Below are 46,110 nucleotides of genomic sequence, written 5' to 3' on the forward strand. Positions count from 1 at the left end.
AGGATCCCGTTGCGCGGCAATTACAAGGTCGGTGTGCTCGGCAAGGGCGGCGTGGGCAAAACGTCCGTCGCTGCCAGCGTCGGTTCGATCCTGGCGGAACTGCGCCAACAGGACCGGGTGGTGGCGATCGACGCCGACACCGCCTTCGGCCGACTCAGCAGCAGAATCGACCCCCGCGCGACCGGCTCGTTCTGGGAATTGACGGCCGACAAGAACCTGCAGACCTTCGCCGATATGACAGAGCGCGTCGGGCGTAACGCCGTCGGCCTGCACGTGTTGGGTGGCGAACCGGCGTCGGGTCCACGCAAGGTGCTCGATCCCGCGATCTACCGGGAGGCGGCGCGCCGGCTGGACCGCCATTTCTCGATCTCAGTAATCGATTGCGGCTCGACGATGGACGCCGGGGTCACCCAAGAAGTTCTGCGCGATCTGGACGCGCTGATCGTGGTGTCCTCCCCGTGGGCCGACGGAGCCTCGGCCGCCGCCAAAACCATGGAATGGCTGTCGGATCGGGGCCTGACCACCTTGTTGGAACACAGCATCGTGGTGCTCAACGACTCGGACGGGCACGCGGACAAACGCACCCGGTCGCTGCTGGCCCGCGAGTTCGTCGACCACGGACAGCAGGTGGTCGAGGTGCCGTTCGACCCGCATCTGCGGCCCGGCGGTGTCATCGACGTGCGTGCCGAGATGGCGCCGGCGACGCGGCGCAAATTCGTGCAGATCGCGGCGACGGTCACGGGATATTTCGCGGCCCGGCCCGAGCGACGGGGCGCCGCCGCTGACCGGTGACGGTCACCCGGTTCGCTCGACGCGTGCCGAGGGATCGGCGATCGCCTCGATCTTGCAGATCAGGCCGTCGCGGATGAGCAGCACGATGACGGCGAAAAGCCGCCGCTCGGCTGCTACCGGCCCGAACGCCAGCACCACCGGCTGCCCGGCCGGTCCGCTGACCAGTGTCGCCCCCGGCCCCACGTAGCGCAGCAGGTTGCTGGCCACCGCGTGCGGGCCATGGTTGATCTGCGGAGGCGGCGCGGGTTCGGCCAGGACGGTCCCCACTCCCCAAACCTTGGGATCCAGCACCGCGGTCAGGCCGGCGATGTCGCCGTTGGCGCAGGCCGTGATGAACTTCTCGGTGACCCGCTGGTGTTCGACGGGGGCGACGTCGCTCAACGTCGTCTGGGCAGTCGGTTGCGCAGCCGCGAACCTGGCCCGCGCCCGCCGCGCCAGCTGGCGGCAGGTGCCGACGGGGCGTCCCACGGTTTCGGCGATCGTGTCGAACGGCACCCCGAAGACGTCGTGCAGCACGAACGCCACCCGCTCCCCCGGACTGAGCCGGCGTAGGACCTCCAGGAGCGCGCTGCGGATCTCGTCGTCGAGGGTGACCCGGTCGGCCGGATCCAACTCGCGCGATTCGTCGGACCGTTCGACCCCTTCGGTGTCGCCCGGACGTTCGTAACGGGCCCGCGCTGAACGCAGCTGGTCCAGGCAGAGCCGACTGGCCACCACCGTCAGCCAACCCCGGATGTCGTCGATCTCGCCGGGATCGGTGCGCGACAACCGCAGAAACGCTTCTTGCGCGACGTCTTCGGCGTCACCGACGTCGCCGAGGATTTGGTAGCCGAGGTTGACCAGGTACGGGCGGTGCCGGCGCCACGCCTCGGCGATGTGGTCGTTTGGTGACTGCGGTTGGTTCATAAGTCGTCGACGATCTGGTGCCCGGAAAAGTTACTGCTGTCCGGTAGTAACTTTCCCACCCTCCGGCCCGTCCTTGGTTGAGGAGCTGGAAAGGAGCCACACCATGACCATCGTGGTAACCGGAGCGACCGGCAATGTCGGCCGTCCCCTTGTCACCGAACTGGCGGCCGCGGGCGCTCGAGTGCGCGCGGTCACCCGCGAGCCGGACACCGCCGGATTTCCCCCGGGCGTGGAGGTGGTCGGCTCGGCCGCCGACGCGCTGCCCGGAGCATCGGCGGTGTTTCTCAATTCACGTGCCCTGGGCACCGAACTCGCCTCGGTGATCGCCCAAGCGTCCTATGCCGGAGTGACCAAACTCGTTGCGCTGTCGGCGATCAACGCCGACGACGACTTCTCCCGGCAACCATCCCGGTTCCGCGGGGACCGCAACAAGGAAGTCGAACAACTGGCCATCGACTCTGGCCTGGCGTGGGTGAGTCTGCGGCCCACGGTCTTTGCGACGAACTTCGCCGGCATGTGGTCGGCGCAGCTCCGCGCCGGCGACGTGGTGGCCGGGCCGTACGCGCAGGCCTGCACCGCACCGATAGTCGACAGCGACATTTCGGCGGTCGCGGCGCGCGCGCTACTCACCGATGACTTTGTCGGCCAACAGATCCCGCTGACCGGCCCCCAATCGTTCACCAACTCCGAGCTGGTGGAGGAGATCGGTGCGGTGCTGGACCGACCGCTGCGGTATTTGGAGGCGCCGCCGGACGTGGTGCGGCAGCGGTTTATCGACCTGGGCTTCGGCGCGCAGTTCGGCGACGCGTACATGGCCATGCTCGCAGCGACACTCGGCAAACCCGCGCTGGTCACCCATGACGTGGAAAAGGTCCTCGGCCGCCCGGCGCAGACCTTCGCGCAGTGGGTCGTTGAACATCGTCACCTGTTCGCGAGAGGAGCCTGAGATGGCCGAGCCACGTCCGCCGCGATACCTCAAGCCGATGAACAAATTGATGATCGCGGTGCAGAAGCTGGGCATACCCACCGGCCCCGCCATGGTGTTGACGGTGCCGGGTCGGAAGTCGGGTCAACCGCGCAGCACCCCGATGACGCCGTTCGAGTTCGACGGCGGCCTCTATGTGATGGCCGGCTATCCGGGTGCGGACTGGGCGGCCAACGCCCGGGCCGCGGGCACCGGGACGCTGTCCCGGGGGCGCCGGTCGCGGCGGGTCAACATCGTCGAGCTGAGCGCCGAGGAAGCGCGCCCGCTGCTGCGGGTGTTTCCGTCCGAAGTGCCCGTCGGGGTGGGGTTCGCCAAGCGTTCCGGGATGGTCCGCGAGGGAACCCCCGAGGAGTTCGAGGCGCTGGCGGGCCGGGTCGCGGTGTTCCGGTTCGATCCGATCGCATAGCGCGGAGCGCTCTTCAGTCAGATACGTTGACCGAGACTGCGTCCAGGGTGCCCGACCCGCCCTTGGACGCGCCCTCAGCGCAGGCTCGACGCCACCGACGCAGACTCGGCGCCCGGTCAAAGTTCGATCGGCACATGCTTTTCCGCGCACGCGTCGGCGACCGCGGCGATCACGTCCTGCGAACGCAGCGACTGCAGGTCCTCAATCGTCACCGAGCCCCTACCGCTGCGGTGCTGAGCGGCGACCCGTGAGTCGCGCAGCCGCTCGGCCCGTTCGACGACATTGCGCGCGAAGCGGCCGTTATGCATCACGTCGATGCCATGCCTGCCGTCCGGCGCGTGGTAGGCCCGCAACGTCGCGCACGCGTGGTTCAGCGCCTCGGCGGCACCTGGCTCGAGCACGGTAGCGCGAGGATTGCCGTAGCGCACAGCGATTTCCACCAGCTGGTCGGGAGTGTAGGACTCGAACCGCAGTTTGCGGTTGAACCGGCCCGCCAGACCCGGATTGACGGTGAGAAACTCGTCGACCTCCTTCTCGTATCCCGCGCCGATGAAACAGAAGTCGAATCGGTGCACCTCGAGGGCCACCAACAGCTGGTTGACCGCCTCCATCCCGATCATGTCCGGGCGGCCGTCCTGGTGGCGTTCCACCAGCGAGTAGAACTCGTCCATGAACAGGATGCGGCCCAGCGAGCGGTTGATCAGCTCGTTGGTCCTGGGGCCCGAAGCCCCGATGTGCTCGCCACAGAAGTCGGCTCGCTTCACCTCGATAATCTCGGGATGGCGCACGATGCCCAGGCCGGCATAGATCTTGCCGAGCGCTTCGGCCGTGGTGGTCTTGCCGGTGCCCGGCGGCCCGACCAACAACATGTGGTTGGTCTGGTTGGCCACCGGCAATCCGGCCGCCAGCCGCAACGCCCGCACTTCGATCTGGTCTTCCAGTTCGGCGACCGCCCTTTTGACTTCGGCCAAACCAACTTGGTTGTCCAAGAGCGCCCGCCCCTCTTGCAGGAGTTGGCTACGGCGCTGTTCGTGCTCCTCCTCGGTCCGCTGTTGCGCAGACCTTTGGGTATTCACGTCCCACTTGTCGGTGCGAGTCCCGATGACTTCCTCGTCGGTGACGACCAGGTGGAGTGTGGGGTCGGCCAATGCCTTTTTGGCGGACTCAATTAGCGCGCCGTTGATGGTGGCCTTCGACAACCAAATCTGCGCGGTGTGTTCCTCGCCGAGTTGGCGGTGCGCCATCCCTCGCACGTACGCCAGGTCGGCGGCGATCAGCGGGAAGTCATTGGGATCGATTGCGGTGACGGCGGTTTCGAGACGCTGACGGTGCCTCTCCGTCGGCGCCCCATGCCCCGCCCGGACCTCGACGCGATCTGCCCAATCGAGCGCAACCCGAGCCTGCCCGAGGTGCGCCGCGGCGTGGGCGGCCAGCGCGCTGGTGGCCGCGGTGACCGCCGACATGATGATGGCCTGCGGCGGCAGGACGGTGGCCGCCACCGAGATCACATCCGGCCAGCGCTGGGCGGCGAACATCAAATAGGCTTCGATGTGCTGCTGCCACTGGTGGTTCTCCCAGGAATCCAGCAGCGCCGAATCCGCCAGTAACGCTTCGGCTTTCGCGTACTGTCGGTCATCGATGAGTGCGCTGGCCAGTGCCAGCCCAGCATGGGACGCCTCGGTCACCGAAATCGACAAGTACGGTCCGGCTTTGATCGGCGCCGAGAGGCGCACGCCGAGCCGGTTGGTCTCGCGGTGTAGCCGGGAACCATACGCGTAGAGTTGCTGGACCGTCGGCAAGCCCTCGTCGCCGGTGGCGATCCGGCCCAGCCACGCATCCGCCATCGACGGATCGATCTCGGTCGCTTCCCGGAAGCGTGCCCTGGCGGTGCTGGTGTCGCTGTCCAGCGACGCCATCGCCTGGTCGAATCGCTTGCGCGCGGCGGCCGTCGCAGTGCTGTTGGTCACGGTGTGTCAACCGATTCGAGGACAGCGGTGCGCAACGTTGTCGGCTCCGCCGATACGTAGCGGTTCTCTGCGCGGAACAATTCGACCTCAACCGTGTGGACCTGGCCCGCGGCGAAGACGTCCACCGTGGCAGGGCCGGTCTGGGTGATCAAAACGTCGGCGCTTCCTCGGTACTCGGTTCCGGGATCCCCCACGGAGATCAGCGTGTTCGGGCGCGGCGCCGGAGTGAGCGTGCCGTCGACCACACTGACGGTGGTACCCGAGATGGGCTTGGTGTGGTTGATGACCGTGATGTCCGGCATCCGAACACTGTTCCAGCGCTGCAGGTTTCGCGTGTGCACGGTGATCCGTTCGCCGGTGGCGGCCAACCGGATGACCAACCGCTTGGCCAAGGAGTCTTCGGCCGCGATGTGTACGCGACTGAATTCGCCGGCGTCGTCCAACGGCAACATCATCCGGTTTCCGGCACCGACCTTGCCGAGCAGGACGCCCGAGGGCCCGATCGGAATCGGCAGCGGGCCACGCAGCGCCCCGCGTCGAATGCCACGCAACAGGGGCATGGGACCACAGAAGCTGGCCGCAACAGCGTGCGCCTGCTCACCCGGCAACGTCCGCAACATCGTGTTGGGCGGAGCCGTAGGTGGCTGTGCGGTGCGCATTGTCACTGTGGCGGACGCAGTGACCCGTCCCGTCTCGGAGCTGAAAAGCGTTACGTTGTGGATGATCCCATCCGCGCGCCCCGTCCAAGCCTGCGCCAACTTCTCCGCGGTGACGTCGGCGGGTCGATACCAATAGGTAGTCAGCCAACCGCTCCCACTTCGGACGGAGTGCCAGCGCCGGTTCGGTGGCTCGAGTGCATACTGCCCGATCCGTCGCTCCATTTCGACGACGTCGGTGGCGGTGGCAACCCGTGCGCGAATTCCCTGCTGGCGCATGGCCGCACTGATTCGTTGTGCGGCCGCCAACGTCGCGCTACCGACGGAGGTTCGCCACCGCAGTGCCTCGGCGTTGTCGAGGGCCGCGGCCCGCACGATGAGCCACGTTTGCCGCTGCCCGGCGTACGGCGGCGTGCCGATCAACGTGTCATACACCCGCGGGTAGTCGCCGGTGCTGCGCCGCCGCGACCCCACGCTGACCACGCTGAGCGAAGCTATTCGCAGGCCAAGGCTCTGATGCAGTAGCGGGATCAGCTCGGTGATGTCGAGGGCGTTCTCGGTGTACGTGGACATCGATCCGGTGAACAGCGTCGGCACGTGCGCCTTGCCGAGTATCTGCACCGCGGCGACCGCGACGCCGTCCTGGTATCGGACTCCGCCGCCGGCGCGGTCGTTGGCCACCGTGATCGGCTCCGCCAGGACGATGGGCCGACGACGCCGACACCACAGGATCAGCCACGACCACAGCGGCCGGCCCCGCCAGGTCACCACGCCGGCAGCAATGCCGATCCCCAAACCGGCTGCGGCACCGACGTATCCGTCCATGGCCCAGCCGAACAGAGCGCACCCGAACACGGCGACAATGATCGCCAGCGAGGTCGTCGCTTTCATCGCGCCCGCCGCGCCCGGGCGATCAGTCCGGCCAGCGCAACGGCTGCCGCTACCGCGCCGGTAAATTGCAGGGCCACTGTGCGTGCCCGGTGGTCCGGGGCCGGCGGCGGCGCGGCGGGTGTGATTACGCGGCTCTGCGCCCCTGGTGGAAGTCGGTCTCCCGCAGGCACATCGAAGGTCAGCGCGGCGACTGGGTCCACCACGCCGTAGCCGACCTGGTTGTCGACTCCGCGCGGCGGATTGTGGGCCGTCTGCAAGATCCGGTTGATGATCTGGTGAGCCGACAGGCCGGGATACTTGGCCCGCACCAGGGCGGCCACCCCGCTGACATAGGCCGCCGAAAAGCTGGTGCCCCAGATCGGCATGTTCTTTTCGCCCGGGTGGATCGGCGGGTAGGCATTGGCCGGTCCCCCCGTCTGCGGGGACAACCCCATGATGCCGACGCCGGGCGCTGCTGCGGCCACCCACGGCCCGGCCAGGCTTTTGCTGATCGGAGCCCCGGTGTTGTCCACCGCGCCCACCGATAACACGTAGTCAGAGAACCATGACGGCGACGACACAGTCTTGACCTGGTGCCAATCTCGCGGATCGGACGCGTTCAACGGGTCGAACGAGGGGTTTTGCGCGCAGCCGTCTTCGCTGTCGTTTCCTGCGGCCGCGACGATCACTGCGTCCTTGACGGTGGCGGCGTACCAGACGGCGGCGCCGATGGCGGTTTGATCCAGCGGATCGGCGGCTGACACGCACGCCGTCACGCTGACGTTGATCACCTTGGCGCCCATGTTGGCCGCGTGGACGATGGCGTTGGCGAGCGTCGCAACGGTGCCCGCTTTTTTGCGGCCCTCTGTGTCGCCGGGCGCCGGGTTCACCGGTTCGTACGCTCGCGACGACTGCCGGATCGAAATGATCACCGCGTGCGGGGCGACACCGACGATCCCGTCCGGCGCGCCCGGCGCGGGTGGGGGCACCTCGGGATCGTCGGCCTGCTCGACCGTGGGGTCGCCCGGTCCGTTTGAGGGAACATCGGACGGCGGAGGTGGCGGCGGAGCGGGCACAGTTTGGGTAACCGTGACCGGCGTGGGAGGCGGCGGAGGCGCGGGTGGGGGCGGAGACCCGCCGGGCGGCGGAGGTCCCGAGTCGGTCGCCGGCGGACCCGCCGGCGCCGGGAAGGCCGGCGCGCTCGGCATCGCGGCCGGCATCGGAGTGCCCTGCGGAGCGGCGCCGATGACCGACGCCACGACAGTTCCATGCGCGTCGCAGTCCGTCAGCCCGTCGGCTCCCATTATGTAGTCGCCGCCGGCGACCACGCGCAGCCGCGGACTCGGGTTGATGCCGGTGTCGATGACTGCCACTGGTACCCCGTTGCCGGTGGAGTACTGCCAGGCTTTGCTGATGTTGAGCATCGTGAACCCCGGAGCGGTGGCGGCCACGCTGGGATCGGCGACGGTGATCGTTCGGGCGCACGCGAAGCTCTGCCGCATCGGCTGATCCGGAGCGGGTTTACCGTCCGCCGGCACCCGGCCGGGGTCGACGCTGGGTGCTGGAATCGCCTGTGCCGCAGGAAGACTCGCCCACGCCGAACCGAGTAGGGCTGCCAACGCTAGCGTCGCCGCGCGCTGCATTCGGATCATCGCATGCGTACCCAGGTGAACAAGCCGCCGATCCAGGCGGCGAGCGGCAGCGCGGCGATGATTGCCGCAATCTCCACCCACTCGGCGATCATCCGTACCAGCGGAGTGAAGCGGGTAATCGGCACCAGCAACGCTGCTGCCAGTCCGGCTGCTCCGAACCCGGCCAACACCATGGCGCTCCACAACACGGCGTGCCCCGATGTAACGGGTTGGTGCAGAACGTATTTGGCGACGCCTACGCATACTGCCGCGGCCGCGGCGCACACCAACGCAACCGCCTGGTGCTTGTCGGCGAACACACGCCCGCGACTGATGAAGATCACCACGAATAACGTGCACAGCAGCGCCGCCGCCGCACCGCGGTCGTGACCCGGCATCAGGGTGGCCCAGACCGCGGCGGGTAACGCCAGCCCGGCACCCACGCAGATTCCCGTCAGGACGCTGTTGGCACGGATCGCTGCGGCAGCGATCTGCGCACCACGTGGCGTCGTATCCGGGTTGGCTTCCTCCTCGGGGCCCTCGGTCACCGGAGAGACTGCGTCGACCGGCAAACCGGCACTGCGACGGAACAGATCGCGGCCCGTGATCGACCCGAAATACGGTGGACGGATCCGCGCCACCCACAACGCAACCGTCGGAGCCATGGTCAGCACCAACAACAACACGGCCAAAGTGCACATCCCGAGCCACTGCGGACGGATCGGCCACCACATCCGGGCCGCGGCGACCGTCCCACCGAGGCCGCACAGCGTCACAATCGTCGCCGCGACGTTCAGATGGCGACGTGTCATTCCGGCAACCCCGCACGTGAGCACCGATGCTGCCAGAGCTGCGATAAATAGATGCGCCGAGCCAAGCCGCCCGGGCGCGGCGCCGGCGAGGCTCACCGCGAGCAGTGGCACCGCCAGCCAACCCAGACCGTCGATCATGTCGCGGCGATACGGCCACCATCGCCAGACCGTCACGGCTCCACCGGCGGCCAACACACCGGCGACCCCGGTCACGCTCGAGGACATCAGCGAGTCGGTCGAAGTGCGTTGACGTAGCGCCAATCCCAGGATTGTCACGGCCGACATCGCCAAGATGAACAGCGCGGTGTGCGACGCGGTTTGAACGGTGACCGATTCGAACAGCTTCTTGCCGATCCGAGCGAGCCCCGTGGACAGCGACTCGTATTGCGGTTCGAACGATTCGCCCGCAACAGCGGGAACCAGCGCCAGCGTGGCGCCGTCCTCCACCCCGAGTTCGTCTAGGGTCTTGGTGATGTCCAGCCGCACACCGTTTGCCTTGTGCAGCTCGTATCCGACACCGGGTTCCAGCCCGGCTAAGCCGCGGCGCTTCAGTTCATCGTTGAGCAGCTCGACGACATTGTCGAGGAAGACCTCGATCGGGACCGACGCCGGATACACCTGCGACAGCAGGTGTTCACCACAGACGACGGCAACCGCACACCGCGCCGGAAACGAAACTTTGGCCATTAACGCGGCCTGTCGGCATCCGGAATGTACTTGTCCGCCAACGCCGCAGTGATCTCGAATAGCCGCAGTCGGGTCTTCTTAGCCAACTCATGCTGGACGTCGATTATCCCACCCTTCGCGAGAAACGGGTCGTACGGCATGAATTCGACTGATGCTCCTGCCTGCCCGAAGCGCTCCGTGAGATACGTTCGCGCTTGCGGATCGAATTTATTGCGGCTGTCGTTCAGAATCACCATGCTGCGGGACACCAATTCGTGAAAACCCATCGCCCGCAACAGGTCAATCGAGCGGGTGACCGGCAGCGAAGTATCCGCCGTCAAGCCGGACACGAACACCAGCGCGTCACACGCGTCGAGCACCGCCTTCATAACCGGGTGCTCCAGGTCGTCGGAAGTGTCCACCACGATGACGGTGTGCGTGCGGCGCAACCGCGACAGCACTCCGCTGAACATCGAGGGCACCAGTGGCCGCGGCTGGTCCGATGCCCGATTACCGGCGAGCACATCCAAGCCAATGCTGTTCTGTCCCAGATGTTCTCGAATATCGGCATAACCTTGGACGTCGGTGTCGTTGAGGACAGCCGCATAGTCACCCGGTGGCGACTCGTCGATCCGGCCGGCGAGCGTTCCAAAACCGGGAGCCGCGTCAACGGCCACCACGTTCTCGGGTCTGCACTCCCGGAAGACCGCGCCGATGCACGCAGTCATCGTGGTCTTCCCCACGCCACCCTTCCCCGAGACCACCCCGATGACGTACTGCTTACGTATGTGACGCCGTATCCGCTCCTGCAATTCGCGGTAATGCCGTTCAGCGGGCGACTCGCCCAGATTTATGGTTTGGAAAGAGGCTCGGTAGAGGAACTTGCGCCATCCCCCGCCGGGCGGGATTTTACGCGGAGCGACCATATCGGAAATGCGTAAGGTCCCCGAAACGGAATCCTGGTGCTGGTAACGGGCGGCCAGCGCGTCTCGCCCCGCCGCTCCGCCTTGCTCCGCCGGAGTCGGCGGAGCGTTCCACGGATTCGTCACGATCCCCTCACTAACATTTGCGTGATACCTCTCGACTACACGACTCTTCGGTACGAATACCATTCCTGATCGGCGGGCAGACGCCGAACCATGCGGTGAATGGCAGAAGCGATATTGCCCTGCGAGCCGGGGGCAACGATCAGCCATTTCTTGCCGCCCGAGTGGACGTTCTCGGCGACTAACCGTCCTTCGGTGGTATCGATGATGGCCACCGCGGTGTCCTCGATATGTGTGCGTCGGGACCGACCCGTCTGCACTCCGCACTGGATCGCAACAATCGAAGCTTGGGCTGATCGGCTTGGATCGGCAGCCAGCAATAGCGCGCGCAGCTGGTCGGCCTCCAGCCCCTGGTCGCCCAGGAACTTGGCCAAGGCGCCCTGGCTGCTCGAGGCCGCCCGCATGGCGTCGGCGTCCAAGGTGACCGGCCGCACCGACGACGGAGCATTCGCGCCACACAGTCGGTCAATCTGTGCGGTCAGCACCGCACTTGCCGAACCTTCGGCAGTGGCGGTTCCCGCGCCGCTTATCCGGACGAGATCCTCGGAACGCTCCATCACTACCCACCACTGCGCGAATCGAGCGAGCAGCACGCGGGCCGGGTCCTCGTCGGGCGTGCGTATGTGCGCCAGCAGCGCGATGTCGCGGCGGGAAAGCACGGTGAGCCACTCGACCACGGTGCTGTCCACCGCGTCTGATTCGCCCAAGACGCCGGCGGCCCGAAGGTCGGCGGTGATCGGATGTTGCAGCGCCAACCGCTTGGGCTCGACGCTAGGCAGGTGAGGCCGCAGCCCCAATTCGGGGGCCACGACCTCGATGCCGGTGAGCACTTGCAGCACCCACAGGCCATCGACGGTGGTGGTTAACACGTTGTCCTCAACACCGGCGTTGGGGGGCGCACCCGCGACGCACGCCCGCCAGGCCGTTCACAGCAATTAGGCGAATAGGGTCCCTATCTGGGCGTCGCACGCCTGCGCCATCTCATCGACGTTGTGCACGGTGTGGCCGTGCCGGCTGACGGTCTGGATCAGGTCTTCGAGCCCATGCAGCATCTGCTGCTGCGCATCGAAGAATGCCGTTGCTCCATGGCCCTGGAAAAAGTCGGCGAGCGCCTGGGTGAGATGGAGGACATCCGAATGGATCTCCATCAGCTGGGCGGCCTGCGAACCTACTTCGCCGGCGAAGCCGATGACGGCGCCGTGGTTGTACACGATCTGGTCTGACATGGCAGTTATTCCTTACTGAGATAAGCGTGTGGGCTGGGTTCGATGGTCGCTGGGTTCAGACGGACGCGGTCCCGCCAAACAGGCCGGTGAAACTGTGGGACGAGTCGGCTTCGTGGTTCTCCATCAGCACTGCCGCCTGACCGAGTCCGTGCGCCAGCCGCTGACCGCCTGACATGATCTGCTGGAGATCGTGGTGGATCTGGCCCGCGGTATTGAGGGAGGTTGAACCTGCATCGCCAGCCCACCCAGTGGCGCTGATGATGTCCTCGTGACCACTCAGGTACTGGTTGGCGATTGCAGCGGCCTCCTGTAGTCGCGTCTCAATCTGCTGCTGCGTGCTTCTGAGCAGTTCCGGAGTGACGACGGTCGCGTTTGCCATATGACTTCTCCCTCGTTAATTACACTTCCCGCGCCGGGATCCGAACAAAGCTAAAACAGCCGTCACCGACTGTCACTTCAGTCCCCCACAAGGCCCGCAAAAGGGCCGAACACGCTGAGTGCACACCAGAATTATTCATGTGTCAAACGGGCGATCAGCGCTGCGATGGCCTGTGCTGTTCATCGCTGCGGTTGACAAAGCCGCCCAGTGGTGTGCAAGTGGCGCGAGTGGTAGCTGAGCCTCTGCTGCCGTCACAGGACGCTGGCGCCGTCGGCCAAGCCGTCGCCGTTGCTGTCGGTCAGCCTGACGTTCCACCGGCCGTCGCCGTCGGTGTCGACATACCCGGTCACGCCGGTTTCGTCGGTGCACAGGACCCGGTCGGCCGTCCCGTCTCCATCCGTATCCATCAATCGGTCGTCGGTCCGGCCGTGCCCGTCGAAGTCGACCAGCGGCCCGCCGGTGTGCTCAACGCCGTCGAGGCCGAACCACCGCAGGTGGCCGCCCTTATCCACCGCGACCGACCACGTCCCGGACCCGTCGTCGGTGAAATAGCTCTCCGGAGTGCCGTCGTTGTCGAGGTCCAGCACGGCCTGATCGGCCAGCCCGTCGCCGTCGAGATCGGCGAGCGCGTCGTCGCGCATCCCGTCGCCGTCGATGTCCAGGCCGACCGCATCGAGCCGGCCGTCGCCGTCGAGATCGAGGTCAAAAGGGCGGTTGAAGATGGTCGCGGTGCCGCCGTCGCCGATGCAGTACTCCATACATCTTCCGACGCCGTGCCGCCGCTACTCGTTCCGCTGCTCTGCCCACCACGCGAGCAACTCCGCGGTCGCCTCGTCGGTACTCAGCGGGCCGCGGTCCAGCCGCAGTTCCTTGAGAAATCGCCACGCTGCGCCGACCTGCGGGCCGGCCGGAATCCCCAGCAGCTCCATGATCTGGTTGCCGTCCAGGTCGGGGCGCACCCGTTCCAGATCCTCCTGAGCGGCCAGCTCGGCGATCCGCTGCTCCAGCCGGTCGTAGCTGGCCTGCAGTCGGGCCGCGCGGCGCTGGTTGCGGGTCGTGCAATCCGCGCGCACCAGCTTGTGTAGCCGCGGCAGCAGCGGCCCGGCATCGGTGACATATCGGCGCACCGCCGAATCGGTCCACTTGCCGTCGCCGTAGCCGTGGAACCGCAGGTGCAGGAAGACCAGCTGCGAAACGTCGTCGACCATCTGCTTGGAATACTTCAGCGCCCGCATCCGCTTGCGGACCATCTTGGCCCCGACCACCTCGTGATGGTGGAAGCTCACCCCGCCATTGGGCTCGTGCCGCCGGGTGGCGGGCTTGCCGATATCGTGCAGCAGCGCCGCCCAGCGCAACACCAAATCGGGGCCGTCATCCTCCAACGCGATGGCCTGGCGCAACACCGTCAGCGAATGCTGGTAGACGTCCTTGTGCTGGTGGTGCTCGTCGATGGCCATCTGCATCCCGCCGACCTCGGGCAAGACCACCTCCCCCATTCCGGTCTGGACCAGCAGGTCGATCCCGGCGACCGGGTCGGCGCCCAGCAGCAGCTTGTCCAGCTCGGCGGCCACCCGTTCGGCGCTGATCCGGGCCAGTTGGGGCGCCATGTCCTCGATCGCCTCGCGCACCCGCGGCGCCACGGTGAAGCCCAGCTGGGAGACGAACCGCGCGGCGCGCAGCATCCGCAGCGGATCGTCACCGAAGGACACCTGCGGCGCCGACGGGGTGTCCAGCACGCGGGCGTGCAGCGCCGCGAAACCGCCCAGCGGATCGAGGAACTCGCCAGGCCCGGCGGCCGTGACGCGAACGGCCATGGCATTGACGGTGAAGTCGCGGCGCACCAGATCGCCGTCCAGCCGATCGCCGAACCGTACCTCCGGATTGCGCGAAACCTGGTCGTAGCTGTCGGCGCGGAACGTGGTGATCTCGAGGCGGTAGTCGCCCGTGCCGACCCCGACGGTGCCGAACTGGATTCCGGTGTCCCACAGGTTGTCGGCCCAGCCCCGCACGATGTCCTGCACCAGCTCGGGGCGGGCGTCGGTGGTCAGGTCAAAGTCGGGACTCAGCCGGCCCAACAGCGCATCGCGCACCGAACCGCCCACCAAATACAGCTCGTACCCGGCGGCATCGAACAACGCGCCCAACTCGCTGAGCACCGGCGCGTGCCGATTCAACGCGACCGCGGCGGTCAGCAGTTCGGCATCGTGGCGGGGGTCGGGCACGTTCGGTAAGCCTAATGGCGTGGCGCGCTCGGCGACGCGCGTGTCGAGTCCGCGTCCGGGCACCCGGACAAAAGCCACACCCCCGCCCGCCCGGGACCCACGCGGCAGCTGGGATGTTCCGCGGAAGGACGCCCACTCACTCCCGATGCTGCTCGGGCCCGCGACAGACCCCATAAACGGCGACAAGCCCAAGAACGGCGAGTACATCCAGCGGGCCAGCCCGTGCCAGCTACTATCGCTTGGGTGTCCGACGGCGAACGAGCCAAACCGCGTCGGCGCCGCGGGCGGCGTCGCGGCCGCGGCGCGTCCGCGTCAGGCGAGAACCGCGCGGAGAGCCCGCCCGCCGGCACCGGATCCCCGGCCAAACCGGCCACACCGGCCACACCGGCCAAACCGCATCGGACCCGTCCGTCGCGCCGCGCGCCGGAACGCCTGCGCACGGTGCACGAAACCTCGGCTGGCGGCCTGGTTATCGACGGTATCGACGGGCCCCGTGAATCGCAGGTCGCGGCGCTGATCGGCCGGATCGATCGCCGGGGACGGATGCTGTGGTCGCTACCGAAGGGCCACATCGAGCAGGGTGAGACCGCCGAGCAGACGGCCATTCGCGAGGTCGCCGAGGAGACCGGCATTCGCGGCAGCGTCCTGGCCGCCCTCGGACGCATCGACTACTGGTTCGTCACCGACGGCCGCCGCGTGCACAAGACGGTGCACCATTACTTAATGCGATTCTGCGGCGGCGAACTGTGCGACGAGGACCTCGAAGTTGCCGAGGTGGCCTGGGTTCCCATCGGGGAACTGCCGTCGCGGCTGGCCTATGCGGACGAACGCCGGTTGGCCGAGGTTGCCGACGAACTGATCGACAAGCTCCAAAGCGACGGGCCCGCGGCGCTTCCGCCGCTGCCACCCAGCTCGCCCCGCCGCCGGCCACAGACGCATTCGCACGTCCGCCACGCCGGCGATTTCCCTGCGGGCCGGAAGAACGGTGACGGGCCGGCACCGTGATCGCGCCACGACTCAGGTGGGCCGGCTTCTTGCTGCGCCTCGCCGCAGTGGTCGGCATCGTGGCTGGTTTCGCGGGCGTGCTCGGCACACTCGGCGCTCTGCCGCACGCGGCCGCGGGCGAGCCCGCCGCGACGCCGTTTGTCCGCGTCCGCATCGACCAGGTGACGCCGAACGTCGTCACCACCGGCAGTCCGCCCGTCGTCACCGTGACCGGAATGGTGACCAATATCGGTGACCGTCCGGTCCGCGATGTCATGGTCCGGTTAGAGCACGCGGCTGCGGTCAGCTCCTCGGCGGGCCTGCGCACCTCGCTCGACGGCGGCACCGACCAGTACCAACCCGCCGCGGATTTCCTGACGGTGGCCCCCGAATTGCAACGCGGGCAAGAGGCGGGGTTCACCCTCTCGGCGCCGTTGCGGTCCCCGTCCAAGCCGTCGTTGGACGTCGAGGAGCCCGGGATCTATCCCGTGCTGGTCAATGTCAACGGAACGCCTGACTACGGCGCGCCCGCCCGGCTCGACAACGCGCGATTCCTGCTGCCCGTCGTCGGGGTGCCGCCCGACCACGCCGCCGACCTGAATGCCGACATCGCGCCCGACACCTCCAAGCCCGTATGGGTCACCATGCTATGGCCCCTGGCCGACCGACCCCGGCTGGCGCCCGGGGCGCCGGGCGGCACCATCCCGGTCCGGCTGACCGACGACGACCTGGCCACCTCACTGGCAACCGGTGGCCGGCTGGACATCCTGTTGTCCGCGGCCGAGGTCGCCACCGGACATGACGCCGATCCGGACGGCGTCGTCGGCCGGGCGCTGTGCCTGGCCATCGACCCCGATCTACTCGTCACCGTCAACGCGATGACCGCCGGCTACGTGGTGTCCGACGCACCCGACGGGCCCGCTCAACTACCCGGCACCCCAACCCACCCGGGCAGCGGCCAGGCCGCCGCGACCATGTGGCTGAGCCGGTTGCGCGCTCTGGCGCGCGGGACCTGTGTTGCCGCGCTGCCCTACGCGCAGGCCGATCTGGACGCGTTGAGCCGTGTCAACGACGCCGGGCTCAGCGCGATCGCGACCAACACCGCCGCCGACGTCGTCGACCGCATCCTGGACATCACGTCCATTCGGGGGGCCACCCTGTTGTCCGACGGCCCGTTGACCAACGGCGCGGTCGACTTGCTCGGCGCTACCGGCAGCACCGTCGCGATCGCGGCCGCCAAGTATTCGGCCCCGACCCAGGACGCGACGGACTCCCCGCAGCCAGGGACCTTCGCCGACACGCAGCCGCAACGGTTGTCCCCGCAGGTGGTGTCCGCGCCGTTCGACCCGGCCGTCGGCGCCGCGCTGGCGGCGGCGGGGACCACCCCCATCATCCCCACCTATCTGGACCCATCGCTGGCGATTCGACTGGCGCATGACTCCGACACCGCGCGGCGCCAGGACGCATTGGGCTCCATGCTCTGGCATGGCTTGGCGCGGGACGCCACGCCGCGCACCCAGCTCCTGGTCCCCCCCGCCACCTGGACACTGCAGAGCGACGACGCGCAGGCTCTGCTGACCGGGCTGGCGACCACCATTCACTCCGGCCTGGCGGTGCCAAGACCGCTGCCCGCGGTGATCGCCGACGCCGGCAGCATCGGGTCCCCCATCGGGCCGGAGGTGCCGCAGGACACCTCTACCTCCCGGCGCGGCCGGTTCAACGACGACGTGACCACCGGCGTCGCCGGCCAAGTCGGTCGACTGTGGAAGCTCACCTCCGCGCTGACCGCCGACGACCGCACCGGGTTGACCGGTGTGCAGTACACCGCGCCGCTGCGCGAGGACATGCTGCGCGCCCTGAGCCAATCCGAGCCACCCGACACCCGCAACGGCCTGGCTCAACAGCGGCTGGCGGTCGTCGGTAACACGATCAAAGACCTGTTCGGCGCGGTGACGATCGTCAACCCGGGCGGGTCCTACACGTTGGCCACCGAACACAGCCCGCTCCCGCTGGCGCTGCACAACGCGCTGCCCGTTCCGATCCGGGTCAAGCTGCAGGTCGACACGCCGCCGGGGATGGCGGTCACCGACATCGGCGTGGTCGAGCTGCCGCCGGGCTACCTGCCACTGCGGGTGCCGATCGAAGTGAAGTTCACCCAGCGGGTCGCCATCGACGTGGCGCTACGAACACCCGATGGGGTCCCGTTGGGCGAACCGGTCCGGTTGTCGGTGCACTCGAACGCCTACGGCAAGGTGCTGTTCGCCATCACGCTGACCGCGGCGGCCGTCCTCGTGCTGCTGGCCGGCCGGCGCCTGTGGCACCGCTTCCGCGGCCAGCCCGATCCCGCCGATCTGGACCGTCCCGATCCGCCACACCCGCCCGACGACGACGGCACCCACCTGCGGCAGGCGATCGAGGATCGGGTCGACGAAGAGCACCGGGTATGAGACCCGCCTCCCGGCGGGAACGGCCACCACCGCCGCCGCCGCGAGGCCGCCCGCCAACGCTGAACCCGCCGCCGCCGCGAGCGCCGGCCCCATCCCCGCGCGCCGAACTGTCCGACGCCGCGATGGTGTCGCGCTCGTGGGGGATGGCGCTGGCCACTCTGATCAGCCGGATCACCGGCTTCGCGAGGATCGTGCTGATGGCCGCGATCCTGGGGGCGGCGTTGGCGAGCGCCTTCTCGGTGGCCAATCAACTGCCCAACCAGATCGCCGCCCTGGTGTTGGAGGCCACCTTCACCGCAATCTTCGTGCCGGTGCTGGCCCGCGCCGAACAAGGCGACCCCGACGGCGGTGCGGCGTTTGTGCGCCGCCTGGTCACGTTGACCACCACTCTGCTGCTGGTGGCCACCGCGCTGTCGGTGCTGGCCGCACCGCTGTTGGTGCGGCTGATGCTGGGGCGCAACCCGCAGGTCAACGAGCCGCTGACCACCGCGTTCGCCTACCTGCTGCTGCCGCAGGTGTTGTTCTACGGCCTGTCATCGGTGTTTATGGCAATCCTGAACACCCGCAACATATTTGGGCCCCCGGCCTGGGCGCCCGTCCTCAATAACGTCGTCGCGATCGCCACGCTGGTGGTGTATTTGGTTGTGCCCGGCCAACTTTCGGTTGATCCGGTCCAGATGGGCAACGCCAAGCTGCTGGTGCTGGCGGTGGGCACCACGCTGGGGGTGTTCGCGCAGACCGCCGTGCTGCTGATCGCGATCCAGCGCGAGCGCATCAGCCTGCGTCCGCTGTGGGGAATCGACGAACGGCTCAAGCGATTCGGTGCGATGGCCGCCGCGATGGTGCTCTACGTGCTGATCAGTCAACTCGGATTCGTGGTCGGCAACCAGGTCGCCAGCACGGCGGCGGCATCCGGCCCGGCGATCTACAACTACACCTGGCTGGTGCTCATGCTTCCGTACGGCATGATCGGGGTCACCGTGCTGACCGTGGTGATGCCGCGGCTGAGCCGTAACGCCGCCGCCGACGACACCCGCGCCGTGCTCGCCGACCTGTCGTTGGCCACCCGACTGACGATGATCACGCTGATCCCGATCGTGGCGGTGATGACTGTCGCCGGACCGGCGATCGGCACCGCGTTGTTCGCCTACGGTCATTTCGGCCAAGTCGACGCCGGATACCTGGGCGCGGCCATCGCGCTGTCGGCGTTCACGCTGATCCCGTACGGAATGGTGCTGTTGCAGTTGCGTGTGTTCTACGCCCGCGAACAGCCCTGGACGCCCATCGTGATCGTCCTGGTCATCACGGCGGTCAAGATCGTCGGGTCACTGCTGGCACCGCATGTCACCCACGACCCCCAGCTGGTCGCCGCCTACCTCGGCCTGGCCAACGGCGTGGGATTTTTGGCCGGCGCGATCATCGGTTACTTCCTGCTGCGCCACGCGTTGCTGCCCAAGGGGGGCCGGCTGATCGGCTCCACCGAGGTGCGCACCGTGCTGGTGGCCCTGACCGCGTCGCTGCTGGCCGGACTGATCGCGCACAGCGCCGATCGGCTGCTGCGGCTGGGTGAGCTGACGGCCCACGGCGGTGGTGGGGGTTCGCTGCTGCGGCTGCTCGCGCTGACCACGATCATGCTGCCGATCATGGCCGCGGTCATGCTGCGCGCGCGGGTCCCCGAGGCGCAAGCGGCGCTGGCCGCTGTCAAGGCCCGCATCGGCCGCCGGGGCCAAAGACCGCGAACCCATACGGCAGCGGTGCGGCCCCACGAGGCGGTGGTGCCGGATAGATCGTCCCGGCCCGCGGTCACGTACCCTGAGCAGAGGAATTCGTCCCCGCCGGGGGTACATGCGGTCCAGGAGCCGATCCGGCGCAAGCCTCCGGAGCGGGTAGCCAGAGGAATAGCGAAAGGACCGGAGGTGACCGACCGCCCCTTCGACAGCCCCTCAGCAAGCGCCTCATCCCGGTCGGGGACCGACCTGCCGCGATCGGTCGCCGACGACTTCCAGCCCGACATCCCGCCCGAGCCGGGTCCCGTCTCCTCCGCGCGCCCGTCCGACCAGCTCAACGGCGATCTCACGGCCGATCCACGCGGTCCGATTCCGTTCGACGCGCCCCGCGAGCGCGGTCCGGAACCGCCTCAGGACGACATGCACCTGGTTCCCGGCGCCCGCATCGCCGGCGGCCGCTACCGCCTGCTGGTCTTCCACGGCGGCGCACCCCCCCTGCAGTTCTGGCAGGCGCTGGACACGGCGCTGGACCGGCAGGTGGCACTGACCTTCGTCGACCCCGACGGAGCTCTGCCCGACGACGTTCTGCAGGAGATTTTGGCCCGAACCTTGCGGTTGAGCCGGATCGAAAAGCCGGGTGTCGCACGTGTGCTCGACGTCGTCCGAACCGCGAGGGGTGGGCTGGTCGTCGCGGAGTGGATACGCGGTGGTTCGTTGCAGGAGGTTGCCGATACGTCGCCGTCGCCGGTCGGCGCGATCCGGGCGATGCAGTCGCTGGCCGCCGCCGCAGACGCCGCGCACCGCACCGGGGTCGCGCTGTCCATCGACCACCCCGCGCGCGTGCGGGTCAGCATCGACGGCGACGTGGTGCTGGCGTACCCGGCGACCATGCCCGACGCCAACCCGCAGGACGACATTCGCGGTATCGGCGCGGTGCTGTACGCCTTGCTGGTCAACCGCTGGCCGCTGCCCGAGTCCGGGGTGCGCAGTGGCCTGGCGCCGGCCCAACGGGATGCTTCGGGACTGCCGGTGGAGCCCACCGCCGTCGACGCCGACATTCCCTTCCAGATTTCCGCCGTTGCGGTGCGCTCTGTTCAAGAGGACGGTGGAATACGAAGCGCGTCAACGCTTTTGAACCTGCTACAGCAGGCCACCGCGGTGGCCGACCGCACCGAGGTACTCGGCCCGATCGACGACGATCCATCGCCGCCGTCGGCTCCCCCTCGCGCGCCCGCCGCCGGCGCGCCCAGAACCTTCGGCCACCGCCGGCGCAACCTGCTGATCGGCCTCAGCGCGGGCGCGGTCGTGCTCCTGGTCGCGTTCCTGGTGCTGGCGTCGGTGCTGGACAAGTTCCTCGACGTACGCGGGGGTCTGAACAGAGACGAACTGGGCCTCAACGGCCCCAGTTCATCGACCGCATCCTCAGCCGCCAGCACGGCGCCCGCCGGCAGCTTCGTCAAACCCACCAAGGCCTCCGTCTTCTCCCCCGACGGCGACGCCGACAACCCGGGCCAGGCCGGCTTGGCGATCGACGGCAACCTGTCGACGTCGTGGCAAACCGACATCTACACCGACAACGTGCCGTTCCCCGGCTTCAAGAGCGGTGTCGGGTTGATGTTGCAGCTGCCGAAGCCCACCGTGGTCGGCGCGGTGAACATCGACGTCACCAGCACCGGAACCAAGGTCGAGATTCGCTCGGCGGCTACGTCCAACCCGTCGAAGCTGGACGACACCACGGTCCTGGCGCCGGCCTTCGCGCTCAAGCCCGGCCACAACACCATCCCGGTCAAGACGACGTCGTCGACGTCGAATCTGCTGGTATGGATCTCCACGCTGGGCACCCTGGACGGCAAGAGCCGCGCCGAGATCTCCGAGATCACGGTTCAAGCCGCGTCCTGACGAAGGCTCACAGCCGACGGGTCGGGTGAAGTGCTGCGCGACAACGGATTAGTTACTGTCCGGCGGTGGGTTCGGGGAGTCAGAGCCAGCGGGAACGCAGCGACGCCGAACTGCTGGGCGCCCACGTCGCCGGCGATCGGCACGCTTTCGCCGAGCTGTTCCGGCGCCATCACCGGACCCTGTACCGGCTCGCGCGACTCACCAGCCGCAGCCCCGAGGACGCCGAAGACGCGCTGCAGGACGCCATGTTGTCGGCGCATCGGGGCGCCGCTTCATTTCGCTTCGACGCAGCTGTGCACAGTTGGTTGCACCGCATCGTCGTCAACGCCTGCCTGGACCGGCTGCGGCGCGCCAAAGCCCGCCCGACGGTGCCATTGGAACTGGTGGGCGACGTCCACTGGGTGGCCGACCGGACCAGCGAGGTCGAGGCCGGCCTTGCGGTGCAGCGGGCGCTGATGCGGCTTCCGGTCGAGCAACGGACGGCGGTGGTGGCCGTCGATATGCAGGGCTATTCGATCGCCGACACCGCGCGGTTGCTGGGGGTGGCCGAGGGCACGGTGAAAAGCCGCTGCGCCCGCGGCCGGGCGCGCCTCGCCGTGCTGCTGGGCCACCTGAACACCACCGCGGATCAGCGCTAGCGAGCGCACCCGGTGATGGCCGTCAGCCCCTGCATAACGGACACTGGGGCGGATGGGTGCAGCCGAGAACGAAGCCGGCGCGGATCAGCCGCTGACGGTTGACGTACTCGCCGACCTGCAGGCCGGTCTCCTCGACGACGAAGCCGCCGCCCGGGTCCGCAAAAGAGTGCGCGACGACCCAGCGGCCCAGGAAGTCCTGCGCGCGCTGAACCGGGTGCGCGGCGACGTCGCCGCGCTCGGAGCCGACCCGTCGTCGGCGCCGGCTCCTCCCCCGGCGCTGACCAGCAGGATCTCCAAGGCACTGACCACCGAACGGTTTCCCGCCGCTCATGCTGCGCGGCCGCCCGTCCGGCGCGCACGCATGATCGCCGGCGTCGCCGGCCTGTGCGCGGTGGTCGCCGCGATCGGGGTCGGCACCGCAGCACTGATCAACGCGCCGTCGCCGGTGCCCAGCACCCAGGTCACCGCCGAGCACATCACGGTGTCGCCGCCCATGACGATTCCGCTTTCGCAGCCGCAGATCCTCGATCTGCTCAACCGCGCCCCCGACTACGGCCCCCTGGGCGACCCGCCCCGGCGTGCGTCGTGCATCAGCGGCCTCGGCTATCCGGCGTCCACCAAAGTGCTGGGCGCCCGACCGATCGACATCGACGCCCGCCCGGCCGAGCTGCTGGTTCTGCCCGGCGACACCGCCGACAACCTCGCCGTCTTCGCGGTGGCACTGAACTGCAGCGCGGTCGATACCGGGTTGATGGCCAGCACCCAGGTACCCCGTGCCTAGCGGAGTCGGGGTGTGGCGCGCCGCGCTTGGGGAACATCAATGCCTACGCTGGCGTTCAGGGGCCTAGATATGCCTTATATTTTGGACGCTTTGCATACCTCTTGAAAGGCGCGCATGACCGCTCAAGACACCGTTCACGACGTCATCGTGATTGGCTCCGGACCGGCGGGGTACACCGCGGCTCTCTACACCGCCCGTGCGCAACTGGCGCCGCTGGTCTTCGAGGGCACCGCGTTCGGCGGTGCACTGATGACCACCACCGAGGTGGAGAACTACCCCGGTTTCCGTGGCGGCATCACCGGCCCGGAGCTGATGGACGAGATGCGCGAGCAGGCGCTGCGCTTCGGGGCGGACCTGCGGATGGAAGACGTCGAATCGGTATCCCTCGACGGTCCCCTCAAGACGGTGGTCACCGGCGACGGCGACACGCATCGGGCCCGCGCCGTCATCCTCGCGATGGGCGCCGCCGCCCGCTACCTACAGGTTCCCGGCGAACAGGAGTTGCTCGGCCGCGGCGTGAGCTCGTGCGCCACCTGTGACGGCTTCTTCTTCAAGGATCAGGACATCGCCGTCATCGGCGGTGGGGACTCCGCCATGGAGGAGGCCACCTTTCTGACCCGCTTTGCGCGCAGCGTGACGCTGGTACACCGGCGCGACGAGTTCCGGGCCTCCAAGATCATGCTCAATCGGGCCCGCAACAACGACAAGATCAAGTTCGTCACCAACCACAGCGTCATCGCCGTCGAGGGCGACCAGACGGTGACGGGGCTGCGGGTGCGCGACGCGGTCAGCGGCCAGGAGAAAACGCTCCCGGTGACCGGTGTCTTCGTCGCGATCGGGCACGAGCCGCGCTCGGCCCTGCTCCGCGATGCCGTCGATACCGATCCGGAGGGTTACGTGCTCACGCGGGGACGCACCACCGCCACCTCGCTCGACGGTGTGTTCGCCGCCGGTGACCTGGTGGACCGCACCTACCGGCAGGCGGTAACGGCCGCCGGAAGTGGCTGCGCCGCCGCCATCGATGCCGAGCGTTGGCTCGCCGAGCGCGAAGCGGCCGGAGACAGTAATGACACGTTGATTGGAGCACAACGATGACGAATGCCGAGAAGTCCGGCGCCACTGTGGAGGTGTCCGACGCCTCCTTCTCAACGGACGTGTTGTCCAGCAATAAGCCTGTGCTGGTTGACTTTTGGGCAACGTGGTGCGGTCCATGCAAGATGGTCGCACCGGTGCTTGAAGAGCTCGCCGCCGAGCGGTCGGCCAACCTGACCGTCGCCAAGCTGGACGTGGACGCCAACCCGGAAACGGCCCGCGAGTTCCAGGTCGTCTCAATCCCGACGCTGATCCTGTTCAAGGACGGCCAGCCGGTGAAACGGATAGTCGGCGCCAAGGGCAAGGCGGCGTTGCTGCGCGAGCTTTCCGACGCCGTCCCCGAACTCAATTAGCCCCGGCGGATCCGCCACGCCCCGCCTGTGATTGGCCTGGGGTTTTCGGGATATTGGCAAGGATCTGCGACAATACGCGTTAGCTAGATGTGCACTTGTCAGCGAAGTCAGTATCCCCGGAGGGCCCTTGGCATGCCGAGTCCGCGCCGCGAAGACGCTGACACGCTGCGCTGCGGCGACCGCAGTGCCGCCGTCACCGAGATCCGGATAGCGCTGGCTGCGCTGGGAATGCTCGACAATCCCGATGAAGACCTGAGCACGGGCCGGCATGTAGCGCCGGAGGTATTCGACTCCGAACTCGACCAGGCGGTGCGCGCCTTCCAGCAGCATCGTGGGCTGCTGGTGGACGGCGTTGTGGGCGAGGCCACCTACCGCGCGCTCAAGGAGGCCTCCTACCGGCTCGGCGCGCGCACGCTGTATCACCAATTCGGTGCACCGCTCTACGGCGACGACGTCGCCACCCTGCAGTCCCGGCTGCAAGACCTGGGTTTCTATACCGGCCTGGTGGACGGGCATTTCGGATTGCAGACCCATAATGCGCTGATGTCGTACCAGCGCGAGTACGGGCTGGCCGCCGACGGTATCTGCGGCCCAGAAACGTTGCGCTCCTTGTACTTTCTGAGTTCACGGGTCAGCGGCGGCTCTCCGCATGCCCTGCGTGAAGAGGAGCTGGTGCGCAGTTCCGGTCCCAAATTGTCCGGCAAGCGGATCATTATCGACCCGGGCCGCGGCGGCGCCGACCACGGCTTGATCACCCAAGGCCCCGCCGGTCCGATCAGCGAAGCAGATGTGTTGTGGGACTTGGCAAGTCGGCTCGAAGGTCGAATGACCGCCATTGGCATGGAGACATTCCTGTCCCGGCCCACCAACCGCAGCCCGTCGGACGCCGAACGCGCCGCCACCGCCAATGCCGTTGGCGCAGACCTGATGATCAGCCTGCGCTGCGAAACCCAGGCCAGCCCCGCGGCCAACGGGGTGGCCTCCTTCCACTTCGGCAACTCACACGGTTCGGTCTCGACCATCGGTCGTAACCTCGCCGATTTCATTCAGCGAGAAGTGGTCGCCCGCACGGGTTTACGGGATTGCCGTACCCACGGCCGGACGTGGGATCTGCTGCGGCTGACCCGGATGCCGACGGTCCAGGTCGACATCGGCTACATCACCAACCCGCACGACCGCGCCATGATGGTGTCGACACAAACCCGCGACGCCGTTGCCGAGGGCATCCTCGCCGCGGTCAAGCGGCTCTATTTGCTGGGCAAGAACGATCGACCGACCGGCACATTCACGTTCGCGGAGCTGCTCGCCCACGAACTCTCGGTGGAACGCGCCAGCCGCACAGCCGGCTCTTAACCCTCCTGGTTTGGTAACGCGTTGCTGTTCTCCGCGCCGGCCGCGGCGATCGGTCCGGTGCCAGCGCCGACGGGTTCCTGCAACTGGGCGTTGGCCAGCAGGCGTTCCAGGGCTGCCTCGACTTCGGCCTTCCAGCCCAGGCCCTTGTCCAGCTCTAGCCGGAGGCGGGGAAAGTAGGGATGCGGCGCGACCACCACGAAACCCACGTCCTTGAGGAAGTCCGCATCGATGATGCAATGCACCACCGAGCAGTCGCCGAGCGCCTCCAGAACCGGACGAGTGCCGGCGTCCACCGCCTGGGGATCTTGTAGCTCGGCGGCCGCCTCGGTGCGACCGAATGCTTCCAGCGCGCGCACGCCACGTCGGACCAACTCGTCGATGACCCTCGCAATAAGAGCCTGCGGTAGGTCGTCGGCGTCGGGCCCGGGTTCGATGCCCATCGAGGTCAACAAAACCGCGTCAGCGGATACCGGAGCGGTGGGGAAGCGCTGGGCCCGCGGCACGGCCCGCGGCGGCGCGTAGAGAACATATCCCAGACAGGCCGGCTCCACGTGACCCAGGTCCTCCTGATGGCCGGGCTCCGGCGCGGGGGCGGTGGCGACCTGGCCGCAGGAACCCCACTCCAGCATGACCATCGACAGCCAGGCTTCCTTCTCGAATTCGGGGTCGGCGAGATGGTCTTGGTCGCCGAGGGTCGCGGGATCGACTTCCCAAAAGACACAGCGGCGCGCGTGCTTGGGAAGCTGCTCGAAGGCTTCGAGCCGCAGCGGTGTGATTCGAGCCGACACTAGTCTCCTGGCCTCCGTGCGTACCCAAGCCATGGCCCCGCTCTTCCGCGGACCCTTGAGACCGCCCGCATCGTCACGAGGTGATGCCAAATCGCCCGGCAGTCCCCCGACCGATGCGCACAGCAACCCCTCCAGGATAGGAGAATCGGCCGCCATCGGGCCAGTCCTGGCAACGGCGCCCGACACACTGCCCCGGAACGGTTCCCGGCCCGGCGCCAACCGCGTCGGTGTCGAAACGCTTTGAGGGACTTGGGTTCTGGTGTCATTCTTGTCATCCTTCACACTGCGGAACGGCCGCAGTGTCACAGTGACGTAATTACACCGTGTCCCTGGTCCGGGCTTATCAGGCCTTGCCCGGCGGCATCATCGCGATAATTCGCTGTAGGTCATCCACCGAGGCGAACTCGACTACGATCTTGCCTTTGCGTTTGCCGAGGCTGACCGTGACCCGGGTGTCGAAGGCGTTGGACAGCCGCTCAGCAACGTCTTGCAGGCCCGGCATCTGGATCGGCTTACGGCGTGGGGCCGTCGGCTTGGCCGCATCGCCACGGTCGGCCAAGTTCCTGGCCTCATGGTTGGCAACCGTGACCGCCTCCTCGGTGGCTCGCACCGACAGGCCCTCCGCGACGATCCGGCTTGCGAGCTCTTCCTGCGCCTCGTGGCCAGCCTCCAGGGATAGCAGTGCCCGAGCGTGGCCGGCGGACAGCACACCGGCCGCGACGCGGCGCTGAACCGGGATAGGTAGCTTGAGCAACCGGATCATGTTGGTGATCAGCGGACGCGAACGCCCGATCCGTGCGGCGAGCTCATCGTGGGTGACGTCGAACTCGTCCAGCAACTGTTGGTAGGCCGCGGCCTCTTCCAACGGATTGAGTTGCACCCGGTGGATGTTCTCCAGCAGGGCGTCGCGCAGGAGATTGTCGTCGCCCGTCTCACGGACGATGGCCGGAATGGTGGTCAGGCCGGCCGCCTGGGCCGCTCGCCAGCGCCGTTCCCCCATTACGATCTGATAGCGCGCGCCGCTTTGGGACCCGCTGACCTCGCGCACCACGATCGGTTGCAAGAGGCCGAATTCGCGGATCGAGTGCACCAGCTCCGACAGCGCCTCGTCGTCGAACACCTGCCGCGGCTGACGCGGGTTGGCCTCGATGTCCGCCGGTGCGATTTCCCGGTACACCGCCCCCATCGGCGGGGTCTGCAGACTGGGGCCTCCGATCACGACGTCCGCCGCCGCGGAACCCATCCGTGGGCCGAACGGCGATTGCGCGGAGTCAGCGTCGGCGGGTCCGGTCGGGATCAGCGAAGCCAACCCCCGGCCGAGGCCGCCCTTCCTGCGTGACGGCTGCGTCATGGTCGTCCCTTCGCGGATGGTGATTGATCGCGCTCGGCGAGCTCTCGGCTTGCGTCCAGGTAACTCATCGCTCCCCGCGAACCCGGATCGTAGTCAATGATGGTCATGCTGTAACCCGGCGCTTCGGACACTTTCACGCTGCGCGGAATCACCGTGCGCAGCACCTTGCTGCCAAAGTAGCGGCGCACCTCCTCCGCCACTTGATCGGCGAGCTTGGTCCGGCCGTCATACATGGTGAGGATCACCGTGGTGACGTCCAGTCGGGGATTCAAGTGAGCCTTCACCATCTCGATATTGCGCATGAGTTGTGACACGCCCTCAAGGGCGTAGTACTCGCACTGGATCGGGATCATCACCTCCGGCGCGGCTACGAGCGCGTTGATGGTGAGCAACCCCAGCGACGGCGGGCAGTCGATGAAGACATAGTCGAAGTCGAAGTCGTCGAGTTCGGCGAGGGCGGTCCGCAGCCGGTTCTCCCGGGCGACCATGCTGACCAACTCGATCTCGGCGCCGGCCAAGTCGATGGTTGCCGGCACGCAGAACAACCGGTCGCTATGGGGGCTGTGGCGCAGGGCCGCCTGCAGCGTAACCTCGCCGAGCAAAATCTCGTAGGAGGACGGCGTTCCGGATGGGCGGTCGGTGATGCCGAGCGCGGTGCTGGCGTTGCCTTGGGGATCGAGATCAATGACGAGCGTTTTGAGTCCCTGCACGGCGAGCGCTGCGGCGAGGTTGACCGCCGTAGTCGTCTTGCCCACACCACCCTTCTGGTTCGCGATGGTGAACAAGCGCCGGTGTGGGGGGCGGTGCAACGGTTCGTGGGTGGTGTGCAGCACCCGCATCGCGCGCTCCGCGGCGGCGCCGATGGGGGTGTCGAAGTCGTCCGTTGTTTCACGTGAAACATCGGTCGATTGGCCGGGCGCCGGTACGGTGACCGACGGCTCTTGAATCATGCCCGACGGGGCCGCGGCTGGGTCTGGACCGCAGTCCGCGCTCATGACGTTCCCCCCTTGCCTGGCCGGCCCGCTGTGGGCCGCGTCGACTTGGCGCGTCGCGCCAGGACCACGGTTGCGGGCGGACGCAGATAGTTCACGCCACATGTGATCACCCTGACATCCACAGCGCCCGACGCGGCCATCACACGCCGGTGCTCCTGGACTTCCTCGGGAGCGCGCTCGCCTTTGATCGCCAACATTCGGCCGCCGGGCCGCAGCAGCGCCATACTCCATGTCGTCACCTTGTCCAGGGGTGCGACCGCCCGCGATACAGCTGCGTCGCTTTCGCCGATCTGCTCCTGTGTCCCGGGCTCCTCGGCGCGCCCCCGCACTACCCGCGCCGCCAAACCCAGATCCGTCACCGCCTGGCCCAGAAATTCGCTGCGGCGCAGCAAGGGCTCGAGCAGAACGATCCGCAGATCCGGTCGCGCGATGGCCAACGGAATGCCGGGCAACCCCGCGCCGCTTCCGATGTCCACCACCCGCTCGCCCGGATCCAGTAGTTCACCGATCACCGCCGAGTTGAGTAGATGTCGTTCCCAGATCCGGTCCACTTCACGCGGCCCGAGCAGGCCGCGTTCGACACCGACTGTGGCCAGGAGTCCGGCGTAGTAGAGGGCCAATTCAAGACGTGCTCCGAACACCGCTTTGGCGGCCTCGGATAGGGCGTCCGACGGCGCTGCAGACTCGCAGGGGCCGACATGTTTCACGTGAAACATTCCTCTGGTCTTCTCGGGTTCGGTACCTGGCGCCGCTGCGAACTACACGGCTGTAACTCGAATGGTCAGTCGCGCAACACGACGACGTGGCGTGACGGTTCGACGCCCTCGCTCTCGCTATGCACGCCGGGCACCGCCGCAACGGCGTCGTGCACGATCTTTCGCTCGAAGGGTGTCATCGCCGCGAGCTCCTCACGGTCGCCATTCTCTAGGACTCGGTGCGCTACCTTGTCGCCCAGCGCGGCCAACTCCTCCCGGCGTCGGCGTCGCCAACTCGCGATGTCGAGCATCAGCCGGCTGCGCACACCCGTCTTCTGGTGGACGGCCAATCGGGTGAGTTCTTGCAGAGCGTCGAGCACTTCCCCACCGCGACCGACCAACTTGGTCAGGTCGTCACTCCCGTCGATACTCACCACCGCGCGGTCACCCTCGACATCCAGATCGATGTCGCCGTCGAAGTCCAGTAGATCCAACAGCTCTTCCAAATAGTCGCCGGCGATCTCCCCTTCGGCGACCAACCGGTCCTCGAAGTCGTCGGATCCGTTACCCGTCGCCTCTACTGAAATGTCCTCGGTCGACTGTTCGGCGTCGAGTTCCGTGTCGAAGTCGCGCTCGGTTGTCTCCGCGTCCGTCATGGCTATCTCTCTTCCCTCGTCTCTTCTTGGTCTAAGGACGCCCGTGGCCATTGGTCTGGGGCCGCCCGTGGCCCGGCGGCCGTCAGCGTTTGCGTTTCCTCGGTCGAGCACCCGGCCGTGGCGTGCGATTCCCGGGACCGTTGTTGCGGGTTGCCGGATTCGTCCGGTCCTTCGCCGCCGCCGGTTTTGTCTCGCGAACCGGGCCGTCGGCATCCGTCTCGGCGTCGGCGGGCTCTCCGTCGCCTTCGCCTTCCACCGGAGCGCCGTTGTCGCTCGCCGGCGTCGCCTTGGTCTGGCGCTTGGGTTTGGCTCCCGGCGCCGGGGCGTGGGCCGCTCGCCGTTGGATGGCCTCCTGCTTTTTGGCCTCGTCCTCTTTCTCGATCATCCCGAACACGTAGTGCTGCTGGCCGAAGGTCCAGATGTTGTTCGAGAACCAGTACAGGATGATCGCCAGCGGAAGAAACGGACCACCGACAACCACGCCGAGCGGGAACACGTACAACGCGAGTTTGTTCATCATCGCGGTCTGCGGATTTGCGGCCGCCTCCGGACTCTGCCGCGCAACGGAGGCACGGCTGTTGAAGTAGGTCGCGATGCCGGCCAGGACCATCACCGGCACGCAGACCGCAATCACCGCCGGGCGGCTGAAATCGGTGAACGCCTCCAACCCCCCACGCTGGGTCATCGACGCCCCGATCGGCGCACCGAACAGGTTGGCGTCCAGGAAGTGCTGCACCTCGCCCGGGCTGAACACATAGTTCCCAACCATGCGGTTCTGCTCCACCGACAGGTGTGGCTGGCCAATCCCGCCCTGGGTTCTGTTGAACGAGCGCAACACGTGATAGAGCCCGAGGAACACCGGGATCTGCGCGAGCATCGGCAAGCAACCCAGGATCGGATTGAAGCCGTGCTCACGTTGTAGCTTCTGCATCTCCAGCGCCATGCGCTGACGGTCCTTGCCGTACTTTTTCTGCAGCGCCTTAATCTGCGGCTGCAACTCCTGCATCTGACGCGTGGTGCGGATCTGCCGGACAAACGGCTTGTACAGCAGGGCGCGCAGGGTGAACACGAGAAACATCACCGACAGCGCCCACGCGAAGAAGTTCGATGGCCCAAGCGCAAACGCAAACAGCTTGTACCAAAGCCACATGATCCACGACACGGGGTAGTAGAAGATGTCGAGGCTGAAGAAATCGAAGTTAAACAAGCAACTCACTCTCCCCTTGCGCCGCGGCGCTCCTGGCATCGCCGGCCCGGCACACGCGGCCGTCCGGCGAGCGGTCGGGTATCGGATCCCATCCTCCCCGATGCCACGGTCCGCACTTGGCGAGCCGGACCACGGCCAACCCACTCCCCCGCACCAAGCCATATTCGGTCAGTGCTTCGACGGCGTACTGGCTGCAGGTCGGAACGAAGCGGCAGCTGGCCGGTCGCAACGGCGAAACCATGTGCCGGTACAGCTGGATCAGGTACACCAGGCCGCGGACCACCGGCCCGCCCGCGCGGCGACCAAGCGCCCTGGACCCCCGTGCGAACGACCTCACCGCTGCCTGCCCGCCAGCTCGAAGGCGCGGCGTAACCCGGTTCGCAGCTGCTGATCCAACCATGCCGACGACACGTTGCGGCTGCTCGGCAACGCACGGATCACGACTTGATCGGCGGGATCCAGGTCGGTCAGCATCGTTCGCGCGACATGGCGGAGCCGACGGGCGATCCGATGGCGTTGCACCGCAGAGCCGACCCGCTTGGCGATGATCAGCCCCACGCGGGGCCCGTTAATGTCCTCGGCGCACCCCCGCCGGACATGCACAACGACATCGGGCTGTACGGTGCGCATCCCGTATCGCACGGTCGCGTCGAACTCGGCGGACCGCCTCATGCGGTTGCGTGCGGGTAGCACCGCTAGAAGACCTGTGCTTGCGATCAGGCAGTTATTGCGCGGCGGCCCTTACGGCGCCGGTTGGACACGATGGACCGCCCAGCCCGGGTGCGCATCCGCAAACGGAAGCCATGCACGCGGGCTCGGCGCCGGTTGTTCGGCTGGAAGGTCCGCTTGCCCTTGGCCACGGCATTCTCCTCGTCATCTCAAAATCAAGTCCGAGCCGCCCCGCCATCCAACCTGGCAACCGAGTCACTCGGATGTCAGCCAAAGGACGGTACCGCTACTGCCCGGCGCGGTCTCCAAGCGGATAACCTGGTTCGCAGCCGTATCGCCAACTTTCGGGCGACTGTTTGAGGGTACTGACGCGCGTTCGCCGGGTCAAACCTGGCCTGCCCCAACGACACAGTCGTGACGCGATCTCCACATCCGCCGTCCCCAAACACCGTCCGTGGCTATCCGACACAAATCTAAAAACCACCCATCCGAATGCCCCTGAAACTGTTGGCAGCCGAACAGAAAACTGTTAGCTTCGGGCAGTGCCGTTCGGATTGGGGACGGCGGCAGACAATGAAGCGAGGATGGCTGATCGACTAGCTGTCTAGACGACCCCTGGCGGATCGTCTTCAGCGCGGAGATCGCGAGCCACGGCCGGCCGGTTGTGGCACGCTTAATAAACTGTCTTTCCACAGTTGTGGATAACCATGTGGACAGTTGATTGTCGCCACAGGTGATAGTTATACCTCGATGTCGGGACCAGGGAGATGCGTCGTTGACCGATGATCCCGGTTCAGGTTTCACCACGGTATGGAACGCCGTCGTCTCCGAACTCAATGGCGAACCCGGCGCCGACGGTATGGCTCTGAGCCGGACCAGCCTCGCGACTCCCCTGACTCCTCAGCAACGGGCTTGGCTCAACCTGGTCCAGCCCCTGACGATCGTCGAGGGCTTTGCTCTGCTGTCGGTACCGAGCAGCTTTGTCCAAAACGAGATCGAACGGCATCTGCGCGAGCCCATTACCGACGCGCTGAGCCGCCGCCTCGGCCAGCAGATCCAACTCGGGGTGCGTATCGCCCCACCCGCCGGCGACCAAGACGGTGATACCGCCGGGCCAGACGCCGAAGAGCTCGGCCTGGAAACGGATGAGGAAGACGAAGACGGTGAGGCCCTCGCCAACCAAAATTGGCCGACCTACTTCACCGAACGTCCGCACAAGAGCGAATCGGGCGGCGCGGCCGGAACCAGCCTCAACCGGCGCTACACGTTCGACACCTTCGTCATCGGCGCCTCCAACCGGTTTGCCCACGCCGCCGCCCTGGCGATCGCCGAAGCCCCGGCCCGTGCCTATAACCCGCTTTTCATCTGGGGTGAGTCGGGCCTGGGCAAAACACACCTGCTGCACGCCGCCGGCAACTACACACAGCGACTGTTCCCGGGGATGCGGGTCAAGTACGTCTCTACCGAGGAATTCACCAACGATTTCATCAACTCGCTGCGCGACGACCGCAGGGTCGCGTTCAAGCGCAGCTACCGCGACGTCGACGTGCTGCTGGTCGACGACATCCAGTTCATCGAAGGCAAGGAAGGCATCCAGGAGGAGTTCTTCCACACCTTCAACACGCTGCATAACGCCAATAAGCAGATCGTCATCTCGTCTGACCGGCCGCCGAAACAGCTCGCCACCCTTGAAGATCGGCTGCGCACACGGTTCGAGTGGGGACTGATCACCGACGTCCAGCCTCCAGAGCTGGAGACCCGCATCGCCATCCTGCGGAAGAAAGCACAGATGGAACGGCTCGCGGTACCCGACGACGTCCTCGAGCTCATCGCCAGCAGCATCGAACGCAACATTCGCGAACTCGAGGGTGCCCTGATCCGGGTCACCGCGTTCGCGTCGTTGAACAAGACACCGATCGACAAGGCCCTAGCCGAAATCGTTCTGCGGGACCTCATCGCCGACGCCAGCAATATGCAAATCAGCGCGGCGACCATCATGGCTGCCACCGCCGAATACTTCGACACCACTGTCGAAGAGCTGCGTGGCCCAGGCAAGACACGGGCACTTGCTCAGTCACGCCAGATTGCGATGTACCTTTGCCGCGAACTCACCGATCTGTCACTACCCAAAATCGGCCAGGCGTTCGGCCGCGACCACACGACTGTGATGTACGCCGAACGCAAGATCCGCTCCGAGATGGCCGAACGCCGCGAGATCTTCGACAACGTCAAGGAACTCACCACCCGGATCCGGCAGCGCTCCAAACGCTGACAACCGAAAACTTTTCAAAAAACTTCTCACCCGCGCGTCACAGTGGTCACACGTCGGCGATGTGTGCGCCGTTGTGCACAATGCCTGCACAAACCCCGGCGCTATGCGGAATTACGTGCACACCCACGCGTCATCCCCACCCGGCCCAACACAGAGCACACAGCCGTCCACGCCGTCATCCACAGCCCACCCGGCCCGCCATCAGCACCACAGCCCGGTTGTCCACAGAATGCACACCCCTTAATACTGTTACTGAGATCTCTTCGTTATTTCTTCTTTGAAGTACAGGTCTGGGGACGTCGTGCCGCATGGGGGGTCCGCAGCCCCGCCCGCGCCGTTCTGTCACAGTGCGCGATTACCTTTCAAGTTGACGTCAGAAGCTTTACGGTTGTTCTTCGACTGCCGTTGCGGGGCGGCCGACTGAACTTGAACTCCTGGTTAGGTGAAGGGACGCAATGGACGCGGCGACGACACGAGCTGGCCTCACCGACTTGAAGTTCCGTCTAGTGCGAGAGTCCTTCGCCGACGCGGTGTCGTGGGTGGCCAAGAATCTGCCCACCCGGCCCGCAGTGCCGGTGCTGTCGGGTGTCCTGTTGACCGGCTCGGATGACGGCCTGACCATCTCCGGATTCGACTACGAGGTTTCCGCCGAGGCTCAGGTCGCTGCCGAAATAGCTTGTCCTGGAAGCGTTTTGGTGTCTGGCAGGTTGTTGTCTGACATTACCCGCGCGTTGCCGGATAAACCCGTGGATCTTGCTGTGGATGGCAATCGAGTGGCGTTGACCTGCGGGAGTGCCAGATTTTCGTTGCCGACCCTTGCCGTTGAGGATTACCCGACGTTGCCGACGCTGCCCGAAGAGACCGGGTCATTACCCGCGGATTTGTTCGCCGAGGCGATCGGCCAGGTTGCCATCGCCGCCGGCCGCGACGACACCCTGCCGATGCTGACCGGTATCCGGGTGGAGATCGCTGGTGAGACGGTGGTTTTGGCGGCCACCGACAGGTTTCGGTTGGCGGTTCGCGAGTTGACCTGGTCCGCCGCGTCACCCGACATTGAGGCGTCCGTACTGGTCCCGGCCAAGACGTTGGCCGAAGCGGCAAAGGCCGGTGCCGATGGTTCTGAGGTTCGGTTGTCCCTGGGGGCGGGCACAGGAGTCGGCAAGGACGGACTGCTGGGCATCAGGGGTAACGGGAAGTGCAGCACCACCCGGCTCTTGGACGCGGAATTCCCGAAGTTCCGTCAACTGCTACCGGCCGAACACACGGCGGTGGCCACGATCAACGTCGCCGAGTTGACCGAAGCGATCAAGTTGGTCGCGCTGGTAGCCGACCGGGGTGCGCAGGTGCGCATGGAATTCGGCGATAACATGTTGCGGCTTTCCGCCGGCGCCGACGACGTGGGCCGGGCCGAAGAGGACCTCCCGGTCGACTATGCCGGCGAGCCGCTGACCATTGCGTTCAACCCGACGTATCTGACCGACGGGCTGAGTTCGGTGCACTCGGAGCGAGTGTCGTTCGGTTTCACTACTCCGGGCAAGCCCGCGTTGCTGCGCCCGGCGTCCGACGATGACAGCCACACCACGGGTGGCGGGCCGTTCCCGTCGCTGGCCACCGACTACGTGTATTTGCTGATGCCAGTTCGGCTTCCTGGGTAGGTGCCGGAATAGGTGCACGTCCGGCATTTGGCACTGCGTGACTTTCGGTCCTGGGAGCACGCCGACCTCGAACTGCATCCAGGCCGGACGGTGTTTATCGCACCGAACGGTTTTGGGAAGACGAACCTTGTTGAGGCCCTGTGGTATTCGGCTACCTTGGGCTCGCACCGGGTGGGCACCGACGCAACATTGATCCGCTCCGGCGCCGAACGGGCGGTGGTCTCGACAATCGTCGTGAACGACAGCAGGGAATGCGCGATCGACCTGGAGATCGCCGCAGGCCGAGCCAACAAGGCCCGCCTGAACCGCTCCCCCGTCCGAAGCACGCGTGAGGTGGTCGGGGTGCTGCGCGCGGTGTTATTCGCTCCGGAAGATCTGGCATTGGTTCGTGGGGATCCGGCGGACCGCCGCCGCTACCTGGACGACCTGGCCACTGTGCGGCGGCCGAGGGTAGCCGGAGTGCGCGCCGACTACGACAGGGTGCTGCGCCAGCGCACGGCGCTATTGAAGTCCTTGGCCGGTGCACGATACCGCGGCGATCGCGCCGCGTTGGACACACTCGACGTGTGGGACAGCCGGTTGGCCCAACACGGTGCCGAATTGATTTCTGCCCGAATCGATTTGGTCAATCAACTGAGTCCCGAGGTGGAGAAGGCCTACCAGCTCCTGGCGCCGGGATCACGGGCGGCCTCGATCCGGTACCGCGCCAGCATGGACGGGCTGAATACCGCCGACGCCGACTTCGACTTCCTGGAAACCAGTCTGTTGGCCGCGTTGGCGGCCCGCAGGGACGCCGAGCTGGAACGGGGTGTCTGCCTGGTCGGCCCGCACCGCGACGACCTTGAGTTGCGACTGGGTGACCAGGTCGCGAAAGGCTTTGCCAGTCATGGGGAATCGTGGTCGCTCGCGATAGCACTGCGGTTGGCGGCTTACGAATTGTTGCGCGCGGACGGCGACGAACCGGTGCTGTTGCTCGACGACGTGTTCGCCGAACTCGATGCCGCGCGCCGGCGCGCGTTGGCGGCAGTGGCGCAGTCGGCCGAGCAGGTATTGGTGACGGCGGCAGTACTGGAAGACATCCCGTCTGACTGGGACGCTAGGCGGGTGGGGATAGCGATGCGTGACGGTGATTCCGGACGGGTGTCGGTGTTGCAACCATGACAGAGGCCAACGACCAGCCCGAACTGACGGGCATCGACTTGGTGCGGCGCACTCTCGAAGAAGCCCGTGCTGCTGCCCGCGCGCAAGGAAAAGACGCCGGACGTGGTCGGGCGGCATCCTCGGTGCCGCGCCGCGTCGCCGGCCGACGTCGCAGCTGGTCGGGCCCCGGTCCTGACCCGCGCGATCCGCAACCGCTGGGCAGGGCGGTCCGCGATCTGGCGAAAAGACGCGGGTGGTCCGCGCAGGTTGCGGAGGGCACCGTGCTCGGCCAGTGGTCGACGGTGGTCGGCCAGCAGATCGCCGAGCATGCCACGCCCACGGCGCTGAGCGGGGGTGTGCTGAGTGTGACGGCGGAGTCCACGGCGTGGGCCACACAACTGCGGGTGATGCAGGCACAACTGTTGGCCAAGATCGCGGCCGCCGTCGGCAACGGTGTCGTGACATCGTTGAAAATCACGGGGCCGGTAGCGCCGTCCTGGCGAAAGGGGCCGCGGCACATCGCGGGCAGGGGGCCGCGCGACACCTACGGGTAGGGAACTCAGCAGCCCCCGACAGCGTCGTACCCTCGTCGAACCGCGTCATGTGACGGCCGCCTCAGAGCCGCCAGGAAAGGACATTGGCGCGTGGCAAACGTCATGACGCAACCGGAAGGAAGATATCGTGCGCACGGCGCGATCAGATAGGCGGAAACGCGCCTAGAAAATCGGTGCGGACACCCCTTCGCGGTAGAGTGGAGCGGTGCGACCGTCGCGGTGATCGAACCGCTCGCACCCAACCCCAAGGAGAGCACTCGGATCGTGGCTGCCGCGAAGAATAAGTCCAAAGACGGGTACGGCGCCGACGCCATCACAGTTCTCAAAGGTTTGGAGGCAGTCCGGAAGCGCCCGGGCATGTACATCGGGTCCACCGGCGAGCGTGGTCTGCACCACCTCATCTGGGAGGTTGTGGACAATTCCGTCGATGAGGCGATGGCCGGCTACGCGAGCCAGGTCGACGTGCGGCTACTCGACGACCGCAGTGTCGAGGTCGCCGACAACGGACGCGGCATTCCCGTCGCGCAACACGCCACCGGCGCCCCCACCGTCGACGTCGTCATGACCCAACTGCACGCCGGCGGCAAATTTGGTGGCGAGAACAGCGGCTACACCGTCAGCGGAGGTCTGCACGGTGTTGGTGTGTCGGTGGTGAACGCGTTGTCCACCCGGCTCGAGGTCGACATCAAACGCGACGGACACGAGTGGTCGCAGTTCTACGACCACGCCGTGCCGGGCACCCTCAAGCAGGGTGCGGCCACCAAGAAGACGGGAACCACCATCCGGTTCTGGGCCGATCCCGACATCTTTGAGACCACCGAGTACGACTTCGAGACCGTGGCGCGCCGGCTGCAGGAGATGGCATTTCTGAACAAAGGTCTGACGATCAACCTCACCGATGAACGAGTGACGCAGGACGAGGTCGTCGACGAGGTGGTCAGCGACACCGCTGAGGCGCCCAAGTCCGCCGAGGAGAAGGCTGCGGAATCGGTTGGGCCGCAAAAGGTCAAGCACCGCACCTTCCACTATCCGGGCGGTTTGGTCGACTTCGTCAAGCACATCAACCGCACCAAGAGTCCGATCCAGCAGAGCGTCATCGACTTCGACGGCAAGGGCACCGGCCACGAAGTCGAAATCGCGATGCAGTGGAACGGCGGATATTCGGAGTCGGTGCACACCTTTGCCAACACCATCAACACCCATGAGGGCGGTACCCACGAAGAAGGCTTCCGCAGCGCGCTGACGTCCGTGGTGAACAAGTACGCCAAAGACAAGAAGCTGCTGAAGGACAAAGACCCCAACCTGACCGGCGACGACATCCGGGAAGGCTTGGCCGCGGTCATCTCGGTCAAGGTGAGCGAACCGCAGTTCGAGGGTCAGACCAAGACGAAGCTGGGCAACACCGAGGTCAAGTCCTTCGTGCAGAAGGTCTGTAACGAACAGCTCACCCATTGGTTCGAGGCCAACCCCTCGGAAGCCAAAACTGTTGTGAACAAGGCGGTGTCGTCCGCGCAGGCGCGGATCGCGGCGCGCAAGGCACGAGAGTTGGTGCGGCGCAAGAGCGCAACCGATCTCGGCGGGCTCCCGGGTAAGCTGGCCGACTGCCGATCCACCGATCCCCGGAAGTCGGAACTGTATGTGGTGGAAGGTGACTCCGCCGGCGGCTCGGCCAAGAGCGGCCGCGATTCGATGTTTCAGGCCATCTTGCCGTTGCGCGGCAAGATCATCAACGTGGAGAAGGCCCGAATCGACCGGGTGCTGAAAAACACCGAAGTCCAGGCGATCATCACCGCACTCGGAACCGGGATCCACGACGAATTCGACATCACCAAGCTGCGCTATCACAAGATCGTGCTGATGGCCGACGCCGATGTGGACGGACAGCACATCTCGACGCTGCTGTTGACGCTGCTGTTCCGGTTCATGCGGCCGCTGATCGAGAACGGCCACGTGTTCTTGGCTCAGCCACCGCTGTACAAGTTGAAGTGGCAGCGCAGCGAACCGGAGTTCGCCTACTCCGATCGTGAACGCGACGGCCTGCTCGAGGCTGGGCAAAAGACCGGCAAGAAGATCAACAAGGAAGACGGCATCCAGCGCTACAAGGGTCTGGGTGAGATGGACGCCAAAGAATTGTGGGAAACCACGATGGACCCATCGGTCCGGGTGCTGCGCCAAGTCACATTGGACGACGCGGCGGCCGCCGACGAATTGTTCTCCATCCTGATGGGCGAGGACGTCGACGCCCGCCGCAGCTTTATCACTCGTAACGCCAAGGACGTTCGCTTCTTGGACGTCTGACGACGTCCGACGACCCGAGGAATACATGACTGACACCACGCTGCCGCCGGGCGACGAGGCCGGCGACCGGATCGAACCCGTCGACATCCAGCAGGAGATGCAGCGTAGCTACATCGACTACGCGATGAGCGTCATCGTCGGCCGCGCGCTGCCCGAGGTACGCGACGGTCTCAAGCCGGTGCACCGCCGGGTGCTGTACGCGATGTACGACTCCGGATTCCGGCCGGACCGCAGCCACGCCAAGTCGGCGCGGTCGGTCGCCGAGACGATGGGTAACTACCACCCGCACGGCGACGCGTCGATCTACGACACCCTGGTGCGGATGGCGCAGCCGTGGTCGCTGCGGTACCCGCTTGTCGACGGGCAGGGCAACTTCGGCTCGCCGGGCAACGACCCGCCCGCGGCGATGAGGTACTGCGTCACCGGGGATGCATTGCTGCGCTTGCCCTTTGGGCAGTCGGTGCGGATAGGCGACGTGGTAACCGGTGCCCGGCCGAACTCGGACAACGAGATCGACCTGAAGGTTCTTGACCGGCACGGCAACCCAGTTGTAGCGGACCGGCTGTTCCATTCGGGCGAGCATCAGACATTCAAGGTGCGCACCGCCGAAGGCTACGAAGTGACCGGCACGGCGAACCACCCATTGCTATGCCTCGTCGATGTCGGCGGCGTGCCGACACTGCTGTGGAAGCTGATCGAAGAGATCCGGCCCAACGACTGTGTGGCGCTGCAACGGACCCCGCCAGTGGAATTTGGTCCTGGGGACTGGCACCGCGTGATGGAAGCCCTGGATGAACTGAAGAAGACACGGCTTGCCGATCTGTGCGGGCAGCATGCGACAGAAAAGGCTGTGCCCGCATGGCTGTGGCACGCACCCGCCACGGTCAAACGCGCTTTCCTGCAAGCGTTGTTCGAATGCGACGCCTCCTGCTCGCAATTGCCGCGCAACACGATTGAGATCTCGTACTCCACCCGGAGCCGACAGTTGGCTGTCGACGTGCAACAGATGCTGCTCGAATTCGGTGTGTTGTCCCGGCGCCACCGGCATGCCACGGGTGAGCACAAAGTTGTCATCACCGACCGCGCCCAGGCCGAAACGTTCGGGGCGCGAGTCGGTTTCGGCGGGGCTAAACAGGCAAAGCTCGCGACGATTCTAGCCGCGATGCCCACGTGCGCCGGCGTGGACGGGGACCACGTGCCCGGTCTGGCCCGTTTCATCCGCGCGCAATCGGGTGGCTCGTGGGCCGACCGAGAGTGGCTCAACCGTCACAACGTCGATCACATCCAACGTTGGCGCACCGGTGGTGCGGAGATCCTGTCGCACATCGCGGACCCAGACGTCCGCGAGATCGCCACGGAGCTCACCGACGGCCGGTTCTATTACGCCCGCGTCGCGTCGGTGACCGAGGCCGGCGTGCAACCGGTTTACAGCTTGCGGGTCGACACGGAAGATCACGCCTTTCTCACCAATGGTTTCGTCAGCCATAACACCGAAGCGCGCCTGACCCCGCTGGCGATGGAAATGCTGCGCGAAATCGACGAGGAGACAGTCGATTTCATCCCGAATTACGACGGCCGGGTGCAAGAGCCGACGGTGCTGCCCAGCCGGTTCCCCAACCTGCTGGCCAACGGATCCGGGGGCATCGCCGTCGGGATGGCGACCAACATTCCGCCGCACAACCTGCGCGAACTCGCCGACGCGGTGTATTGGTGCCTGGACAACCACGAGGCCGACGAAGAGGCGACGCTCACCGCGGTCTGCGAGCGGGTCAAGGGCCCGGACTTCCCCACCTACGGCCTGATCGTCGGTTCGCAGGGCATCCACGACGCGTACACGACCGGCCGGGGCTCGATCCGGATGCGCGGAGTCGTTGAGGTAGAAGAAGATTCGCGCGGCCGCACTTCGATCGTCATCACCGAGCTGCCGTATCAGGTCAACCACGACAACTTCATCACCTCGATCGCCGAGCAGGTCCGCGACGGCCGGCTGGCCGGCATCTCCAACATCGAGGACCAGAGCAGCGACCGGGTGGGCCTGCGCATCGTCGTGGAGATCAAGCGCGACGCCGTGGCGAAGGTGGTGCTGAACAACCTCTACAAGCACACCCAGCTGCAGACCAGCTTCGGCGCGAACATGCTGTCCATCGTCGACGGCGTGCCGCGCACGCTGCGGCTCGACCAGATGATCCGCCACTACGTCGAGCACCAACTCGACGTGATCGTACGGCGCACCACCTACCGGCTGCGCAAGGCCAACGAACGGGCCCACATCCTGCGCGGTCTCGTCAAAGCCCTTGACGCACTGGACGAAGTCATCGCGCTTATCCGCGCGTCGGAGACCGTCGACATCGCCCGCGCCGGGCTGATCGAACTGCTCGACATCGACGACATCCAGGCGCAGGCCATCCTGGACATGCAGCTGCGGCGCCTGGCGGCGCTGGAGCGGCAGCGCATCATCGACGACCTGGCCAAGATCGAGGCCGAGATCGCCGACCTCGAAGACATCCTCGCCAAGCCCGAGCGGCAGCGCGCCATCGTCCGCGACGAGCTGGCCGAGATCGTCGAAAAGCACGGCGACGACCGCCGCACCCGAATCATCGCCGCCGACGGTGACGTCGCCGACGAGGACCTGATCGCACGCGAGGACGTCGTCGTCACCATCACCGAAACCGGCTACGCCAAGCGCACCAAGACCGACCTCTACCGCAGCCAGAAACGGGGCGGGAAGGGCGTGCAGGGCGCCGGGCTGAAGCAGGACGATATCGTGCGGCACTTCTTTGTCTGCTCTACGCACGACTGGATCCTGTTCTTCACCACCCAGGGTCGGGTCTACCGGGCCAAGGCCTACGAGCTGCCGGAGGCCTTGCGCACCGCCCGCGGTCAGCATGTCGCGAATCTGCTGGCCTTCCAGCCCGAGGAGCGCATCGCTCAGGTCATCCAGATCAAGAGCTACGAGGACGCGCCTTACCTGGTGCTGGCCACGCAAAACGGATTGGTCAAGAAGTCAAAGTTGACCGACTTCGACTCCAACCGTTCCGGTGGGATCGTGGCGATCAACCTGCGCGACAGCGACGAGCTGGTCGGTGCGGTGCTGTGCTCGGCGGAGGAAGACCTGCTGCTGGTCTCGGCCAACGGCCAGTCCATCAGGTTCTCGGCGACGGACGAGGCGCTACGGCCCATGGGGCGGGCCACCTCCGGGGTGCAGGGCATGCGGTTCAACGCCGACGATCGGCTGCTGTCGCTGAATGTGATCCGCGAGGACACTTATCTGCTGGTGGCCACGTCCGGCGGTTACGCGAAACGAACCGCTATCGAGGAGTATCCGGTGCAGGGCCGCGGCGGCAAGGGTGTGCTGACCGTCATGTACGACCGGCGCCGGGGCAGGCTGGTCGGGGCGCTCATTGTCGACGAGGACAGCGAACTCTACGCGATCACCTCAGGCGGTGGCGTGATCCGCACGACCGCGCGTCAGGTCCGCAAGGCGGGACGACAGACGAAGGGCGTGCGCTTGATGAACCTGGGTGAGGGCGACACACTGCTAGCGATCGCACGCAACGCCGAGGAAAACGCCGACGACAGCATCGGTGAAGTCGAGGGTAGCTAGCCTATAGCGACGCGGCCAGGCCCCGAGTAGGACCCGGGGAATAGACTCAGGCCGATCGGACAGTGTTAGGAGTCGGCGTGACCTCACGGAACGAGCCGGGCTCCCCGGACGCGAGCGACAGCTCGAACGGGGACAGTTCGGGCGAGCGTGCCGGTGCCCATCGGGCGGCGCCGCCCGGACAGGCCGGCCGCGGGCCGGATGGCACAGAGGCACCCCCGTGGCAGCGCGGTGTCCCCCGCGCGCCGCACGCAGCGCATCGCCAGCCGCCCGAGGCACCGGCCGAACCCCGGACGTCGAGCCCGCCGAGCGGGATTGACGCCCGGCTGAGCCGCTTCATTTCGGGGACCTCGGCTCCGACGGCCGGCACGAGCGCCGCAGGGGCGTCCAATCCACCGACGCAGGAATTGGAAGCGGTGCCCGCGCGCGGCGAAGGGCCGCCCGCCGAGGCGTACGCCAGCGAATTGCCCGATCTGTCCGGACCGGTTCCGCGCACTCCGCCCCGCAAGCCCGCCCCCGCGCCGGACACCGGAACGGCATCGGCCCCGGGCAAGGCTCGGTCGACGGCGGCCGCGGCTCGCGAATCCCGCGAGACCAGGGTCCAGGTGTCCAGACGCGGCCGCGGACCCGTCCGGGCCAGCATGCAGATCCGCCGCATCGACCCGTGGAGCACGCTGAAGGTTTCGCTATTGCTCTCGGTGGCGGTGTTCTTCGTCTGGATGATCGCCGTGGCGTTCCTCTACCTGGTGCTCGGCGGCATGGGCGTGTGGGCCAAGCTCAACAGCAACGTCGGTGACCTCTTGAACAACACCAGCGGCAGCAGCGGGGAACTCATTTCCAGCGGGACGATCTTCGGCGGCGCGGTCCTGATCGGTTTGGTCAACATCGTGCTGATGACCGCGATGGCCACCATCGCCGCGTTCGTCTACAACCTGACCACGGATCTGATCGGCGGTATCGAAGTAACCCTGGCCGACCGCGACTAGCGTTTTGGGGAAGCGGCGAAGATTGCGGTAATCTCGTCGCTCGGCTGTGCGCAAGTACGGGCCTATAGCTCAGGCGGTTAGAGCGCTTCGCTGATAACGAAGAGGTCGGAGGTTCGAGTCCTCCTAGGCCCACAACCATGTGTTCGTCAAGACGTTGCGTGAGGCTTGCGCTGCCGCTGGTCGCGATCGTTGCGGTGGTCGCTGTGGCGCGGTCCCGACGCAGTGTCGAGGTCTGGCACGTGGCCGCGGACAGTCACCCGCCCGGTGACCAAGAGGGGCCTTAGCTCAGTTGGTAGAGCACCGCCTTTGCAAGGCGGGTGTCAGGGGTTCGATTCCCCTAGGCTCCACTTTTCTCCAGTTTTCCACTTTTTCTTGAGAACCCGTTCGCGGCGGCTTGGAATGCCGCATCGAGACGATCCGCGCAGCGGTGTGCTGGCGTGATTCGCTGTACCGGCTGCGCCACCGTGGGAGCATTTGCTGATGGCAAGCCCAGACCACGCGGCTGAGTCGCGCCGTTACGTGGCAACCACCGCACGGATGGCGACGTGGCTCTACATCTGCATTTGGGGTTGGCTGGCGGCGCTCGTGGCCGTGTTCGCGGTGATGGTCCTGTTTCCTTCTGCGTACAGCACCGGCTGGGTGGTCCTTGGCCTCGTAACTGTTGGGCTAATTCTTTTTGGTGTGGTGGGCGTTCGGCGGTGGGGTTGGATCATAAAGATTCCGATTTGCGTCACGAGTGATGGCCTGACGGCCGAAGACAGTCCCGGTGACGTTTTTTCATTCAAGGACGCAAAGCTGGGCCTCTTTGCTCTCGGGCAGTCCGTCACGATGTCGGGTACGGCGCTTCACCTGCAATCGGGCCCCCACCGCTTTGTTCTCGGCGGACGAGATCATCGCCTCGGCAGCACAACACCACTCCAAGCGCCGCCGGTCGCCCGCGTCGACGGGTGGTTGCAGGCCGCAGAGTTCGATGAGGTGCTGAGCATGGTCAGCAGCTGCTCGGGGTTGGATATCCGCGGGCCCGCACCGGGTGAGCCGCTTCGCTGTCTGCTGTATCCGCCTCCCAAACCGATGGGGCCGTTCGCGCCGTTAGCATCCCAACGAAGACACCGACCTCCGCAACCACGCCTGGTCGTCGAAGGCGGTGCTGACGCGATCCGGGTGATCGACCCGAACACCAACGCGGTCATTGCCTCGGCTTCGCGCGCGCAGGTGACCGCGACGCCCGCAAATTACCGGCACGTCGATCCGGAGCAGTCGTACAACGTGCCTGTCCTGGTCGTGCGCGTTCCTGGTTTGCAGCCGTTGACGATTCGATGTCATCGCCAGTGGCGCGGCAGCGCGCCCAAGGAGGAGAAGGAACCCGAATTCAGGGTCTCGGACGCGGATTCGCGGGCGCTCGTAG

Annotated in this window: 38 protein-coding genes, 2 tRNA genes and 1 pseudogene; 21 read left to right on the forward strand and 20 right to left on the reverse strand. The window is 66.5% G+C overall.

Annotation, left to right across the window (positions count from 1 at the left end; genetic code table 11):
• Positions 1-792 (forward strand): MinD/ParA family ATP-binding protein (locus JO236_RS03435; RefSeq protein ID WP_293324752.1); only part of this gene is annotated, 792 nt, incomplete at its 5' end.
• Between the two features lie 3 nt (positions 793-795).
• Here the strand turns inward: JO236_RS03435 and sigI are convergent.
• Positions 796-1,698: an RNA polymerase sigma factor SigI gene (sigI, locus tag JO236_RS03440; protein WP_293324755.1), complete on the reverse strand. Its 903-nt coding sequence runs from the start codon at positions 1,696-1,698 to the stop codon at positions 796-798.
• Between the two features lie 103 nt (positions 1,699-1,801).
• Here sigI and JO236_RS03445 point away from each other — a divergent pair, with 103 nt between their 5' ends.
• Complete coding sequence (locus tag JO236_RS03445; protein ID WP_293324757.1) at positions 1,802-2,644, forward strand: NAD(P)H-binding protein; 843 nt, start codon at positions 1,802-1,804, stop codon at positions 2,642-2,644.
• Position 2,645: 1 nt separating this feature from the next.
• Positions 2,646-3,089 carry a nitroreductase family deazaflavin-dependent oxidoreductase gene (locus JO236_RS03450; protein WP_293324760.1) on the forward strand — a complete coding sequence of 148 codons (444 nt, stop codon included), beginning with the start codon at positions 2,646-2,648 and terminating at the stop codon, positions 3,087-3,089.
• Positions 3,090-3,205: 116 nt separating this feature from the next.
• Here JO236_RS03450 and eccA read toward each other — a convergent pair whose 3' ends face one another.
• The 10 genes from eccA to JO236_RS03500 all read right to left on the reverse strand — a co-directional run bounded on the left by eccA (position 3,206) and on the right by JO236_RS03500 (position 14,564).
• Positions 3,206-5,056 (reverse strand): type VII secretion AAA-ATPase EccA, encoded by a 1,851-nt coding sequence (gene eccA, locus JO236_RS03455; protein ID WP_323802145.1) that lies wholly within the window; start codon positions 5,054-5,056, stop codon positions 3,206-3,208.
• Positions 5,053-6,603 (reverse strand): type VII secretion protein EccE, encoded by a 1,551-nt coding sequence (gene eccE, locus JO236_RS03460; RefSeq protein WP_293324763.1) that lies wholly within the window; start codon positions 6,601-6,603, stop codon positions 5,053-5,055. The genes eccA and eccE overlap by 4 nt, the downstream gene beginning before the upstream one ends.
• The gene (locus JO236_RS03465; protein WP_293324766.1) at positions 6,600-8,225 is read right to left on the reverse strand and encodes a S8 family serine peptidase; all 1,626 of its coding nucleotides are present in this window, start codon (positions 8,223-8,225) and stop codon (positions 6,600-6,602) included. The genes eccE and JO236_RS03465 overlap by 4 nt, the downstream gene beginning before the upstream one ends.
• Before the next feature lie 5 nt (positions 8,226-8,230).
• Positions 8,231-9,712 carry a type VII secretion integral membrane protein EccD gene (gene eccD / locus JO236_RS03470; protein ID WP_293324769.1) on the reverse strand — a complete coding sequence of 494 codons (1,482 nt, stop codon included), beginning with the start codon at positions 9,710-9,712 and terminating at the stop codon, positions 8,231-8,233.
• Positions 9,712-10,740 carry a MinD/ParA family ATP-binding protein gene (locus tag JO236_RS03475; protein WP_293324772.1) on the reverse strand — a complete coding sequence of 343 codons (1,029 nt, stop codon included), beginning with the start codon at positions 10,738-10,740 and terminating at the stop codon, positions 9,712-9,714. The genes eccD and JO236_RS03475 overlap by 1 nt, the downstream gene beginning before the upstream one ends.
• Before the next feature lie 35 nt (positions 10,741-10,775).
• Positions 10,776-11,606 carry an ESX secretion-associated protein EspG gene (locus JO236_RS03480; RefSeq protein WP_293324775.1) on the reverse strand — a complete coding sequence of 277 codons (831 nt, stop codon included), beginning with the start codon at positions 11,604-11,606 and terminating at the stop codon, positions 10,776-10,778.
• 66 nt (positions 11,607-11,672) lie between these two features.
• Positions 11,673-11,963 (reverse strand): WXG100 family type VII secretion target, encoded by a 291-nt coding sequence (locus tag JO236_RS03485; RefSeq protein ID WP_293324778.1) that lies wholly within the window; start codon positions 11,961-11,963, stop codon positions 11,673-11,675.
• A gap of 55 nt (positions 11,964-12,018) precedes the next feature.
• The gene (locus JO236_RS03490; protein WP_293324781.1) at positions 12,019-12,342 is read right to left on the reverse strand and encodes a WXG100 family type VII secretion target; all 324 of its coding nucleotides are present in this window, start codon (positions 12,340-12,342) and stop codon (positions 12,019-12,021) included.
• Between the two features lie 251 nt (positions 12,343-12,593).
• On the reverse strand, positions 12,594-13,100 hold the full coding sequence (locus JO236_RS03495) for a pullulanase (protein ID WP_293324784.1): 507 nt from the start codon (positions 13,098-13,100) through the stop codon (positions 12,594-12,596).
• Positions 13,101-13,124: 24 nt separating this feature from the next.
• Entirely contained in the window at positions 13,125-14,564 is a 1,440-nt protein-coding gene (locus JO236_RS03500) for a CCA tRNA nucleotidyltransferase (RefSeq protein WP_293324787.1), read from the reverse strand.
• A 243-nt stretch (positions 14,565-14,807) separates the two neighbouring features.
• Here JO236_RS03500 and JO236_RS03505 point away from each other — a divergent pair, with 243 nt between their 5' ends.
• The 8 genes and pseudogenes from JO236_RS03505 to JO236_RS03540 all read left to right on the forward strand — a co-directional run bounded on the left by JO236_RS03505 (position 14,808) and on the right by JO236_RS03540 (position 25,838).
• The gene (locus JO236_RS03505) at positions 14,808-15,569 is read left to right on the forward strand and encodes an NUDIX hydrolase (RefSeq protein WP_293324791.1); all 762 of its coding nucleotides are present in this window, start codon (positions 14,808-14,810) and stop codon (positions 15,567-15,569) included.
• Positions 15,566-17,995, forward strand: coding sequence for a DUF6049 family protein (locus JO236_RS03510; protein ID WP_293324793.1), 2,430 nt, complete (start codon positions 15,566-15,568; stop codon positions 17,993-17,995). Before JO236_RS03505 ends, JO236_RS03510 begins: the two co-directional genes overlap by 4 nt.
• A 122-nt stretch (positions 17,996-18,117) precedes the next feature.
• Positions 18,118-21,621 (forward strand): murein biosynthesis integral membrane protein MurJ, encoded by a 3,504-nt coding sequence (murJ, locus tag JO236_RS03515; protein WP_293324856.1) that lies wholly within the window; start codon positions 18,118-18,120, stop codon positions 21,619-21,621.
• Positions 21,622-21,686: 65 nt separating this feature from the next.
• Positions 21,687-22,259, forward strand: a complete 573-nt coding sequence (gene sigM / locus JO236_RS03520; RefSeq protein WP_293324796.1) for an RNA polymerase sigma factor SigM — start codon at positions 21,687-21,689, stop codon at positions 22,257-22,259.
• A gap of 52 nt (positions 22,260-22,311) precedes the next feature.
• Positions 22,312-23,040: a hypothetical protein gene (locus tag JO236_RS03525; protein WP_293324799.1), complete on the forward strand. Its 729-nt coding sequence runs from the start codon at positions 22,312-22,314 to the stop codon at positions 23,038-23,040.
• Positions 23,041-23,141: 101 nt separating this feature from the next.
• A pseudogene (gene trxB / locus JO236_RS03530) lies at positions 23,142-24,135 on the forward strand (thioredoxin-disulfide reductase).
• Positions 24,132-24,485, forward strand: coding sequence for a thioredoxin (gene trxA, locus JO236_RS03535; protein ID WP_293324805.1), 354 nt, complete (start codon positions 24,132-24,134; stop codon positions 24,483-24,485). Before trxB ends, trxA begins: the two are co-directional and overlap by 4 nt.
• 132 nt (positions 24,486-24,617) lie before the next feature.
• Positions 24,618-25,838, forward strand: a complete 1,221-nt coding sequence (locus JO236_RS03540) for an N-acetylmuramoyl-L-alanine amidase (RefSeq protein WP_293324808.1) — start codon at positions 24,618-24,620, stop codon at positions 25,836-25,838.
• Here JO236_RS03540 and JO236_RS03545 read toward each other — a convergent pair.
• The 9 genes from JO236_RS03545 to rpmH form a co-directional block, all read right to left on the reverse strand.
• A complete protein-coding gene (locus tag JO236_RS03545) occupies positions 25,835-26,626 on the reverse strand; it encodes an acetyltransferase (RefSeq protein ID WP_293324811.1) in 792 nt (263 codons plus the stop codon). The two genes, JO236_RS03540 and JO236_RS03545, sit on opposite strands and share 4 nt — an antisense overlap.
• A gap of 343 nt (positions 26,627-26,969) precedes the next feature.
• Entirely contained in the window at positions 26,970-27,977 is a 1,008-nt protein-coding gene (locus JO236_RS03550) for a ParB/RepB/Spo0J family partition protein (RefSeq protein ID WP_293324814.1), read from the reverse strand.
• Entirely contained in the window at positions 27,974-28,927 is a 954-nt protein-coding gene (locus JO236_RS03555) for a ParA family protein (RefSeq protein WP_416362143.1), read from the reverse strand. The genes JO236_RS03550 and JO236_RS03555 overlap by 4 nt, the downstream gene beginning before the upstream one ends.
• Before the next feature lie 41 nt (positions 28,928-28,968).
• Entirely contained in the window at positions 28,969-29,688 is a 720-nt protein-coding gene (rsmG, locus tag JO236_RS03560; protein WP_293324819.1) for a 16S rRNA (guanine(527)-N(7))-methyltransferase RsmG, read from the reverse strand.
• A gap of 65 nt (positions 29,689-29,753) precedes the next feature.
• Entirely contained in the window at positions 29,754-30,323 is a 570-nt protein-coding gene (locus tag JO236_RS03565) for a protein jag (protein WP_293324821.1), read from the reverse strand.
• Between the two features lie 82 nt (positions 30,324-30,405).
• The gene (gene yidC, locus JO236_RS03570) at positions 30,406-31,473 is read right to left on the reverse strand and encodes a membrane protein insertase YidC (RefSeq protein WP_416362144.1); all 1,068 of its coding nucleotides are present in this window, start codon (positions 31,471-31,473) and stop codon (positions 30,406-30,408) included.
• Between the two features lie 49 nt (positions 31,474-31,522).
• Positions 31,523-31,930, reverse strand: a complete 408-nt coding sequence (gene yidD, locus JO236_RS03575; RefSeq protein WP_416362142.1) for a membrane protein insertion efficiency factor YidD — start codon at positions 31,928-31,930, stop codon at positions 31,523-31,525.
• Positions 31,864-32,223, reverse strand: a complete 360-nt coding sequence (gene rnpA / locus JO236_RS03580; protein ID WP_293324829.1) for a ribonuclease P protein component — start codon at positions 32,221-32,223, stop codon at positions 31,864-31,866. Before rnpA ends, yidD begins: the two co-directional genes overlap by 67 nt.
• A 23-nt stretch (positions 32,224-32,246) precedes the next feature.
• The gene (rpmH, locus tag JO236_RS03585; protein WP_293324832.1) at positions 32,247-32,390 is read right to left on the reverse strand and encodes a 50S ribosomal protein L34; all 144 of its coding nucleotides are present in this window, start codon (positions 32,388-32,390) and stop codon (positions 32,247-32,249) included.
• Between the two features lie 584 nt (positions 32,391-32,974).
• Between rpmH and dnaA the strand changes: the two genes are divergently transcribed.
• The 10 genes from dnaA to JO236_RS03635 form a co-directional block, all read left to right on the forward strand.
• The gene (gene dnaA, locus JO236_RS03590; RefSeq protein WP_293324835.1) at positions 32,975-34,471 is read left to right on the forward strand and encodes a chromosomal replication initiator protein DnaA; all 1,497 of its coding nucleotides are present in this window, start codon (positions 32,975-32,977) and stop codon (positions 34,469-34,471) included.
• 455 nt (positions 34,472-34,926) lie between these two features.
• Positions 34,927-36,126, forward strand: a complete 1,200-nt coding sequence (gene dnaN / locus JO236_RS03595; RefSeq protein ID WP_293324838.1) for a DNA polymerase III subunit beta — start codon at positions 34,927-34,929, stop codon at positions 36,124-36,126.
• A 12-nt stretch (positions 36,127-36,138) separates the two neighbouring features.
• The gene (gene recF, locus JO236_RS03600; protein ID WP_293324841.1) at positions 36,139-37,287 is read left to right on the forward strand and encodes a DNA replication/repair protein RecF; all 1,149 of its coding nucleotides are present in this window, start codon (positions 36,139-36,141) and stop codon (positions 37,285-37,287) included.
• Positions 37,284-37,820, forward strand: a complete 537-nt coding sequence (locus tag JO236_RS03605; RefSeq protein ID WP_293324843.1) for a DUF721 family protein — start codon at positions 37,284-37,286, stop codon at positions 37,818-37,820. Before recF ends, JO236_RS03605 begins: the two co-directional genes overlap by 4 nt.
• Before the next feature lie 264 nt (positions 37,821-38,084).
• Positions 38,085-40,118, forward strand: coding sequence for a DNA topoisomerase (ATP-hydrolyzing) subunit B (gene gyrB, locus JO236_RS03610; protein ID WP_293324859.1), 2,034 nt, complete (start codon positions 38,085-38,087; stop codon positions 40,116-40,118).
• Positions 40,119-40,143: 25 nt separating this feature from the next.
• Entirely contained in the window at positions 40,144-43,722 is a 3,579-nt protein-coding gene (gene gyrA, locus JO236_RS03615) for an intein-containing DNA gyrase subunit A (protein ID WP_293324846.1), read from the forward strand.
• Between the two features lie 77 nt (positions 43,723-43,799).
• Positions 43,800-44,705: a DUF3566 domain-containing protein gene (locus JO236_RS03620; protein WP_293324848.1), complete on the forward strand. Its 906-nt coding sequence runs from the start codon at positions 43,800-43,802 to the stop codon at positions 44,703-44,705.
• A gap of 58 nt (positions 44,706-44,763) precedes the next feature.
• Positions 44,764-44,837: transfer RNA gene (locus JO236_RS03625), tRNA-Ile, on the forward strand.
• Between the two features lie 142 nt (positions 44,838-44,979).
• Positions 44,980-45,052 (forward strand) — tRNA-Ala (locus JO236_RS03630).
• Between the two features lie 133 nt (positions 45,053-45,185).
• Positions 45,186-46,110 (forward strand): hypothetical protein (locus JO236_RS03635; RefSeq protein ID WP_293324850.1); only part of this gene is annotated, 925 nt, incomplete at its 3' end.

Origin of the sequence: Mycobacterium sp. (assembly GCF_019247635.1) — a bacterium.
Taxonomy (GTDB): domain Bacteria; phylum Actinomycetota; class Actinomycetes; order Mycobacteriales; family Mycobacteriaceae; genus Mycobacterium.

Bases quoted from the DNA above. Each gene is read 5' to 3' on its own strand.
- sigI (WP_293324755.1), bottom strand. From the start codon at position 1,698: ATGAACCAACCGCAGTCACCAAACGACCACATCGCCGAGGCGTGGCGC.
- JO236_RS03445 (WP_293324757.1), top strand. From the start codon at position 1,802: ATGACCATCGTGGTAACCGGAGCGACCGGCAATGTCGGCCGTCCCCTT.
- JO236_RS03450 (WP_293324760.1), top strand. From the start codon at position 2,646: ATGGCCGAGCCACGTCCGCCGCGATACCTCAAGCCGATGAACAAATTG.
- eccE (WP_293324763.1), bottom strand. From the start codon at position 6,603: ATGAAAGCGACGACCTCGCTGGCGATCATTGTCGCCGTGTTCGGGTGC.
- JO236_RS03465 (WP_293324766.1), bottom strand. From the start codon at position 8,225: ATGCAGCGCGCGGCGACGCTAGCGTTGGCAGCCCTACTCGGTTCGGCG.
- eccD (WP_293324769.1), bottom strand. From the start codon at position 9,712: ATGGCCAAAGTTTCGTTTCCGGCGCGGTGTGCGGTTGCCGTCGTCTGT.
- JO236_RS03485 (WP_293324778.1), bottom strand. From the start codon at position 11,963: ATGTCAGACCAGATCGTGTACAACCACGGCGCCGTCATCGGCTTCGCC.
- JO236_RS03490 (WP_293324781.1), bottom strand. From the start codon at position 12,342: ATGGCAAACGCGACCGTCGTCACTCCGGAACTGCTCAGAAGCACGCAG.
- JO236_RS03495 (WP_293324784.1), bottom strand. From the start codon at position 13,100: ATGGAGTACTGCATCGGCGACGGCGGCACCGCGACCATCTTCAACCGC.
- murJ (WP_293324856.1), top strand. From the start codon at position 18,118: ATGGTGTCGCGCTCGTGGGGGATGGCGCTGGCCACTCTGATCAGCCGG.
- JO236_RS03525 (WP_293324799.1), top strand. From the start codon at position 22,312: ATGGGTGCAGCCGAGAACGAAGCCGGCGCGGATCAGCCGCTGACGGTT.
- trxA (WP_293324805.1), top strand. From the start codon at position 24,132: ATGACGAATGCCGAGAAGTCCGGCGCCACTGTGGAGGTGTCCGACGCC.
- JO236_RS03540 (WP_293324808.1), top strand. From the start codon at position 24,618: ATGCCGAGTCCGCGCCGCGAAGACGCTGACACGCTGCGCTGCGGCGAC.
- JO236_RS03550 (WP_293324814.1), bottom strand. From the start codon at position 27,977: ATGACGCAGCCGTCACGCAGGAAGGGCGGCCTCGGCCGGGGGTTGGCT.
- JO236_RS03555 (WP_416362143.1), bottom strand. From the start codon at position 28,927: ATGATTCAAGAGCCGTCGGTCACCGTACCGGCGCCCGGCCAATCGACC.
- rsmG (WP_293324819.1), bottom strand. From the start codon at position 29,688: ATGTTTCACGTGAAACATGTCGGCCCCTGCGAGTCTGCAGCGCCGTCG.
- JO236_RS03565 (WP_293324821.1), bottom strand. From the start codon at position 30,323: ATGACGGACGCGGAGACAACCGAGCGCGACTTCGACACGGAACTCGAC.
- yidC (WP_416362144.1), bottom strand. From the start codon at position 31,473: ATGTGGCTTTGGTACAAGCTGTTTGCGTTTGCGCTTGGGCCATCGAAC.
- yidD (WP_416362142.1), bottom strand. From the start codon at position 31,930: ATGGTTGGATCAGCAGCTGCGAACCGGGTTACGCCGCGCCTTCGAGCT.
- dnaN (WP_293324838.1), top strand. From the start codon at position 34,927: ATGGACGCGGCGACGACACGAGCTGGCCTCACCGACTTGAAGTTCCGT.
- JO236_RS03605 (WP_293324843.1), top strand. From the start codon at position 37,284: ATGACAGAGGCCAACGACCAGCCCGAACTGACGGGCATCGACTTGGTG.
- gyrA (WP_293324846.1), top strand. From the start codon at position 40,144: ATGACTGACACCACGCTGCCGCCGGGCGACGAGGCCGGCGACCGGATC.